Origin of the sequence: Gordonia aurantiaca (genome assembly GCF_039939235.1) — a bacterium.
In the GTDB taxonomy this organism is placed as follows: domain Bacteria; phylum Actinomycetota; class Actinomycetes; order Mycobacteriales; family Mycobacteriaceae; genus Gordonia.
Genome location: NZ_JBDUUF010000001.1, coordinates 563,699 through 620,449 on the forward strand (window position 1 = coordinate 563,699; position 56,751 = coordinate 620,449).

At 69.7% G+C, this 56,751-nt stretch carries 54 protein-coding genes (2 of these 54 only partly in view); 36 read left to right on the forward strand and 18 right to left on the reverse strand.

Annotation, left to right across the window (positions count from 1 at the left end; genetic code table 11):
- The 4 genes in view from ABFT43_RS02580 to cydC are tightly spaced (at most 11 nt apart) and all read left to right on the forward strand, a layout consistent with a single transcriptional unit that may run on beyond the window.
- A protein-coding gene (locus ABFT43_RS02580; protein WP_347958830.1) for a cytochrome ubiquinol oxidase subunit I crosses the window boundary here: on the forward strand, positions 1-625 show its 3' end. It extends 962 nt beyond the left edge of the window; the window shows 625 of its 1,587 coding nt (coding positions 963-1,587); its start codon lies beyond the left edge, outside the window; its stop codon occupies positions 623-625.
- Positions 626-636: 11 nt separating this feature from the next.
- Positions 637-1,719: a cytochrome d ubiquinol oxidase subunit II gene (gene cydB, locus ABFT43_RS02585; RefSeq protein WP_347958831.1), complete on the forward strand. Its 1,083-nt coding sequence runs from the start codon at positions 637-639 to the stop codon at positions 1,717-1,719.
- On the forward strand, positions 1,716-3,404 hold the full coding sequence (gene cydD, locus ABFT43_RS02590; protein ID WP_347958832.1) for a thiol reductant ABC exporter subunit CydD: 1,689 nt from the start codon (positions 1,716-1,718) through the stop codon (positions 3,402-3,404). Before cydB ends, cydD begins: the two co-directional genes overlap by 4 nt.
- Entirely contained in the window at positions 3,386-5,095 is a 1,710-nt protein-coding gene (gene cydC, locus ABFT43_RS02595) for a thiol reductant ABC exporter subunit CydC (RefSeq protein ID WP_347958833.1), read from the forward strand. The genes cydD and cydC overlap by 19 nt, the downstream gene beginning before the upstream one ends.
- A 131-nt stretch (positions 5,096-5,226) precedes the next feature.
- Here cydC and ABFT43_RS02600 read toward each other — a convergent pair whose 3' ends face one another.
- The 3 genes from ABFT43_RS02600 to mhuD all read right to left on the reverse strand — a co-directional run bounded on the left by ABFT43_RS02600 (position 5,227) and on the right by mhuD (position 7,838).
- Entirely contained in the window at positions 5,227-6,726 is a 1,500-nt protein-coding gene (locus ABFT43_RS02600) for an aldehyde dehydrogenase (RefSeq protein ID WP_347958834.1), read from the reverse strand.
- A gap of 136 nt (positions 6,727-6,862) precedes the next feature.
- On the reverse strand, positions 6,863-7,498 hold the full coding sequence (locus ABFT43_RS02605; RefSeq protein WP_347959252.1) for an LON peptidase substrate-binding domain-containing protein: 636 nt from the start codon (positions 7,496-7,498) through the stop codon (positions 6,863-6,865).
- 31 nt (positions 7,499-7,529) lie between these two features.
- Positions 7,530-7,838 carry a mycobilin-forming heme oxygenase MhuD gene (gene mhuD, locus ABFT43_RS02610; protein WP_347958835.1) on the reverse strand — a complete coding sequence of 103 codons (309 nt, stop codon included), beginning with the start codon at positions 7,836-7,838 and terminating at the stop codon, positions 7,530-7,532.
- Between the two features lie 82 nt (positions 7,839-7,920).
- On the opposite strand from mhuD, the gene ABFT43_RS02615 reads away from it, so the two are divergent.
- Entirely contained in the window at positions 7,921-8,748 is an 828-nt protein-coding gene (locus ABFT43_RS02615; protein WP_347958836.1) for an alpha/beta fold hydrolase, read from the forward strand.
- A gap of 77 nt (positions 8,749-8,825) precedes the next feature.
- Here ABFT43_RS02615 and ABFT43_RS02620 read toward each other — a convergent pair whose 3' ends face one another.
- Entirely contained in the window at positions 8,826-9,821 is a 996-nt protein-coding gene (locus tag ABFT43_RS02620; protein ID WP_347958837.1) for a hypothetical protein, read from the reverse strand.
- Positions 9,822-9,917: 96 nt separating this feature from the next.
- Entirely contained in the window at positions 9,918-10,811 is an 894-nt protein-coding gene (locus ABFT43_RS02625) for an A/G-specific adenine glycosylase (protein WP_347958838.1), read from the reverse strand.
- Here ABFT43_RS02625 and ABFT43_RS02630 point away from each other — a divergent pair.
- Both ABFT43_RS02630 and ABFT43_RS02635 read left to right on the forward strand, forming a co-directional pair.
- Positions 10,810-11,484: a carbonic anhydrase gene (locus tag ABFT43_RS02630; protein ID WP_347958839.1), complete on the forward strand. Its 675-nt coding sequence runs from the start codon at positions 10,810-10,812 to the stop codon at positions 11,482-11,484. The genes ABFT43_RS02625 and ABFT43_RS02630 overlap by 2 nt on opposite strands.
- A 101-nt stretch (positions 11,485-11,585) precedes the next feature.
- Positions 11,586-12,353, forward strand: a complete 768-nt coding sequence (locus ABFT43_RS02635; RefSeq protein ID WP_347958840.1) for a hypothetical protein — start codon at positions 11,586-11,588, stop codon at positions 12,351-12,353.
- A gap of 21 nt (positions 12,354-12,374) precedes the next feature.
- Here ABFT43_RS02635 and disA read toward each other — a convergent pair whose 3' ends face one another.
- On the reverse strand, positions 12,375-13,460 hold the full coding sequence (disA, locus tag ABFT43_RS02640) for a DNA integrity scanning diadenylate cyclase DisA (RefSeq protein ID WP_347958841.1): 1,086 nt from the start codon (positions 13,458-13,460) through the stop codon (positions 12,375-12,377).
- A gap of 125 nt (positions 13,461-13,585) precedes the next feature.
- Here disA and ABFT43_RS02645 point away from each other — a divergent pair, with 125 nt between their 5' ends.
- Positions 13,586-14,116 carry a PaaI family thioesterase gene (locus ABFT43_RS02645; protein ID WP_347959253.1) on the forward strand — a complete coding sequence of 177 codons (531 nt, stop codon included), beginning with the start codon at positions 13,586-13,588 and terminating at the stop codon, positions 14,114-14,116.
- Between the two features lie 4 nt (positions 14,117-14,120).
- Here the strand turns inward: ABFT43_RS02645 and radA are convergent, their stop codons facing one another.
- Positions 14,121-15,506 (reverse strand): DNA repair protein RadA, encoded by a 1,386-nt coding sequence (gene radA, locus ABFT43_RS02650; protein ID WP_347958842.1) that lies wholly within the window; start codon positions 15,504-15,506, stop codon positions 14,121-14,123.
- A gap of 116 nt (positions 15,507-15,622) precedes the next feature.
- Entirely contained in the window at positions 15,623-16,330 is a 708-nt protein-coding gene (locus ABFT43_RS02655; protein ID WP_347958843.1) for a hypothetical protein, read from the reverse strand.
- Positions 16,331-16,689: 359 nt separating this feature from the next.
- Between ABFT43_RS02655 and ABFT43_RS02660 the strand changes: the two genes are divergently transcribed.
- From ABFT43_RS02660 to ispF, 3 genes are read left to right on the forward strand one after another with little or no spacing between them, the layout of a single operon-like run.
- The gene (locus tag ABFT43_RS02660) at positions 16,690-17,178 is read left to right on the forward strand and encodes a CarD family transcriptional regulator (RefSeq protein ID WP_006899032.1); all 489 of its coding nucleotides are present in this window, start codon (positions 16,690-16,692) and stop codon (positions 17,176-17,178) included.
- 34 nt (positions 17,179-17,212) lie between these two features.
- Positions 17,213-17,944 (forward strand): 2-C-methyl-D-erythritol 4-phosphate cytidylyltransferase, encoded by a 732-nt coding sequence (gene ispD / locus ABFT43_RS02665; RefSeq protein WP_347958844.1) that lies wholly within the window; start codon positions 17,213-17,215, stop codon positions 17,942-17,944.
- Positions 17,941-18,405: a 2-C-methyl-D-erythritol 2,4-cyclodiphosphate synthase gene (ispF, locus tag ABFT43_RS02670; protein WP_347958845.1), complete on the forward strand. Its 465-nt coding sequence runs from the start codon at positions 17,941-17,943 to the stop codon at positions 18,403-18,405. The genes ispD and ispF overlap by 4 nt, the downstream gene beginning before the upstream one ends.
- A gap of 122 nt (positions 18,406-18,527) precedes the next feature.
- On the opposite strand, the gene ABFT43_RS02675 is transcribed toward ispF, so the two are convergent.
- A complete protein-coding gene (locus tag ABFT43_RS02675; protein ID WP_347958846.1) occupies positions 18,528-19,763 on the reverse strand; it encodes a nucleotide disphospho-sugar-binding domain-containing protein in 1,236 nt (411 codons plus the stop codon).
- Positions 19,760-21,118 (reverse strand): hypothetical protein, encoded by a 1,359-nt coding sequence (locus ABFT43_RS02680; protein ID WP_347958847.1) that lies wholly within the window; start codon positions 21,116-21,118, stop codon positions 19,760-19,762. Before ABFT43_RS02680 ends, ABFT43_RS02675 begins: the two co-directional genes overlap by 4 nt.
- Positions 21,119-21,988: 870 nt before the next feature.
- On the opposite strand from ABFT43_RS02680, the gene ABFT43_RS02685 reads away from it, so the two are divergent.
- From ABFT43_RS02685 to rlmB, 4 genes are all read left to right on the forward strand, one after another.
- Positions 21,989-23,491, forward strand: a complete 1,503-nt coding sequence (locus ABFT43_RS02685) for a condensation domain-containing protein (protein ID WP_347958848.1) — start codon at positions 21,989-21,991, stop codon at positions 23,489-23,491.
- A gap of 3 nt (positions 23,492-23,494) precedes the next feature.
- Entirely contained in the window at positions 23,495-24,829 is a 1,335-nt protein-coding gene (locus ABFT43_RS02690) for a condensation domain-containing protein (protein ID WP_347958849.1), read from the forward strand.
- Positions 24,830-24,912: 83 nt separating this feature from the next.
- Positions 24,913-26,304 (forward strand): cysteine--tRNA ligase, encoded by a 1,392-nt coding sequence (gene cysS, locus ABFT43_RS02695; protein ID WP_347958850.1) that lies wholly within the window; start codon positions 24,913-24,915, stop codon positions 26,302-26,304.
- Positions 26,304-27,251: a 23S rRNA (guanosine(2251)-2'-O)-methyltransferase RlmB gene (gene rlmB, locus ABFT43_RS02700; RefSeq protein ID WP_347958851.1), complete on the forward strand. Its 948-nt coding sequence runs from the start codon at positions 26,304-26,306 to the stop codon at positions 27,249-27,251. Before cysS ends, rlmB begins: the two co-directional genes overlap by 1 nt.
- 76 nt (positions 27,252-27,327) lie before the next feature.
- Here the strand turns inward: rlmB and ABFT43_RS02705 are convergent, their stop codons facing one another.
- Positions 27,328-28,116 (reverse strand): LamB/YcsF family protein, encoded by a 789-nt coding sequence (locus ABFT43_RS02705; protein WP_347958852.1) that lies wholly within the window; start codon positions 28,114-28,116, stop codon positions 27,328-27,330.
- A gap of 79 nt (positions 28,117-28,195) precedes the next feature.
- Here ABFT43_RS02705 and ABFT43_RS02710 point away from each other — a divergent pair, with 79 nt between their 5' ends.
- Positions 28,196-29,746: a carboxylesterase/lipase family protein gene (locus ABFT43_RS02710; RefSeq protein WP_347958853.1), complete on the forward strand. Its 1,551-nt coding sequence runs from the start codon at positions 28,196-28,198 to the stop codon at positions 29,744-29,746.
- A gap of 116 nt (positions 29,747-29,862) precedes the next feature.
- Here ABFT43_RS02710 and ABFT43_RS02715 read toward each other — a convergent pair whose 3' ends face one another.
- Entirely contained in the window at positions 29,863-30,666 is an 804-nt protein-coding gene (locus tag ABFT43_RS02715) for an alpha/beta fold hydrolase (RefSeq protein WP_347959254.1), read from the reverse strand.
- A 129-nt stretch (positions 30,667-30,795) separates the two neighbouring features.
- Between ABFT43_RS02715 and ABFT43_RS02720 the strand changes: the two genes are divergently transcribed.
- Positions 30,796-31,371, forward strand: a complete 576-nt coding sequence (locus ABFT43_RS02720; RefSeq protein WP_347958854.1) for a DUF2599 domain-containing protein — start codon at positions 30,796-30,798, stop codon at positions 31,369-31,371.
- Between the two features lie 66 nt (positions 31,372-31,437).
- Here ABFT43_RS02720 and ABFT43_RS02725 read toward each other — a convergent pair whose 3' ends face one another.
- Genes ABFT43_RS02725 through ABFT43_RS02735 form a run of 3 tightly spaced genes read right to left on the reverse strand, consistent with a single transcriptional unit; the run spans position 31,438 to position 34,075 of the window.
- A complete protein-coding gene (locus ABFT43_RS02725) occupies positions 31,438-32,310 on the reverse strand; it encodes a metal ABC transporter permease (RefSeq protein WP_347958855.1) in 873 nt (290 codons plus the stop codon).
- Complete coding sequence (locus tag ABFT43_RS02730; RefSeq protein ID WP_347958856.1) at positions 32,307-33,116, reverse strand: metal ABC transporter ATP-binding protein; 810 nt, start codon at positions 33,114-33,116, stop codon at positions 32,307-32,309. Before ABFT43_RS02730 ends, ABFT43_RS02725 begins: the two co-directional genes overlap by 4 nt.
- A 5-nt stretch (positions 33,117-33,121) precedes the next feature.
- Entirely contained in the window at positions 33,122-34,075 is a 954-nt protein-coding gene (locus ABFT43_RS02735) for a metal ABC transporter solute-binding protein, Zn/Mn family (protein ID WP_347958857.1), read from the reverse strand.
- A gap of 127 nt (positions 34,076-34,202) precedes the next feature.
- Between ABFT43_RS02735 and mshA the strand changes: the two genes are divergently transcribed.
- The 3 genes from mshA (at position 34,203) to ABFT43_RS02750 (ending at position 37,996) form a co-directional block, all read left to right on the forward strand.
- The gene (gene mshA, locus ABFT43_RS02740; protein ID WP_347958858.1) at positions 34,203-35,564 is read left to right on the forward strand and encodes a D-inositol-3-phosphate glycosyltransferase; all 1,362 of its coding nucleotides are present in this window, start codon (positions 34,203-34,205) and stop codon (positions 35,562-35,564) included.
- Positions 35,565-35,619: 55 nt separating this feature from the next.
- Complete coding sequence (locus tag ABFT43_RS02745) at positions 35,620-36,228, forward strand: type III secretion system chaperone family protein (protein ID WP_347958859.1); 609 nt, start codon at positions 35,620-35,622, stop codon at positions 36,226-36,228.
- Positions 36,229-36,391: 163 nt separating this feature from the next.
- On the forward strand, positions 36,392-37,996 hold the full coding sequence (locus ABFT43_RS02750) for a 4-coumarate--CoA ligase family protein (RefSeq protein ID WP_347958860.1): 1,605 nt from the start codon (positions 36,392-36,394) through the stop codon (positions 37,994-37,996).
- A gap of 111 nt (positions 37,997-38,107) precedes the next feature.
- Here the strand turns inward: ABFT43_RS02750 and ABFT43_RS02755 are convergent, their stop codons facing one another.
- On the reverse strand, positions 38,108-39,556 hold the full coding sequence (locus tag ABFT43_RS02755) for an APC family permease (protein WP_347958861.1): 1,449 nt from the start codon (positions 39,554-39,556) through the stop codon (positions 38,108-38,110).
- A 181-nt stretch (positions 39,557-39,737) separates the two neighbouring features.
- Between ABFT43_RS02755 and ABFT43_RS02760 the strand changes: the two genes are divergently transcribed.
- From ABFT43_RS02760 to ABFT43_RS02775, 4 genes are all read left to right on the forward strand, one after another.
- A complete protein-coding gene (locus ABFT43_RS02760) occupies positions 39,738-40,487 on the forward strand; it encodes a phosphoglyceromutase (protein WP_347958862.1) in 750 nt (249 codons plus the stop codon).
- A gap of 124 nt (positions 40,488-40,611) precedes the next feature.
- On the forward strand, positions 40,612-40,932 hold the full coding sequence (locus ABFT43_RS02765; RefSeq protein WP_347958863.1) for a GNAT family N-acetyltransferase: 321 nt from the start codon (positions 40,612-40,614) through the stop codon (positions 40,930-40,932).
- 141 nt (positions 40,933-41,073) lie between these two features.
- A complete protein-coding gene (locus tag ABFT43_RS02770; protein ID WP_347958864.1) occupies positions 41,074-42,432 on the forward strand; it encodes a sensor histidine kinase in 1,359 nt (452 codons plus the stop codon).
- Between the two features lie 46 nt (positions 42,433-42,478).
- Positions 42,479-43,165, forward strand: coding sequence for a response regulator transcription factor (locus ABFT43_RS02775; protein WP_347958865.1), 687 nt, complete (start codon positions 42,479-42,481; stop codon positions 43,163-43,165).
- Between the two features lie 21 nt (positions 43,166-43,186).
- On the opposite strand, the gene ABFT43_RS02780 is transcribed toward ABFT43_RS02775, so the two are convergent.
- Positions 43,187-44,047, reverse strand: coding sequence for a hypothetical protein (locus ABFT43_RS02780; RefSeq protein WP_347958866.1), 861 nt, complete (start codon positions 44,045-44,047; stop codon positions 43,187-43,189).
- 96 nt (positions 44,048-44,143) lie between these two features.
- On the opposite strand from ABFT43_RS02780, the gene ABFT43_RS02785 reads away from it, so the two are divergent.
- The 10 genes from ABFT43_RS02785 to ABFT43_RS02830 all read left to right on the forward strand — a co-directional run bounded on the left by ABFT43_RS02785 (position 44,144) and on the right by ABFT43_RS02830 (position 54,743).
- Positions 44,144-45,121, forward strand: a complete 978-nt coding sequence (locus ABFT43_RS02785) for a Ppx/GppA phosphatase family protein (RefSeq protein ID WP_347958867.1) — start codon at positions 44,144-44,146, stop codon at positions 45,119-45,121.
- Positions 45,122-45,251: 130 nt separating this feature from the next.
- Positions 45,252-47,267 (forward strand): hypothetical protein, encoded by a 2,016-nt coding sequence (locus ABFT43_RS02790; protein WP_347958868.1) that lies wholly within the window; start codon positions 45,252-45,254, stop codon positions 47,265-47,267.
- An 8-nt stretch (positions 47,268-47,275) separates the two neighbouring features.
- On the forward strand, positions 47,276-48,181 hold the full coding sequence (locus tag ABFT43_RS02795) for a sugar phosphate isomerase/epimerase family protein (protein ID WP_347958869.1): 906 nt from the start codon (positions 47,276-47,278) through the stop codon (positions 48,179-48,181).
- A 96-nt stretch (positions 48,182-48,277) separates the two neighbouring features.
- Positions 48,278-49,156, forward strand: a complete 879-nt coding sequence (locus tag ABFT43_RS02800) for a thioesterase family protein (RefSeq protein ID WP_347958870.1) — start codon at positions 48,278-48,280, stop codon at positions 49,154-49,156.
- A gap of 6 nt (positions 49,157-49,162) precedes the next feature.
- Positions 49,163-50,023, forward strand: a complete 861-nt coding sequence (proC, locus tag ABFT43_RS02805; RefSeq protein WP_347958871.1) for a pyrroline-5-carboxylate reductase — start codon at positions 49,163-49,165, stop codon at positions 50,021-50,023.
- Positions 50,024-50,211: 188 nt separating this feature from the next.
- Entirely contained in the window at positions 50,212-50,445 is a 234-nt protein-coding gene (locus tag ABFT43_RS02810) for a helix-turn-helix domain-containing protein (RefSeq protein WP_040526309.1), read from the forward strand.
- Positions 50,446-50,738: 293 nt separating this feature from the next.
- The gene (locus ABFT43_RS02815; protein WP_003402602.1) at positions 50,739-50,840 is read left to right on the forward strand and encodes a 30S ribosomal protein bS22; all 102 of its coding nucleotides are present in this window, start codon (positions 50,739-50,741) and stop codon (positions 50,838-50,840) included.
- A 99-nt stretch (positions 50,841-50,939) separates the two neighbouring features.
- On the forward strand, positions 50,940-51,992 hold the full coding sequence (locus ABFT43_RS02820) for an NAD-dependent epimerase/dehydratase family protein (RefSeq protein ID WP_347958872.1): 1,053 nt from the start codon (positions 50,940-50,942) through the stop codon (positions 51,990-51,992).
- 334 nt (positions 51,993-52,326) lie between these two features.
- A complete protein-coding gene (locus tag ABFT43_RS02825) occupies positions 52,327-53,511 on the forward strand; it encodes a lysophospholipid acyltransferase family protein (protein WP_347958873.1) in 1,185 nt (394 codons plus the stop codon).
- A 68-nt stretch (positions 53,512-53,579) separates the two neighbouring features.
- A complete protein-coding gene (locus ABFT43_RS02830) occupies positions 53,580-54,743 on the forward strand; it encodes a zinc-binding dehydrogenase (RefSeq protein ID WP_347958874.1) in 1,164 nt (387 codons plus the stop codon).
- A gap of 13 nt (positions 54,744-54,756) precedes the next feature.
- Here ABFT43_RS02830 and ABFT43_RS02835 read toward each other — a convergent pair whose 3' ends face one another.
- On the reverse strand, positions 54,757-55,857 hold the full coding sequence (locus tag ABFT43_RS02835) for an HAD family hydrolase (protein ID WP_347958875.1): 1,101 nt from the start codon (positions 55,855-55,857) through the stop codon (positions 54,757-54,759).
- 164 nt (positions 55,858-56,021) lie between these two features.
- Between ABFT43_RS02835 and ABFT43_RS02840 the strand changes: the two genes are divergently transcribed.
- Positions 56,022-56,276, forward strand: a complete 255-nt coding sequence (locus ABFT43_RS02840; protein WP_347958876.1) for a glutaredoxin family protein — start codon at positions 56,022-56,024, stop codon at positions 56,274-56,276.
- 179 nt (positions 56,277-56,455) lie between these two features.
- Positions 56,456-56,751, forward strand: partial view of a redox-sensing transcriptional repressor Rex gene (locus ABFT43_RS02845; RefSeq protein WP_347958877.1) — the beginning only. 544 nt of this gene lie beyond the right edge of the window; the window shows 296 of its 840 coding nt (coding positions 1-296); the start codon lies at positions 56,456-56,458; the stop codon falls past the right edge of the window.

A 56,751-nucleotide genomic window follows, 5' to 3' on the forward strand; every position in this document is an offset into this window, starting at 1 on the left:
CATCGAGATCCCCAAGATGCTGTCGTTCCTGGCCACGCATCGCTTCGACGCGACCCTTCAGGGCGTCGAGGATCTGCAGGAGCAGTACGCGCAGGCCTTCGCCGACAACCCGAACGTGCCGGCGAACCAGAACTTCGCGCCCAACCTCTTCGTCACCTATTGGGGCTTCCGCGCCATGATCACCTGGGCCCTCGGCTCGGTCGTGGTCGCGCTCGGTGGTCTGTGGTTGACCCGGAAGAAGCGGGTGGTCGAGTCCAGGAGGTTCGGCCTCATCGCACTGCTGATGATCCCGACCCCGTTCCTGGCCAACAGCTCCGGCTGGATCTTCACCGAGATGGGGCGGCAGCCCTGGGTCGTCGCCCCGAACTGGGAGGACGACCTCGACCCGCTGCGGATCAGCATGCTCGTGCAGAACGGCGTGTCCAACCACACGCCGCCGACGCTGTGGGTCACCCTCATCGGTTTCACGCTGATCTACGGCGCGCTCGGTGTCATCTGGTTCATGCTGCAGCGGCGGTACGTCATCGAGGGGCCGGCGAGCTACGACTCGAGGCCGCCAGGACATGACGACGACGATTCCGATTCCGAATCCGGTGAGCCCAAGCAGCTCTCGTTCGCGTACTAGAGGAGACTGACATGGGACTCCCGGAATTCTGGTTCCTGATCATCGCGGTTCTGTTCGTCGGGTACTTCGTGCTCGAGGGCTTCGACTTCGGCGTCGGCATGCTGATGCCGATCCTCGGCTCGAGCCACACCGGCGGCGACGACAAGGTGTCGCCCGACGACCCGGAAGCCGACCCGGACAAGCGGCGGCGCGTGCTGCTCAACACCATCGGTCCCGTCTGGGACGGCAACGAGGTGTGGCTGCTCACCGCAGGCGGCGCGCTGTTCGCGGCGTTCGGCGGTTGGTACGCAACGATGTTCACCGCGTTCTACCTGCCGTTGTTCCTCATCCTGCTCGGTCTCATCACCCGTGTGTGCGCGATCGAGTGGCGCGGCAAGATCAACGATCCGCGTTGGCGCATGTGGTGTGACGTCGGCATCGGACTCGGCTCGTGGATCCCCGCGATCCTGTGGGGCGTCGCGTTCGCGAACGTGGTGCGCGGCCTGCCGATCGACGCCGACGCGCAGTACACCGGTGGCTTCTTCAACCTGCTGAACCCGTACGCGCTGCTCGGCGGTGCGACCACGCTGCTCGCGTTCCTCACCCATGGCGCCGTCTTCATCTCGCTGAAGACCAGCGGTGTGCTGCAGGAGGACGCGGCCCGGTACGCGTCGCGCCTGGCGTGGCCGACGCTCGGCGTCGCGGCGGCGTTCCTGCTGTGGACGCAGTTCGCCTACGGCAACGGCTGGACGTGGATTCCGGTGGTCGTCGCCGCGGTCGCGGCGCTCGGCATGGTCGGCGCGACCCAGGTGCGCCGGGAGGGGTGGGCCTTCCTGTTCACCTCGATCGCCATCGCCGGCACGGTCGTGACACTGTTCGCGGTGCTGTACCCGAACGTCCTGCCGTCGACGCTGAACGAGGCGTGGAACCTCACCATCGACAACACCTCGTCGAGCGGCTACACGCTGACCGTCATGACATGGGCGGCGGTCCTCATCGCCCCGGTGGTCATCGGATACCAGGCGTGGAGCTACTGGGTGTTCCGTAAGCGGTTGTCGGTCAAGCAGATCCCGGAGGGACACGGCCTGCCCTCGCTGCGCGTGCCGAGCAAGTGAACGCCCGCCCGCCGGTCGACCCCCGGCTGCTGCGGTACTCACCGACCACCCGGCGGTACGTCGCGGTCACGGCGGTGTTCGCGGTGGCCGAGGTCGTCGCGATCATCGTCGCCGCGTGGATGGCCGCGTCGATCCTGTCGGAGCTGATCGTGGCGGAGGACCGGCGGTCCTTCGACGCCCAGTGGGCGCACCTGGTGGTCCTGGCGGTCGCGATGGGAGCTCGGGCGACGATGGCCTACGGCCACGACCGCTACTCCCATCGCGCCGCCGCCCGGGCGATCGCGGAACTGCGGGCCGAGGCGCTCGACGTGCTCACCGACCCGCGCCGCACGTCCCCGCGAACCCTGCTCGGGGTGCGGGACCACGCTGCCACGGTCCTGCTCCGCGGTCTGGATGCGCTGGGGCCGTACCTGTCCGGGTTCCTCCCGGCCCTGGTCGCCGCGGTGATCCTCACCCCGACGGTGGTCGTGGTGATCGCCCTCGCGGACTGGCCGTCGGCGATGATCATCCTGATCACGTTGCCGCTCATCCCGATCTTCATGGTGCTGGTCGGCCTCATGACCCGCGATCGCACCACCCGCAAGCTGGAGACGATGAGCCGGTTGACCGCGCAGCTGCTCGACCTGATCGCGGGACTGCCGACACTGCGCGCGCTGAACCGTGCGCAGGCGCCGGCGGTGCAGGTGGCCGAACTCGGTGAGGCACACCGGCGGAGCACGATGTCGTCGCTGCGGGTGGCGTTCCTGTCCGGTGCGGTGCTCGAGCTGCTCGCGACCCTGTGCGTCGCATTGGTGGCCGTCGGCATCGGTCTGCGGCTGGTGTTCGGTGAGATGTCGCTCTACGCGGGTGTCTTCGCGCTGATCCTCGCTCCCGAGGCGTACCTCCCGTTGCGGCGGGTCGGCGCCCAGTTCCACAACTCGACCGATGGCCTGACGGCCGCGGAGCAGGTGTTCGAGCTGATCGACTCCGCAGGTGAGGTGGCGCCGGGCGCCGCGGCAGGCGGTCGCGGGATCACCGTCGCAGGCGCGCCGGTCACGATTCTCGACCTCGGGGTCCACGGCCGCGACGGATGGGCGCCGGAATGCCTGCGGGCGACGATCCCGGCCGGCGCTCTCACCGTCTTCACGGGACCGAACGGATCGGGCAAGTCGACGACGCTGGGCGCCATCATGGGGCTGCTCACGCCCGACGACGGTTCGGTGCTGATCGGCTCCACGCCGGTGCTGCACGCCGACCCGGCGTCGCTACACGAGCAGATCGCGTGGCTGCCACAGCAGCCCGTCATCGTACCGGGATCCGTGGCGGAGAACCTGACGCTCTTCGGCGCCCTCGACGAGGAGGCGGCCCGACGTGCCTCCGCCGCGTCAGGATTCGACGCCGTTGTGCGGGAGTTGCCGGAGGGGCCCGACACCCGGCTCGGCGCAGGCGGATTCGGATTGTCGGCCGGTCAGCGCCAGCGGCTTGCGCTGACCCGCGTGCTCGCGTCGCCGGCGCCGCTGTTGTTGCTCGACGAGCCGACCGCCCACCTCGACGAGGATTCCGAGCGGGCTGTGCTCTCCGCACTGCGCGACCGCGCTCGGGCCGGTGACACCGTCATCGTGGTGGCGCACCGCGGCATCGCGCGCGAATTCGCCGACCAGATCGTCGACTTCACCGGAGGTGTGTCGTGCGCGACGACCCGTTGATCCGCGCGCTGGGACTGCTGGGACTGCGCGGGCGCGCCGTCGCCAAGGCGTTGCTGCTCGGCGTCGGCGGCGCGTTGTCGGCACTCGGGCTGGCCGCGCTGTCGGCGTGGCTGATCACCCGGGCGTGGCAACAACCCCCGGTGCTCTACCTGTCGGTCGCGATCACCGCGGTTCGGGCGCTGGGCATCTCGCGGGGCCTGTTGCGCTACCTCGAGCGACTGGCCACCCATGACCTCGCGCTCCGTGCGATGGCGACGGCGCGGGAGCGGTTGTACCAGGCCCTCGCCAGGGGCAACCCGGCGTACTCGGTGACGCTCCGTCGCGGAGAGTTGTTGACCCGCACCGGGGACGACATCGACGAGATCGGCAACGCGCTCATCCGCGGGCTGATCCCGATCGGGGTCGGCGCCACGACGGCCGTTGCCGCGGTGGTGGTGATGGCGCTGGTGTCGGTGCCCGCGGCCGTCGTGCTGGCCCTCGCGCTGATCGTGAGCGGCGGCGTCGCGCCCTGGCTCGCAGCGCGCGGTGCGGCCCGCACGATCCACGACGGCGCACAGGCCGCCGCCGAGTCCGCGGAGGCGACCACGACCACCCTCTGGCACGCGTCGGAACTCGTCGTCGCGCGGCGCCGGGAACAGATCCTGTCGACCGCCGTCGACGCCGACCGGCGCCACCTCGCGGCCATCGACCGGGGACGTCGACTCGAGGCGGCCGCGGCCGCGGCGACGCCGCTGTCGATGGGGGCGTCGCTGATCGCGGCGTGCGTCATCGCGATCCAGCTCGCCTCCGAGGTGACCGGGTCGCTCGCCGACGTCGCGTCGGGCGAGGGCCTGACCCCGATGGTCCTCGGCGTCCTGATCCTGTTGCCGTTGTCGGCCTTCGAGTCCACGGCTCCGCTCACCGAGGCGGGCCTGCAGCTCGAGAAGAGCCGCCAGAGCGCGGGTCGCGTCATGGCGCTGGTCGACGGGGCACGGCAGGGCGCCACCGAGTCGGACACCGATGACGTGCCCGTGCACGGCGCGCCGGTCGAGGTATCGGCATCGGGGTTGCGCTGGGGCCGTGCGGGCCGAGAGGTTCCGGGGCGGGCCGACGGGCTCGATCTGGATCTGCGGCCGGGTTCGCGGCTGGCGGTCGTGGGGCCCAGCGGCGTCGGCAAATCCACCCTGCTGCTGACCCTGGCCGGCCTGCTGCCGCCGGTGTCGGGCGAGGTGGCGTGCGTCGGTGTGTCGACGCGCGCCCCGGTCGACCTGCGCGCAGCCGGTTGCTATTTCGCGGAGGAGGCGCACATCTTCTCCACGTCGGTGCGCGAGAACCTGCGCGTCGCCCGCGGCGACGTGAGCGACGAGGAGATCCTCGACGCGTTGCGGACCGTCGGCCTCGACACGTGGCTGGCGCGTCTGCCCAAGGGCCTGGACACCACGCTCTCCGGCGGCGCCGACGCGGTGAGCGGGGGTGAGCGCCGGAGACTGTTGCTGGCGCGTGCTCTGCTCCATCGCGCACCCATGGTCCTGCTCGACGAACCGACCGAGCATCTCTCGGCCGACGACGCCGACCAGCTGCTCCGGCGACTCCTCGGGGCCGCGGGCGATCTGTTCGGTCCCGACCGGATCGTCGTGGTCGTCACGCATCAGCTGCCATCGGAGGTCGGGGACGCGCGCGTGGTGGAGCTGGCGGGGGCCTCCGCTCGCTGAGCGGCCCATCCGGAGCTCGGCAGGGCGGCGGGTCGTCGTTGCGGGCGCGGGTCTGCCGTCCCCGATCGGAACAGAACCGGGGCCGGACGCAACGCGTCCGACCCCGGTACCCCCTGTGAGAGACGGGAGATCTAGTCGCCCTGGACCTCGTAGCCCATCGGCAGCATGGTCGACTTGTGCTCGAGGAACGACTCGAGGCCCTCGCGGCCGTTCTCCCGGCCGATGCCCGAGTTCTTGTAGCCGCCGAACGGTGACTCGGGATCGATTGCGTACCAGTTGATCCCGAAGGTTCCGGTGCGGATCTTGGTGGAGATCTCGATACCGCGCTCGACATCGCTGGTCCAGACGCTGCCGGCGAGACCGTAGCTGGAGTCGTTGGCGATGGCGATCGCCTCGTCGACGTCGTCGTAGGCGATGACCGACAGCACCGGTCCGAAGATCTCCTCGCGGGCGATCGTCATGTCGTTGGTGACACCGGTGAAGATCGTCGGGGTCAGGAAGTATCCCGACTCCAGTCCGGCGGGGCGCTCGCTCTCGAGAACCGGTGTGGCCCCGGCCTTCTTGCCCTGCGCGATGTAGTCCTCCACGCGCTGACGCTGCTTCTCGGAGATCAGCGGGCCGAGCTGGGCCTCCGGGTCGGACGGCAGCCCGACCTTCATCGTCTTGGCCGCCTCGACCATCGCCGCGACGATCTCGTCGTGGCGGCTGCGCGGGACCAGGATGCGCGTCTGCGCGACACAGGCCTGGCCGGTGTTGAACAGGCCGAGGAAGGTGAGCATGAACGCGTTCGCGGCGAGGTCGACGTCGTCGAGCACGATGGCGGCCGACTTGCCGCCGAGCTCCAGCGAGCAGCGCTTGAGCGACTGGGCGCACGCCGCGCCGATGGCCTTGCCCGCCGCGGTCGAACCGGTGAACGTGATCTTGTCGACGTCGGGATGCGCGACCAGGGCCTGGCCCGTCTCGGTCCCGCCGGTCACCACGGAGATGGCCTCCGGCGGCACACCGGCCTCGATGAACAGCTGGGCCACGTAGTTGCCGGTCAGCGGGGTCTCCGGAGCGGGCTTGAGGACCACCGAACAACCGGCGGCGAGTGCGGCGCCCATCTTGTTGCACGTGATGAACAGCGGGACGTTCCACGCGCAGATCGCGCCGACGACGCCGACCGGCTCACGGGTGATTCGGGTGGTGCCGAACAGGCCGGTCCGGTACTCCTCCCACGCGTAGTCGCGCGCCGCGTTGGCGTAGGCGCGCAGCACGCCGGTGCCCGGGAGCTGCTGCAGGGTGCTGATCGCGCTCGGCGGGGCGCCCATCTCGGCCGACACCAGGGCGGTGATCTCCTCGCCGCGCTCGTCGATCAGATCGGCGACCTTGGCGATGATGTCCGCGCGCTGCGCCGGGGGCGTCGAGCTCCACACCCCGGACTCGAAGGCCGCGCGGGCGGCGCGCACCGCGGAGTCGACGTCGGTGGCATCGGCATGCGGCACCGAACCGACGCGTTCGCCGGTGGCGGGGGAGAAGACCTCGAGGGTCTCGGTCGAATGCGGGTCGACCCACTGGCCGCCGATGAGCAACTGGGATCGGTCACCACCGCCGACGATGGTGGCGGTGTGGGACTCCACGGTCTCGGTCATTGCGCGTGTGCTCCTCAGGAGGACGGGGTCTTGCCCGGTCACACAGCGGATTCTCGGCCGCCGGCAGGCAAGTGTGAACTACGGCACACGCAATACTAGAACACGTTCTAACTCGGGCGCCAGGGGTGGGGACCGCTCAGGTGCCGCCGAAGGCCGCCCGCGCCTCCAGTCCCTCCATCACGTCGTCGAGAACGTCGAGCTGGCCGGCGGGTGTCTCGGCCTCGAGCAGCCGCTGCAGATCGTGGGCCTCGATCGCGAGCCGGTTGGCCCAGCGGTAGATCGGGGAGAGATCGGCGGTGAGGGGATCGGCGTCGAGCGTGTCGAGCGCGGCGAAGACCACGTCGGCGTCCTTGCCCGAGGCCTCCAGGACGCGGCGCATGACGGTGCGGAGCCGTTCGTCGATGGCCGCGAGCCGGGCGAGGTCGGCGTCCGACGGCGTATGTTCCGGTAGGGGATCGACGACCGCGCGCGGGTAGGGGTCGTCGGGGACCCACTCGACCACCCGGAAGCGCTGGGTTCCCGTGCAGGACAACAGGGCTCGTCCGTCGGGGAGGCGATCGGTGATGTCGGCGTGCGCGATCGTGCCGACATCGCAGCGCACGTCGCCGCCGCCGACCTCGGAGCCGCGGGCGATCAACACGACGCCGAAGCGCACGGTCGACCGCCCGTCGGTCTCGTCGAGGTGGTCGGTCAGCATCTGCCGGTAGCGCGGCTCGAAGATGCGCAGCGGCAGTTCCCCACCGGGCAGCAGCGGCGTGCCGAGCGGGAAGATCGGTGAGACCGAAGGATTCAGCGTCGGTCCGTCAGGCCCTGGGACGTGCGTCGAGCACGACCTCGAACTCGAGCAGGTCGGCGCCCGTGGCGACCGGCTTCGCCCGTTCACCGGCGTGGGCCTCCTTGGCGGGACCGTTCGCCCACGCCTGGAAGTCCTCCTCGGATTCCCACTGCGTCACGACGAAGTAGCGGTCGTCGCCCTTGACCGGACGCAGGAGCTGGAAGCCGAGGAAGCCCTTGGAGCCGTCGACGGAGTGGGCGCGGTTGGCGAACCGCTTCTCCAGCTCGGGGCCGGCGCCCTCGGGAACGGTGATCGCATTGATTTTCACAACAGCCATGGGTCCACCTTATGCGCTGGGCTCGCCGGGGCACCCGGAGTCGGCGCGGCTCCGACGTCCGGTCCGGCTACAGTTTCACCCCATGGTCGACACCCAGGCGATCGGGGAGATCGGGTTGCGGGACCACGGCGGCCCCGTCATCACCGACGACAACCGGGGCGCACCGCCGAGCGGCCTGCCGGTGCGTCCGATCGTGCTGCTGCACGGGCTGATGGGCCGGGGCCGCACGTGGCGTCGCCAGATCCCCTGGCTGCGGCGGTACGGGCGGGTGTTCACCTTCGACGCGGCGTTCCACACGGGCGCCGACGCCTGCGAACCGGCCGACCCGTCGGAGCTCTCCACCGAGCGGTTCGTGGCCGACCTCGCCGAGATCCTCACCTGGATCGACCAGGGCCCGGCGGTGCTCGTCGGACATTCGATGGGTGCCCTGCACGGATGGTGCACGGCCGCCACCTACCCCGAACTGGTCGCCGCACTCGTGGTCGAGGACATGGCGCCGGACTTCCGTGGCCGGACCACCGCGAACTGGTCGCCGTGGTTCGAATCCTGGCCCGAGCGTTTCGAATCCGTCGACGAGGCGGTTGCGATGTTCGGGCCGGTGGCCGGACGGTACTTCTACGAGGCCTTCGACGACGGGCGGCTGCACGGGCGGATCCCGGTGTGGGCGGCCATCGCCGAGGAGTGGGGAACCCGCGATTTCTGGGCGGAGTGGCAGGCGGTCTCGGTGCCCACGCTGGTCATCGAGGCCGAGCACACCGTCGCGCCGCCCGGTCAGATGCGGAAGATGTGCGCGCTCAACGACCATGCGCACTACCTCCGGGTGCCCGGCGCGGGACACCTCGTCCACGACGATGCGCCTCACGTGTATCGCGGTGCGGTGGAGGCGTTCCTGTCCGGTCTGGAGATCTGACCGACGCGGTCGACGGCGAAGACGAATCGGGGCGCACACGACGAATCGTGTGCGCCCCGAGGGGTTTACGGGTTGACTCAGGCGGGATCGGCGGGCGCGATCGGCGCACCGTTGAGCCGGCGCCAGCAGTGCACCAGGAACAGCTGGGCCACCGGCGCGGCGACGATCAGACCGACGTAGCAGACCAGCGCGCCCACCAGGGTGATCGCGTAGGTCACCAGCAGCGTGATGATCGAGTCGCCGACCTTCGACTTGGTGAGCTCGAAGGATGCCTTCATCGCGTCGATCGGGGACAGGCCCTTGTCGATGGTGGCGACCACGGCGAACATCAGGAAGAACGCCGCGATGATGCCCGGGATCACGCAGAGGGCCGAGCCGATCGAGGTGATGATGCCGACCAGGATCGCGGTGCCCACGACGGCGCCGAAGCGGATCGGGGTCAGAAACGATGCCGCGGAGACCGCTTCACCGTTGGCCACACGGACCGCACCCGAGGTGATCGACGCCTGGATGTACAGGATGCCGATGATCAGCACGATGTACAGCAGGATCATCAGGAACAGCCCGCCGCCGTTGAGGGTGGTCTCCTCGTAGCTTCCGTACGGGGTGCTGTAGGTCGTGGTCGTGCCGAAGATCGCGGCGCCCCAGATGCCGAGCACCAGAACGACGGCGGCCAGCAGGAAGACCGCCAGGCCGGGCAGGATCATCGCGCCGACGTTGTTCTTGAACTTGTTGAACGCCCACGAGAACGCCTCGCCCACATCGACCTTGCCCGGGACGCCGGTCGGTGCCCCATACTGCGGTGCCCCATACTGCGGGGCGCCGTACTGCGGGCCGCCGGGCGGCGGCGGAGGCGGGGCCTGGCCGTACTGCGGCTGGCCGTAACCGGGCTGCTGCCCGTACTGCGGTGGCTGCTGACCGTATTGGGGCGGCTGCTCGCCGTACTGCGGCGGCGTCGACGGCTTCTCGAGGTCCGGCGGCTGCTGCCCGTACTGGGGCTGCTGCTGCCCGGGCTGCTCGCCCGGCTGGTTCGGGTCCGACGGAGGGACAGGAGGATACGGCGGCTGACTCATGGTCGGGGACATTAGCAACGATCGCCGTCCCGCGGGAGAACACGCCCGAACGTTCAAATGACGTTTCGCCACGTCGGCACGGATCCTCGTGGGGACTCAGCCCTCCCCGGCCAGGCAATACCTTCCGTCCGCGGTGATCTCGACGAGGCCGTCGACGAGCAGCGAATCCAGGGCCCGATCCCGTTGCGCGGTGTCTTTCGTCCACACGACGTCGAGCTTCTCCCGCTCGACCGCGACCGTGGATTCGCGCAACACGTCGAGCAGCAGGCCGCGGACCTGCCGGTCGGTGCCGGCGAACTTCTGCGCCCGCCGCGGCGGACCCTGATATGCCGGACGGCCCAACCGGATCCACGTGCATTCGGTGAGGGGGCAGCTGTCGCACTTGGGATTTCGTGCGGTGCACACCAGTGCGCCGAGCTCCATCAGCGCTGCGGAGAAGCGCGGCGCGGTCCCCGCGTAGCCGCCCTCGGCGTCCCGTGGGAGCAGCGCCTCCGCGTCGACGAGGTCCCTGCGGGACGGATTGCCCGGATGTTCCCGGCCATGCACCGCCCGCGCGATGACCCGCCGGACATTGGTGTCGACGACGGGCACCGCCTTGCCGTATGCGAAGCATGCGACGGCCCGTGCGGTGTAGTCGCCGATCCCGGGCAGGGTCAGCATCGTCTCGACATCGTCGGGAACCCGATCGTCGTGTTCGCTCGCAAGGACTTTCGCACACTCGTGCAGCCGCAGCGCGCGCCGCGGATAGCCGAGCTTGCCCCAGGCCCGCACGACCTCGCCGGGGGACTCGGCCGCCATCGCCGACGGGACCGGCCAACGCTCCACCCAGGTGCGCCACGGCTCGAGCACACGTGACACCGGGGTCTGCTGGAGCATGATCTCGCTGATGAGGATGTGCCACCCGCTGCACGACGGATCCCGCCAGGGCAGATCACGTTCATGGGTATCGAACCAACCGAGCAAAGTGGCAGGTGGCACACTATTGAGCATGATCGGTATGACACCACGTGAGGCGTGGCGCGTTCTGCGCGACGGCAACGAGCGATTCGTCTCGGGCGAGTCCCAACATCCCAGCCAGGGTATCGAGGACCGCGAACGCCTCGTCCAGGGGCAGCATCCCCACGTGGTGTTGTTCGGCTGCGCCGACTCCCGGCTCGCCGCCGAGATCATCTTCGACCAGGGTCTCGGCGACATGTTCGTCGTCCGCACCGCGGGCCACGTGATCGATTCGGCGGTGCTCGGCTCCCTCGAGTACGCCGTGGAGGTCCTCCAGGTGCCGCTGATCGTCCTCCTCGGGCACGACAGCTGTGGCGCGGTGAAGGCCACTCTCGACGCGCTCGACGACCTGCAGATCCCGGGCGGCTACATCCGCGACGTCGTGGAGCGGGTGGCGCCGTCCATCCTCGCCGGCCGCAGCGAGGGATTGTCGCGGGTCGACGAGTTCGAGGCCCGGCACGTCGTCGAGACCGGTCGCCTGCTGATGCAGCGCAGCCGCATCGTCGCCGACCGGATCGCGACCGGCAAGCTGGCGATCGTCGGGCTGACCTACAAGCTCAGCGACGGTCGGGTCAAACTCGAGTCCGTGTACGGCGACATCGGCGAGACGCCGCGGAGCAGCGTCCGGACGGCGGCCGCCGCGCCCGCCGCTGCCGACGAAGCCTGAAGGCGAACTCTAGACTTTGCCTGCTCGCGACCGGTTTTCGTGTGCGACACGCCGGTGTGTGATCAACCGGAAGTCAAGATCCGGCCGTTAGCGTTGTGTTCGTGATCGAACCCCAGGGCCCACTGCCACCCGAGATCTACTGGCGACGCCGCATCGTCGCCGCGGGTGGTGCACTGGTCATCGTGGGGCTGGTCGTCGCCCTGATCATCTGGCTCACCGGCAACGGTGGCGACGAGCCGCGGAACGCCGCGGCCACGTCGTCGGCGTCGACCAGCGCCGCTCCGTCGTCGGAGGCCGCCCCCGAGTCGTCCGAGCCACCCGCCGGTGATGCCGGTGCGGGCGGTTCCGGTGGTGGAGCCCCCGCGGGTGGGGGAGCGCCCGCCGGCGCGCCGGCCTCGACACCGGCCCCGCCCGCCTCGGCGGACCCCGCCGGAGCCCCCGGCACGCCGCCGGGACCCAACCTGTGCCCGGATCAGGCGATCTCGGTGGTGCTCTACACCGACAAGCCGACCTATACCGTGGGCCAGCAGCCGGTCTTCACCATCGTCACGACCAACGCGGGTCTCTCGGAGTGCACCCGCGATGTGGGCAAGGCCGTCCAGAACGTCATCGTGCGCACCCTCGACGGTTCCCGCACCCTGTGGTCGGCGCGTGACTGCTCGCCGATCAACACGGTGAACAATGTCGTCCTCAAGCCTGCTCAGCAGGTCAAGGACACCATCACCTGGTCCGGCACCACGAGCAGCCCCGGCTGCGAGCGTCCGCGCACGCAGGTGCCCGCGGGTTCGTACTCGGCGGTCGGCAAGATCGGCGAGCGCGAGTCGTTCCCGATCACCTTCAACTTCGTCGCGCCGGCCGAAGAGCCCTGACACCGGCCGGGGCCGGCCGATCTAGTCGTAGCGCTCGATGCTGGTCTCGGCGAGCCGTGACAGGCCCTCGCGGATGTGGCGGGCCCAGATGCTGCCGATGCCCTCGACGGCCTGCAGGTCGGCCGACGTGCTGGCCAGCAGGGCCTGCAGGGTTCCGAAACTGCGGACCAGCCGGTCCACGTGTGCGAACTGCAGTCGCGAGATCCGGGCGAGCAGCCGGTAGCCGCGCGGGCTCATGGCCGTGTCCTGGGCCTCGATGGTCGTCGGATATCCGAACGCGCCGGCCAACTGGGTCAGGTCGAGCAGATCGGCGTCGCTGAGCTCCTCGATCGCCTCCAGCGCCTGGCGCACGTCCTCGGTGGTGGCCGGCTCCGGGCTGGCGAAGTAGTCGCGGACCAGCAGCTCACGCATGGTGTCGTTCTCGCTGATCAGCTCCTCGAGTTGCAGGCTCACCTGGCGGCCGTTGGTGCCGAGCTCCAGGACGTACTCCTCGATCTCGACCGACACCCGGCGGACCATCTCCATGCGCTGGGCGGCCGTCATCGCGTCGCGCAGCAGCACGTAGTCCTCGATCTCGGCCCGCGACAGCGCGGCGATGACCTCGTCGAGGCGGGTCTTGTACCTCTCCAGGGTCGCCAGTGCGACGTTCGCGCGCGACAGGATCGGGTCCGGGCTCTCCACCACGCGGCGGACCCCGTCGACGTAGACGCTGACGATCGACATCGACGCGCTCACCGAGATCACCGGGTGGCCGGTCTGGATCGCGGTGCGTTCCGCGGAACGGTGGCGGGTACCCGACTCCTCCGTGGGGATCGACGGATCCGGGACCAGCTGCACGTTGGCGCGCACGATCCGCTTGCCGTCGGTCGACAGCACCACCGCGCCGTCCATCTTCGCCAGCTCCCGAAGGCGGGTGGGTGCGAACTCGACGTCGAGGTGGAAACCGCCGTCGCAGATCTTCTCGACGTCGGAGTCGTGACCGAGCACGATCAGCGCGCCGGTACCGCCGCGCAGGATGCGTTCCAGACCATCGCGCAGCGGCGTGCCGGGCGCAACACGCGCCAGCGTGTCGCGCAGCAGGTCGGACTTCATCGACTCGGTGACCATGTCTCCCCTTCTGGCGACCGGAGCGACATCCGGTGCTGTACGAGCCGGAAATCACAGACGCCCGATGGCGTCGGTCGGCATGACGGTGACTAGGGTACCGGGGTGTGAAGAGCAGCAGTTTTGTGGTGCCCGAGGAGCTCGACGAGCTCGAGCGCCACCCGAAGACGTCCCGCCCGGGGGAGCCGATGCGTCCGCACAATGCGGTGTGCTTCGGCTGCGGCGCGGACTCGCCGCGGGGCCTCCACCTCGAGATGTACGCCGGTGACGGCTTCAGCGTCGTGGCGGAGATGCGGGTCGAGCAGTGGATGGAGGGCGGCCCCGGCGTGATCCACGGCGGCATCCTCTCCAGTGCCTTCGACGACGTGATGGGCATGACGCCGCGTCTCATCGGCCCGGCCGCGGTCACCGTCCACCTGCAGGTCGACTTCATGCGTCCCATCCCGGTGGGGGAGACGCTGCACCTGCGCGCCGACATCCTCGGCAAGCAGGGTCGCAAGATGTACACCGAAGGCGTTGCGCACCTCGGTGATCCGTCCGAGCCGGTGGCGCGCGCCCACGGCATCTTCGTGACCATCGACGCGCGCAAGCACTTCGCCGAGCACGTCGAGCGCAGCGCTAAGGCCGACGAGTTCAAGGCGGGCAAGCCGGCGCTCTAGATCGTCAGAACGGCGCGTCGACCGGCGTCGTATCCCGCAGGTGCACCGCGTCGCCCAGGTTGGCGACGCGGAGCACCCGGATCCCCGTGGGCAGCTTCTCGTCGGTGGAGGCCGGGATGATCGCCTCGCGGAACCCGAGGCGCCTGGCCTCCGCGAGGCGTCGTGCGACGCCCGACACCCGGCGGATCTCGCCGCCGAGACCGACCTCGCCGATCACCACCGTCGACTGTGGGATCGGCTTGTTGGTCAGCGTCGAGTAGACCGCCAGCGCGATCGCGAGGTCGGCGGCCGGCTCGGTCACCTTCATGCCACCCACGGTGGACAGGTAGATCTCCGACTTTCCGATCTCCCTGCGCCCGGCGCGGGCCTGCAGCACCGCGAGGACCATCGACACCCGGTTCATGTCCAGCCCGGAGACGGCGCGGCGCGGGATGTTCATCTCGGTGGAGTTCGCCAGGGCCTGGATCTCGCCGACGAGGGCGCGCTTGCCGTCCATCGTGACCATCGTGACACTGCCACTGACGTCCGAATTCCGTTGGTGCAGAAAGATTCCCGATGGATCCGGTACCTGGTGTATGCCGTCGTCGCGCTGCTCGAAGCAGCCCACCTCGTCGGCCGCGCCGAAGCGGTTCTTGACGCCGCGGACCATGCGCAGCGTGGAGTGCTTGTCGCCCTCGAAGGCGAGCACGACGTCGACGAGGTGCTCCAGCGAACGGGGGCCGGCGACCGCGCCCTCCTTGGTGACGTGGCCGACCAGGATCACCGCGATCCCGCGGTTCTTGGCCAGCGAGACCAGGGCGGTGGTGACCGCGCGGATCTGGGTGACGCCACCGGTCACGCCGTCGGCGCCGGAGGCCACGACGGTCTGCACGGAGTCGACGATCATCAGCGACGGCGCGACCGAGTCCACGTGGCCGAGGATGGTCGCGAGGTCGGTCTCGGCGGCCAGGTAGACATTCGGGTGGACGGCGCCGGTGCGCTCGGCGCGCATGCGGACCTGGCCGGCCGATTCCTCGCCGGTGATGTAGAGCGCGACGCGGTCGGCGGCCGCCCAGTGCTTCACGGTCTCGAGCAGCAGCGTCGACTTGCCCACGCCGGGCTCGCCCGCGAGCAGGATCACCGAGCCGGGCACGATGCCGCGGCCGAGGACGCGGTCGAGTTCGCCGATGCCGGTCGGGACGGCGGCCGAGGACTCGGCGTCGATCTCGGTGATGCGCCGGGCCGGGCTCGACGGGGCGACGGCGGCCGTCGTCCCGCGCGCCGGGGCGGCGGGGATCGCGGCGACCTCGTCGATCGATCCCCATTCCCCGCATTCGGGGCAGCGCCCCACCCATTTGGCGACCTGGTGACCGCAACCGGTGCAGCGGTATGTCGATTTGGCTCTGGCCACCCGGCCAGCCTAGGCGGCGCCACCGACAGGGTTCACGGCGCACACCGCCTCGACGACAAAACGAGACGAGGCCCGGCAGATGCCGGACCTCGTCTCGTGGTCGAAGTGGGGGTGGGTCAGTGCCCGCCGCCCTCGGAGTGGCCGCCCTCGGCGCCTTCGCCGTGGTCGTCCGAGCCGTGGCCGTCCTCTGCGTGATGCTGGTTGTAGAACGTCGGCTCGGCGTTGCGGGCGACGTCCTGACGCTGCAGGTTGGCGCCGGCGTCGACCGGGGTGACGACGGTGACCTCACCGGCGTCGACCCAGGAGCCGTTCTCCTTCTTCTCGAACTTGAAGGTCAGCTTGGTGGTCAGGCCCGCCGCGACGGTGTCACCGGCGTCGTTGAGCTCGGCGGTCACCTTCTCCTCGGCCGGGGCCGCGCCGACCGGCTGGCCGCCTCGCAACGACTGGCCCGGGAGGATGACGCGGTCCTCGGCGTCGGCGCCCTCGGTGAACTCGATCGAGCCCTTCTCCGGGGTGATCGACTTCAGCCGGTACGGGGTGGTCTGGTCGGCGTTGGCGATGACGAACGCGACCTCGAACGGTCCGCCGTTGCCGAAGACGGTCGGGGCGTCGGACTCCGGGAACAGGATCTGAACGTCACGCAGCTGCAGTGCGTCGATGTTCACGTTCGCGCCGTTCACCGCGGGCAGCTGGTTGGCGGTCTGCGAGACTTGTCCCGCACCGCAACCGGTGGTGCCCAGGGCGACGGCGATGCCGATCGTGGCAACTGCGGTGGCCAGACGCGATGGCCGGACCGCCGACCGCCGTGCGGATGATGGAAGCACTGACACCCGATCCTCCCAGGTCATACGAAGTCGAATTGCAGCGCGCGAAACCCTGCACTACGCAGCGTAGTGGGCGCGGCGTGGAAAAGTCCGCCCGGGTACCCGATTCGGCCCGAAGGCGTCGTCGGGGCCCGGTTCCCCGAGGGTCCCCGAGGTGCCTCCGACAGCCCTTGCCGGCGCACTCCGACGGGGCCGGGGAGATGCCCGGTTTGCGTGACGCCCGACACGCTGCTACGGGACCCCCGCCTACCTCGGAAGAACCTGCAGTGCAACCGGTTCACCGCGTTGACCTGCACCGTTGGGTGGGGCACTCGGAACGCCCGTGCTAGACTGGGTTCACTCGAAAGGGGCAAGGAACATTGAATTTCAAAGTTGGCGACACCGTCGTTTACCCCCATCACGGTGCTGCTCGGGTCGAGGACATCGTGACCCGAACCATCAAGGGTGAACAGATCGAATACCTTGTTCTCAAGGTTGCCGACGGTGACATGACCGTTCAGATTCCCTCCTCGAAGTTGGAGTACGTGGGCGTCCGCGACGTGGTCGGGCAAGAGGGTCTCGATCAGGTCTTCCAGGTGTTGCGGGCCCCGCACACCGAAGAGCCGACCAACTGGGCACGGCGGTTCAAGGCGAACCAGGAGAAGCTGATCTCCGGCGACATCATCAAGGTCGCCGAGATCGTGCGTGACCTGTGGCGTCGCGAGCAGGACCGCGGATTGTCGGCCGGCGAGAAGCGCATGCTGACCCGCGCCCGTCGCGTTCTCGTCGACGAGCTGTCGCTCGCACAGAACACCGACGACGAGAAGGCGGCCAGCATCCTCGACGAGGTCCTCGCCGCCGCTTCCTGAGTCGGGTGAACGCTCGGACCAGGACATACCCATAGTGACCACCACGCCGGAGTCCTCCGGCGCAGTCTGCGTCATCATCCCGGCCGCCGGGTCGGGCACCCGGCTCGGCGAGCCGGTGCCCAAGGCGTTCGTCGACGTGTGCGGCCGGACCATCATCGAGCGCTGCGTCGACAACATCCCGGCGGCGCTGGGTGCATCGGTCGTCGTCGTGGTGCCGGCCGACCTCGTGGAACGGGCTCGTGAGCTGCTGCCGGACACCATCGTGGTGCCCGGCGGCGCTCACCGTTCCGAATCCGTGCGCGCCGGCATCGCGGCAGCAGACGCCGCCGACATCCTTCTCGTCCATGACGCGGCGCGACCTCTCACGCCCGCGGGTGTCTTCACCCGGGTCGTCGAGGCGGTCGCCGCGGGACATCCCGCGGTCGTGCCGGGTCTCCCGGTGGCCGACACACTCAAGCAGGTCGTCTCCGGCGACGACGGACTCGACCGCGTCGAGCACACCGTCGACCGCGAACGACTCCGCGCCATCCAGACGCCTCAGGGCTTCACCCGCGAGGCGCTGCTGCGCGCCCACGCCGACGACTCCGGTCTCGCGACCGACGACGCCGGCCTCGCCGAGCGCTGCGGCATCGACGTCCACGTCGTCCCGGGAGACCCCTTGGCCATGAAGATCACCACTCCGTGGGATCTGCGGATCGTCCGCGACGTCGTCGCGGAATCGGAGAGCACCGCGACCGGGACGACCCCGGAGGGGGAACCGCGATGAGGGTCGGAATCGGGACCGATGCGCACCGCGTCGACGCGTCCGCCGAATGCTGGATGGTCGGGCTCCACTTCCCGGGAGAGGCCGGTTGTGAGGGCCACTCCGACGGCGACGTCGGCGCCCACGCGCTGTGCGACGCCGTCCTCTCGGCCGCCGGTCTCGGCGACGTCGGCTCGGTCTTCGGGACCGGTCGGCCGGAATGGGAGGGCGTCTCCGGCGTCGCCATGCTCCGGCACGTCGCCGAACTCATCGCCGCGGAGAACCTCCGGGTCGTGAACGCCGCCGTCCAGGTCATCGGCAACCGTCCGAAGATCGGTCCGCGCCGGGCCGAGGCCCAGCAGGTCCTGTCGGAGGCGCTGGGCGGACCGGTCTCCGTGTCCGCCACCACGACCGACGGGCTCGGCATGACCGGCCGAGGCGAGGGCATCGCCGCGGTCGCGACCGCGCTGCTCGCCGAACCCTGAGACCCGGCACCGGACCCCCATCCCAGGGCCCCTTGACCGTTCGGCCCCTGACCCTCGGGCTCCGACCATGCTCCGGGGTCTCGGTCTCTGGGCCTCGACCCCTGGGAGTCAACCCCTGGGCCTCAGCGGGATCCGGCCTCGAGCAGGATCCGGCACGCCCGGTCGACGGCCTCGGCCGGCGGCGTCAGGCGCTTCGCGAGGCGCGCCGCACCTTCGGCCAGCGCCGGATCGGTGATCGGATCCAGATCCGACGGCCCGAACCGTGCCAGTTTGTTTCCGCATCCGGCGCCCGCCCGGCGTAGCGCGGCAGCCCACATCGGCTGGTCGGCGCTGAGCCACGCGATGATCGACGGGATCCCGGCTCGGGTGGCGGCCGCGGTGGTTCCGGCGCCGCCGTGGTGGACGGCGCCGCGGCAGCGCGGGAGCAGGCTGTCATGATCGACCGGTTCGGTCAGGTGAAGGAGCCGATCATGCTGCGGCAGTGCGTGATCGGTGTGCCCGATGACCCGCAGCCCGCGGTCGAGCAGTGACGTCACGATGCCGCCGATCTGTTCCGCGGTGATCTTCATGCTGCCGAAACCGACATAGACCGGGGCCTCGCCGGCGGTTGCCCAGGCGACGGCCCGGGACGTCGCCTCGGTGTCGTCGGACAACACCGCCCGGAGTTCCGCGTCTGGTGCCAGGAATCCGGTGAACGGGCGCTGCGGGCCCCACTCCGCGTCCAGGCCCGGGAACAGGGTCGCGTCGTAGGCCTGGATCTCCGGCACACCCCGACTCCGAAGCCGTTTTCCGAGAGGGCCTTTCACGTGCGGCAGGCCGAGTTCGTCACGGAGGCGGCGGTCGCCCGATCGCATCGTCAGCCAGTAGGCCCGGTCCGCGGCCGCCCAGGCGGCGCGGGAGACCACGCGCGGGAGCTCGCGGTACCCGACGTCGAGACCGCGGTTAGGGCGCAGCGGGCAATAGTGCAGGGGCACAAAGGAGATGCCCCGGCTCTGGGCGATCGCGTCGGCGCGGTCCTGGGCCAGCGGACCGGTGACGAGGACGTCGGAGACATCGGCGAGTTCACCCATCACCTGTTCGGAGGTCGCGCGACCGTGATCGCCGATCTCGCGCAGCGCGGCGAATCGAACCCGCGGGTTCTTCGACTTGAGGCGCTCCTTGACCAGCGGGCTGGCGAGCAGCTCCGCCGTCGACGGTGCGAGAACCCGGGTGGGCAGTCCGGCCGACCCGGGCAGCCCCACCAGGTCCTCGGTCACGGCGAAGCGGACCTCGTGGCCGCGTCTGGCGAGTTCGGCACCCACCACGATCGCCGGCTGGATGTCGCCGCGGCTGCCGTGAACGGTGAACGCAAATCTCATGCGCCCCAACTTCTTCCGGTGAGACCCCAGGTGGCGAGCTCGTCGGTGACGAGCGTGCGCAGCGCCGCGACGTCGGGGATGCGCACCGGGTCGAGGGAGCTGACGCTGAACATCACGTCGCCGTTGTTGATGGCAAGCCATCCGCTGATGCCGCCCTTGGCATCGCGCAGCAGCGTGACGTCGTCGGCGGCGGTGACGGCGCGGACGGCCAGATCCGCCGGCACCCCCGTGCCGAGCGTGGCGAAGAAGTCGGGAACGTGGCCGACGTTCGACGCCAGGCACAGCGGGTTGGTGGCCTGCGCGGCCAGGCGCCGGGCGGCCGCCTGCGGGAGCGCCTGCATGATGACCGCACGGTTGGCGACCGTGCCGGGACGGACCGCGAGCCGTTCGTAGGCCTCCTTGCATGCGACGCGGATGTCGGTCAGGTCGTCGTACCGGCTCGGTGACACCTCGATGTAGGCGCGGGCGCCCGAGGTGGCGTTCGCACGCCGGTCGGCGGGATCCGTGCGGGTCGAGACGGGCAGCGACAACGGCATCACGTCGCCCTTCGACACCCGGCCGCAGCGTTCGAGGAGGCCGACCATGAGCGCGGCGAAGAGGCTGTTGTCGGTGCCGCCGCGGGCCTTGGCGGCAGCGGTGAAGTCGTTGGCGGGGACGAGCACGGTGACGTTCGGGGTGGCCTGCGCCGTGGCCAGGTCGGTGTCGGGGGCAGGCGTGCCGGTGACCCGTTCCGGGGTGACCGGCGTCTCGGTGCGGGATTCCTGCCACACCCGGTAGGCCGTCGACGCGGCGCTGCCCAGCAGGTCGGCCGCGTCGATCGCGTCATCGACGAGATCGGGTTCGGTTCCCGGCGTGTATTTGAGATCATGGACGGCCTCCATGACCGCCAGGGTGCCGGAACCGCCGTCGGCGATGACGTGCGCGATCGTCAGCGACACCAGGACCGCCGAGCCGTCGGCCACACGGGCCACGGCGAACCGCCACGCCGGCCCGGTCACGACGTCGAGGGGCAGGTCGGTCTGGGCGCGAGCCCACGCCTCCTCGCCGCCGGCCGGGATGGGTTCGGCGGCCACGGTCACCGACCCCGCCTCGGGCGTGTATCGCCAGTACGCGCGCCCCGGGCCGCGATGGCGTCCGACGAGCCTGCTCATCCGGCCGGTGAGCATCCGTTCCGCGACGCCGCGCAACGCGTCGACGTCGACGGTGCCGGGGAACCGCCACACCGTCTGCATGACGACGGGCATCCCGAGGATCGTGTCGAGCTTGACGAAGAGGTCGTCGTCGGCGGTGAGCCGGTCGACGGTGGACGCCGACGGGACGAACGGTGTGCGACGGACGAGTGAGGCGATTTTCATGCCTGCCATACCCCTTCGGAAAACGTGATCCTTCGCACAGTTTCGGCACGCAAAGACGCTTCGCCGGAGCGAGCGATCATGTGAGCGATCTCACGCCGCAGATTCACGTCGGTGCCTTTCGAAGGACTGGTGGGGTCGCGGACCGGCGAGGGTGACGAGGTGGTCGAACGCTTCCGCATCGGATCGGCGGGGACTCGCGGTCTGTGACGATTTGCTTCCTCATGCCAAGTGTCTCTTGGGATTCGGTGTCGCAGTGTCATTCCCGAGTCCGCCGGGGTGGATTCATCGGCCCGAGACTGCGGGACACACTACCGGAGAATCCGCGGCCCGCCGATGGGGTATCGCAGCTTTCCCCGGGCCGCCGGCCGATCGGTCCCGAAAACGGCCCAACCAGCGATCATTAGCGGATCTCTTGAGAATTCTCATTTCGTACGGCGAACTATTCATTCGATCGGATTCGGGTTACTGTCGTGACCGCCAGGCCGCCACCGTGATGGGTGTCGGTTCACATTCTTGGCGCTGACCACGTGCATTGGGACCCCGGAAGGACGCAGCGGCATGACCGGTACTCACGCCGATCTGTCGGGCGTCGTGACGTCCGCCGATCCGGATCGGCTCTGGGACGAATGACCCGGTTCAGGCGCCTTTCGGAAACGTCGACGGAACGCATGACCTCCGGTTTACTGTTCTGCCGAATGATGTGTTCGGGGACACATCCATCCGTCACGTTCACGAGGAGGTTGTGTCCGCGTCGGTCCATGACCGGCGAACGCTGCTGACGCACGGTGCAGCGAACGGCCCGGGGAGGGGCCGGTCCAGACATCAAACGGGGGCCGAAACGTGTGAGAAAGCGCACGGGAGGTTCTGTATATGGAGTACACCGAGCTCGACGACTATGCGATGCCCGGAGGAACGGTCACCGCATGGGAGCCGACGGTCGATGCCGCCGAGTGGCAGACCGATTCGCGACAGCTGTCCTACATGCATCTCGAGCACGCCCGTCGGGCGGTCCGCGAGGGAGATGAGTGGTACAGCCAGTGGATCGGCACCGCGTTCCGCATCGAGCGCCCGCTCGACCGCGATGCGTTCGGGCGCATGCTCCTGGGGTGGTACCGCAGGCACGAGGCGTTCCGTACCTCGGTCCGGTTGCACGACCCGTCGAACCCCGAGGGTGATCTGACCCGAGTCACCGTCGCCGCCGACGCGATCTCGGTGCGCGAGCGCCACTTCGGTTCCGATCTGGAACCCACCGAGGTCTCCGAACTGGTCACCGAATACTTCAACAGCACCGTCTCGCCGCTGAAGTGGCCGCACTGCATCGCGGTCACCGTCGAGACCCCGGGGGACGACGGCTTCCTGGTCGTCTTCGCCGCCGACCACACCGTGATGGACGCCTACACGCAGGTGTTCGCGATCCGTGAGCTGACCGCCCTCTACGTCTCCGAGGTCACCGGTGAGCCGCACAAGCTCGCCGAGTTCGGCAGCTACCTCGACTTCAGCGACGCCGAGCGCCGTCTGGGCGAGCAGATCGACGCCAACAACATCGCAGTCAGCAAGTGGCGCAACTTCTTCGACGAGACCACCACGGAGATCCAGCCGACCCCGATCCCGGGCTTCCCCGACTTCGCGGTGGCGGCCGACGCGCCCCGCACCATCGCCGCCGAGCGCACCCCCGCCCCGGGTTTCCAGTCGACGCTGTCGCACTGGCTGCTCGACCCCGCGGAGACCAAGCGCTTCGACGCCGTGTGCAAGGGCGCCGGGTCGTCGATGACCGCAGGCATCTACACCGCGCTGTCGATGACCTCGGCCGCGCTGACCGGCAGCGCCGACCTGCGCTTCATCAGCCCCGTGCACACCCGCAACTCCATCGAGTGGGGCGAGGCCGTCGGCTGGTTCGTCGGCATCATCCCGGTAGCGCTGCGCCCGGGTCGTCCGCAGAGGTTCACCGAGGCGCTGTCCTCGGTCGCCGCGAGCTCCGCGCAGTACAAGGACATCGGCAGCGCACCGTTCGCGCCGGTCGCCGAGCTCATCGGCGGCGACGTGACCCCGCCCGGGTTCGTGATCTCCTACATCGACCTGCGGCACGCCGAAGGCGCCGCCGAGTGGGAGCCGCGCAAGGCCCGCGTGCTGCGTAGCGCGACCCGCGACGCCGACGAGGTCTACTTCTGGATCAACCGCATCCCGACCGGCGTCAACGTCTCGTCGCGGTTCCCGCTCGAGGACGCGCCGAAGGTCGAGGTGTTCCTGTCCACCTTCGCCGCGATCCTGAAGCAGATCGTCGCGGACGGGGACTGCGAGTACACCTACGGCAGCGCGGCGGAGTCATCCGCCGCCGTGCTCGCCGGCAACCCGACGGGTGCGCTCGAGGGCTAGACGATGAAACTCTCGAGTTCCGAGTCGTGGGAGGTCGCCGGGGGCGAGCTCGTCCGATGGCGTCCGGTGCCGGGCGGCTTCGCCGAAGAGGCGAGCGCACCGGTGTCGGAGAACGAGCGATTCCATCTGACGTCGCTGTCGGCCGGGCAGCCCGGCTGGATGGCCCTGACGCTCGACTTCCCGCAGCGGCTCGATCCCGATCTCCTCGGCGACGTCGTCGGTTCGGTCATCACGCGTCACGACGCGTTGCGCAGCCACTATGTGCGCACGCCGGAGGGCGGCTTCGCCCGGCTCCTGCACGCGACCGCCGACGTCAAGGAGGAGGTCCGCGAGGACCGCACCGGTCTCGGGGCCCGAGAGTTCGCCACCCGGTTGGCCGACGACATCGGCGAGACCTGTGATCCGTTCCAGCCGATGCCGCACTACCTGGCGGCGGTGCTGCGCCCGTCGAGCACGACGCTGATCTGTGGATTCGACCACTGCTACGTCGACGCGCGGTCGCTGGCGGTGGTGGCGAACGAGATCTGCGAGCTGATCCACGGCCGCGCGCTCCCGGCCGCGCCGTCGGGACTCGAAGCGGTGCGCAAGGTGGCCGCGGCGGAGGCCTGCGTCCCCGCCGACGACCCACGCGTCGCCGAGTGGGAGGGCTTCCTGTCGGCCACCGGCTGGCGGGTCCCGGAGTTCCCGCTCGACCTCGGCGTCGACCCCGGCGCCACGTACCCGGTCAAGACCATGGTGCGGACCCTGCTCCCGGCGAGTGAGGCGGCCCGGTTCTCCTCGACCGTCCACCGGGCCGGGGCCCGGACCTACCCGGCACTGCTGACCTGCGCCGCCAAGGCCATCAGCGCCGCCGGTGGACCCGAGGACGTGGCGACCGTCGTGCCGACCGGCACCGGAGCCGGACCCGGCGTGGTGTGCTGGTCGGTGGGCAACGCGCCGATGATCATCCGCTCGACGGGCGACCTCGACGCGGCCATGCACGCCAACACCGACCGGCTCGCGGCCGCGCTCCCGCTGGCCGAGATCGGGCTGACACCGGTCTACACGGCGTTCGGTGACCGCCTGCGCCCCAGTCGCCACGACGTCTTCATGATGTCCTACGTCGACTACACGCGGATGCCGACGCCGGCATGCGACGTGGCCGTCCGGCAGGTGTCCAGCCAGAAGCCCACCGACACCGCCCAGTGGTGGCTCTGGCGTGATCACGACGGCATCCACGTCCGCGTCCGCTACCCCGACACCGAGCGCGCCGCGAGGGTGCTCTCCGGTGTCCTCGACGAGATGGCGGCCCTGGCCGGTTCGGTCATCGGTGTGACCGGCTGCACCGGCACCGCGTGACGGCGTCTTCGCAGGCCGACACCACCGGCGACCACGCCGAGCGCGGTCGGTCGGGGGATCCCGGTCCGGTAGGATGGCCGGTCGTGACCCTGCGCCTGTATGACACCAGCTCCCGAGAGGTGCGCGACTTCGTGCCGCTGCGCCCAGGCCAGGCGACGGTGTACCTCTGTGGTGCGACAGTGCAGGGCGTTCCCCACATCGGACACGTCCGTAGCGGCATCGCCTTCGACATCCTCCGTCGCTGGCTGACCCACAAGGGTCTCGACGTCCTGTTCGTACGCAACGTCACCGACATCGACGACAAGATCCTCCGCAAGGCCGCCGAGGCCGGCCGCCCGTGGTGGGAGTGGGCCGCCACGCACGAGCGGGCCTTCGACGACGCGTACCGCGCACTCGGCGTGCTGCCGCCGTCCGCCGAGCCGCGTGCCACCGGCTTCGTCACGCAGATGGTCGAGTACATGGAGCGCCTGATCGAGCGCGGCCATGCCTACACCGCCGACGGCAACGTCTACTTCGACGTCCGCAGCCTGCCCGACTACGGCACCCTGTCCGGACACCGACTCGAGGACGTGCACCAGGGCGAGAGTGCCGGCACCGGTAAGCGCGACCACCGTGACTTCACGTTGTGGAAGGCGGCCAAGCCCGGCGAGCCATCGTGGCCGACGCCGTGGGGCCGCGGACGCCCCGGCTGGCACCTCGAGTGCTCGGCCATGGCGACCAGCCTCCTCGGTGGAGAGTTCGACATCCATTGTGGCGGAATGGATCTGGTCTTCCCGCACCACGAGAACGAGATCGCCCAGGCGCACGGCGCCGGGGACCCGTTCGCGCGCTACTGGTTGCACAACGGCTGGGTCACCATGGGTGGCGAGAAGATGAGCAAGTCGCTGGGCAACGTGGTGTCGATCCCTGCGATGCTCGAACGCGTGCGCGCCGTCGAACTGCGCTACTACCTCGGCAGCGCCCACTACCGGTCGATGCTCGAGTACTCGCCGGGTGCGCTCACCGAGGCCGCGGCGGGATACCGCCGCGTCGAGTCCTTCCTGCACCGGGTGTCCTCGCGGGTCGGCGAGGTCGCCGTCGGTGAGATCGATCCGGAGTTCGCCGAGGCCCTCGACGACGATCTCGGCGTGCCGGCCGCGCTGGCCGTCGTGCACAACGTCGTCCGTCAGGGCAACACCGCGCTCGAGGGCGGCGACGGCGCCGCGGCACTCGCGGCCGCGTCGAGCGTGCGCGCCATGATGGGCATCCTCGGCGTGGACCCGCTCGACGAGCAGTGGGTCGACGGCGGCGACGAGTCGGCCGCGACCGCGGCGCTCGACGTGCTGGTGCGCGCAGAACTGCAACGACGCGCCGAGGCGCGTGCGGCCAAGGACTGGGCCACCGCCGACGCGGTGCGCGACCGTCTGGCCGAAGCCGGCATCGAGGTGACCGACACCCCGGACGGTGCACAGTGGGCATTGAAGGGTGAGGCCTGATGGCTGGTAATTCCAGGCGCCGCGGCGCGGTTCGCAAGTCCGGCACGAAGAAGGGGCAGGTCGTCGGTTCCGGCGGCCAGCGCAGGCGCGGCCTCGAGGGTCGCGGCGCGACCCCCAAGGCGGTCGACCGGCCATACCACCCCGCGCACAAGCGGGCCAAGGCGGCGTCGAAGGCGAAGACGAGCCGTCCCCGGGCGAAGGAGGACGGGCCCGAGTACGTCCTCGGCCGCAACCCCGTTGTCGAGTGCCTGCGCGCCGGTGTGCCCGCGACCGCCCTCTACGTCGTCGGCAGCACCGAACCCGACGAGCGACTCGCCGAGGCGGTGAAACTCGCCGGGGACCAGGGGATCTCGATCCTCGAGGTCGGCAAGCCCGAACTCGACCGTCTCTCCACGAACGGTCTGCACCAGGGCATCGCCCTGCAGGTGCCGGAGTTCGAGTACGCACATCCCGACGACCTGATGGCCGAGGCGCAGGCCAGCGGCACCCCGCCGTTGCTCGTCGCGCTCGACAACATCACCGACCCGCGCAACCTCGGTGCGGTGATCCGCTCGGTCGCCGCGTTCGGCGGTCACGGTGTGGTGATCCCCGCCCGTCGCAGCGCCAGCGTCACCGCGGTGGCGTGGCGGACCAGCGCCGGCGCCGCCGCGCGCCTGCCCGTCGCACGCGCGACCAATCTCAACCGCACGCTCAAGGAATGGGCCGAGACCGGCGCCCAGCTCGTCGGTCTCGACGCCGGTGGCGACGTCTCGCTCGACGACTACGACGGCACCGGTCCGACCGTCATCGTCGTCGGCTCCGAGGGCAAGGGATTGTCGCGCCTGGTGCGCGAGAACTGCGACTCCATCCTCTCCATCCCGATGGCCGGCGAGGTCGAGAGCCTCAACGCCTCGGTGGCCGCCGGAGTGGTGCTGGCGGAGTTCGCGCGGCAGCGGCGACAGAGGTGAGCCGACCTCTCGGTGCCCGAGGCGCGGGCGCCGCTCCAAGCGCTCACCGAGTCGGTCTGTGACCCAACCGGTTTCGCTATCGGCGTCTGGGCTCCGACGGCTTCAGCGCGACGCCGGCCCGCGCGAGTGCTTCGCGGACGGCGTGCGCGTGTCCGACGGCGCCCGGGGTGTCGCCGTGCAGGCAGATCGAGTCGGCGGCGACGTCGATGACCGAGCCGTCGACGGCCTTGAGCTTGCCGGACGTCGCGAGATCCACGACGCGCCGGGCGATCTCGTCGCTGTCGTGCAGCACGGCGCCGGGTTGGTTGCGCGGCACCAGGATTCCCTCGGAGGTGTAGGCACGGTCGGCGAAGGCCTCCACGATGAACGGCAGCCCGGCACGTTCGGCACGGGCCAGCACCTCCGAGTTCGGCAGTCCCATCACCGCGAGATCGGGGTTCACGTCGCGCACCGCGGTGATCACCGCATCGGCCTGTTGCTCATGGCGTACCACCGTGTTGTACAGCGCCCCATGGGGTTTCACGTACGACACCGTGCCGCCGACCGAGCGCGCGATCGCTTCGAGCGCGCCGATCTGGTACACGAGGTCGGCGATCAGGTCGCGCGAGGACATCTCCATGAACCGTCGCCCGAAGCCGGCCCGGTCGGGATAGGACACCTGCGCGCCGATCCGTACCCCTCGTTCGACGGCGGCCCGGCAGGTCGCGAGCAGCTCGGCCGGCGTCCCCGCGTGGAAGCCGCACGCCACGTTGGCGGAGGTGACGATGGTCAGCATCGACTCGTCGTCGCCGACGCCCTCGCCGAGATCGGCGTTGAGATCGATGAGTGCCCGGGTGGCCTCGCCCGGGTCGCTGTCGGCGGTCATGGACCGATTCTAGGTCCGCAGGTCGTGGGGTCCGTGGATCCCGGGCAGACGGATCGGCCGATTCGTCTACGGTGGGGACATGGCACTGCTCGACACCAAGGTCACCACGGTCAACGGCGTCGTCGGTGGCGCACGGGGGAAGCGGCTGCGCCGCGGCACGATCAGCTGGCGGGGGATTCCGTTCGCCGCCCCACCGGTCGCTCACCGGCGGTTCCGTGCGCCGGAGCCCGCCCACGACTGGCCGGGGGTGCGTGACTGCACGCGGCTGCCCAAGGCTGCCATCCAGGAGAAGCGCTTTACCGCGGTGGCGCCGGGCCGGTTCGCGCCGATGGGGGAGGACTGCCTGACCCTCAACGTGTTCTCGCCCGAGGTAGCCTCCAGCCGTCCGCGCCCGGTGATGGTGTTCATCCACGGGGGCGCCTTCATCCTCGGCACGGCCGCGACCCCGCTCTACGACGGCGCATTCCTCGCCCGCGCGCAGGACGTCGTCGTGGTCACCATCCAATACCGCTTCGGGCCCTTCGGATTCCTCGACTTCTCGCAGTTCTCCACCGACGACCGCCCGTTCGACGCGAATGTGGGCCTGCTCGACCAGATCGCCGCGCTGCAGTGGGTGCAGGACAACATTGCAGCCTTCGGCGGGGACCCCGACAACGTCACCGTCTTCGGCGAGAGCGCCGGTGGCACGTCGGTGCTGGCGCTGCTGTCGACACCGGCCGCGACGGGCCTGTTCCACCACGCGATCGCGCAGAGCCCCGCGCCCGAGCTCATCGTCGAGCAGGACGCGGCGACCGTCTACGCCGACGAGTTCGTGCGGATCCTGCGCGACCCGCAGCGTCGGCACACGCGGATGGAACGCGACGAGGAGCCGATCGACCCGGCCGAGGCGCAGCGGCTGCTCACCAATCCGAACCCGGCAATCCTGCTGGAGGCGGGCAACAAGCTGATGCGGTTCGCCATGCGGGCGGCCGGCGGGGCCATCCCGTTCGCACCGGTCGTCGACGGTGACCTGCTGCCGCGAACGCTGATCGACGCGGCCGGCGCCGGACTGACGATCCCGGTCCCGCTGGTCATCGGCAGCAACCGCGACGAGGCGAACCTCTTCGCGAAGCTGTGGAAGGTGCTGCCCGACGCCGAGCGGACGCTGATGCGGGTCGAGGACGAGGAGGTGCGGCGCGAGATCGCCGCGCATTACACCGACGGCGATCGTGACCGGCTCCGGCTGGCCGGCGACTCCATCTTCTGGGCGCCGATGACCGCCTTCGCCGACGGGCACAGCAAGGTTGCGCCGACCTATGTGTACCGGTACGACTACCGCACGAAGGTGTTGGAGGCCACCGGATTCGGTGCCACTCACGCCACCGAGCTGTTCACCGTGTTCGGCGCCTACCGGGCACCGCTGGGCGCGGGCCTGGCCGTCGCGGACTGGTCCGGCACACGACGCGTCACCGAGAACGTGCAGGCCCGCTGGGGCAATTTCGCCCGCCACGGCGACCCGGGACTCGGCTGGCCCGTCTACGACACCTCCGGACGCAAGGTCCTGGTCATCGACGATCCCGACCACGTGGTCGCCGATCCGGACACGTTGCGGCGCCAGGCCTGGTACCGGGTACACGCACCGGCCCGGTAGCCCTCCGGCGGTCAAGTGGTCCTCCAACGGCCAGGTGTAATGCTCCGGCGGCCCACCAGTGCTCCGGCGGCCCACCAGAACTCGGGCGGCCAGTGGTCCTCGGAGACCCCGCGGTCTCAGCCGGGCAGCCAGTCGGTCGGTGGGTCCGCGGCGAGGTAGTTCAGCACCAGCGGGTTGAAGAGCTCCGGTGACTCCACCGGCACGATGTGCGTTCCCGGCAGGACCGCCAACCGCGCGTTCGGCAGGGTTCGCACGATGTCCAGCGCGTGCTCGATCTTCACGATGCCGCGATCGGGGACCACCACGAGTGTCGGCGCCTCGACGCCGGAGAAGTCCGACACCGCGTAGTCGGGTTCGGTGGTCAGCATGTGCAGCGTCTTGTCGTAGATGACCTCGAAGTGCTCGGGGCCGTCGGGTGAGGTCTCGTCGTGGTGCTGGCGCAGGTACTCGACCGTCTCGGGGTTCCTGCGCAGCACGAGCTCGACGAACTCGTCGGTGCGCCGTCCGGCGGCGTTGAGATAACCGCCGACGAACACCACACGATTGACCAGTTCCGGTCGCTCGCGCGCCACGAGCAGGGCGATCACCGCTCCGTCCGCCCAGCCGACGAGGTTCGCGCGGGCGCCGACCACGTCCTCCAGGTAGGCGATCGTGCGTTCGAGGATCGACGCGAACGTGAAGTCGCCGGGCACGTCCGGGCTGTGCCCGTGACCGGGCCGTTCCGGCAGGAACACGTGGAGTCCGGCGTCGACGAAGTCGGTCACCTGGGCGCCCCAGGTGGCAGCGGAGGCGAAGATCCCGTGGAGGAGCACCGTCGGGACGCCCTGCGGGTCGCCGCCGGAGAAGTGCCAGACGGTCGACCCGGCCACCTCCACGTACACGCCGCCGTCGATCTGCTCACCGACGCGAACCGGCCGCATGGCGCTCCCTTGGTCGTGTGTCGTCATGACGTCCGCCATGGTTGCAGAGTTGGCCCACACCGGGGTGAATCGTTGGCGAATCGAGACGCGTTGGCGTCCGGGTTTCCGGCCGTTGCCTAGGGTGGCGTCATGGTGAGGGGAGCGATGCGGCGACGGAGGGCGCGGGCGCTCGCGACCGTATGCGCCGCGGGTGTGCTGGTCGTCGGGTCGTCCGGTTGCGGTTCCGACGACTCCGTCTCCGAGTCGACGGCCGGGCTCTCGACGACGCAGGTCGCGACGGTGACCACGAGATCGACCACCGCGTCGGCCACGGCTTCGGCCGGAACGTCGAGCCCGCCGTCCGCGAGCGGCCGGATCCGACGGTCGGAGTCGACCACCCCGAGCGTCGTCTATCGCCCGCCCTACATCGATCACGTGGAGTGGACCGACACCGCGGTGGGGCCGAGCCTGTCGGTGTTCCCCACGACGTCGGGCCGCTACACCGACGATCCGGCCGGGATGGTCACGGCCTGGCAGGAGGTCCTCGCTCTCGACCCGAGCGCGGACACGCCCGGAATGCAGGCGCAGTTCGACTGCCACTGGCGGTTCGCGCGGATCGTCGACCCGGAGAAGACGAGCTGGAACCTCGAGCCGGGGCGGCCGGTCGTCACCGAGCAGGAGATGATCGCCGCGCGCTGCAACCCCGGGTTCGCCGAGGAGTACTGACACGTCGCCGTGTCGCTTCGCCGCGGTCGCGTCGCATGTCGGTTCGCCGCGGTGCATTCGGTCCGGTCAGCGCGTGCGGTACACGCGGCGCGACCCGACCACACGGCAGACCACGTAGATCGCGAACGAGATGATGGTGACGAACACCGACACCGGTAGCTTCGGCGCCAGCGACAGCAGCAGCCCGCCGACCGCGGCTATCTCGGCGAACACGACCGAGAGCACCAGCGCCCGAACGGGGTTGGCGGTGATCCGGGCGGCGGCCGCGCCGGGTGTGATCAGCAGCGACATCACCAGCAGGGCGCCGATGATCTGCACGCCCTGCGCACAAGCGAGACCCATGACGATCGCGAACACCACCGACAGGGTGCGCACGGGCACGCCGCGGGCCTGCGCGACACGGGGGTCGGTGGAGGCGAACAGCAGCGGCCGGTAGATGACCGCCAGCACCACCACGACCACCGCGGCGGTGATCGCGATGGCGACCAGGCCCTGCACGCCGACGCTCACGACCTGGCCGGTGAGCAGTGCGAACCCGGTACCGATCCGTCCGTAGAGCGCGAGGAACAGCACGCCGATGCCGAGGCCGAAGGCCATCACCACACCGATGACCGAATCCCGTTCGCGCGCCTTGTTGCCCATCCAGCCGAAGACGGCGGCCGCGACGACGGCGCCGATGACGCCGCCGAGATTGACCGAGATCCCGGCCAGCAGGGCCGCGGCCGCACCGGTCACCGACAGCTCGCTGGCACCGTGGACGGCGAAGGACATCTGCCGGGCGACGATGAGCGGACCGAGTAGTCCGCCCACGAGTCCGAGCAGGACCATCGCGAGCAGCGCGTGCTGCACGAAGTCGTAGCCGAGGAGGTCGGCGGTCGTGGAGAAGTCCCACAGGTCGCTGAAACTTCGTTCGGCGGCCAGCGTCGCGGGGGCGCTCATGCCGGGCGCCTCCCGGGGGTCTCGGGCGCGACGCAGTGGTGGGCGTCCTCACCGCCGATCACGACGAGTCGGCCGTTGACGCGCAGGACCTCGACGTCGCTGCCGTACAGCTCGCTGAGCGTCTCGGTGGTCATGACCTCTTCGGGGGTGCCGATGCGGAACCGGCCACCGACGAGGTAGAGCACTCGGTCGACGTAGGGGAGGATCGGATTGATCTCGTGGGTCACGAAGACGACCGCGGTGCCCGCCTCCCGGCGACGGCGGTCGATGAGGTCGACGACGACGTGCTGGTTGGTGGGGTCGAGGCTCGCGAGCGGCTCGTCGCACAGCAGCAGGTCGGGTTCGCCGACGACCGCCTGCGCCACGCGCAGTCGCTGCTGCTCACCGCCGGACAGCACGCCGAGCGGGGCGTCGGCGTAATGCCGCGCGTCCACCGCGTCGAGGGCCCGGTCGACCAGCGCCCGCCGGCGCGACCGCCCGCGCAGGCCGAGACCCCAGCGGTTGCCGTCCACGCCGAATCCGACGAGGTCGCGGCCGCGGATGGCCATCGGGTCGGCATCGTCGGCGTGCTGTTGCGGGATGTAACCGATCGCCTCGGTGGTCTCGACCCTGCCGTGCTGCAGGTCGTACTGCCCGAGCAACACCCGCAGGAACGAGGTCTTGCCCGAGCCGTTGGGCCCGAGCACGGCGACGAACTCGCCGGGGGAGATCGTCAGATCCAGGTCGTCCCACAGGATGCGGTCGCCGAAGGCCAGGCGGGCGCCGGAGAACGTGACGACCGGGTCGCCCGTCGCTGTCGCCGGCACGCCGCTCACCTCGCTCCGCCGGAGGCGAGCGCAGCGGCGAGATCGTCGATCTGGCCGCGCTGCCAGGTCAGGTAGTCGCTGACGCCGTCGGGCAGGGTCTCGGTGAAGTCGACGACGGGCACGCCCGCCTTCCGGGCCACGCCGAGCATCGCCTCGGTGACCGGGTCGACAGCCTGCACGTTGTAGATCAGTGCCCGCACGCCGCGGTCGGCGAGGAGATCCTGCATCGCGGCCCGGTCGGCCGCGGACGGCGACTGCCCCTCCTCGACCGCCTGGGTGAAGCCGGCGGGTGCGGCGTCGACGAGACCGGCCTCGGCCAACAGGTGGCCCGCGAGCGGTTCGGTCTGGGCCACCTTCGCCCCGTCGTGTGCATTGCGGATCGCGTCCAGTTCGGTGCGCAGTTCGTCGATGCCGGTGGTGAAAGTCTCGGCGTTGGCGCGGTAGGTCTCGGCGTTGGCCGGGTCCTGCTCGGCGAGCGCGTCGGCGATCTTCTCGGCCACCTCGGCCACGACGGGAAGGTCGTAGAAGACGTGTTCGTTCTGCTCGCCCTCGTGGTGATGTGTCGCGTGGTCGTCGTGCTCCTCGTGCTCGCCGGAGCCGTGCGCCTCCCCGCCGAGGAGGTCGTGGGCGTCGACGACGGTGGCGGCGGAGTTCTGTGCGGCCTGCTCCATGTAGGAGTCGTAGTGGCCGCCGTTCATGACGATCACGTCGGCGTCGGCGATCTTCGCGGTGTCGGCGGCCGACGGCTCGAACTCGTGCGGATCGCCCTCGGCGCCGGTGTATATCGCGGTGACCGTGGCCTTGTCGCCGGCGACCGCGGAGGCGACCGAACCCCAGACATCGGTGGAGGTCACCACACTCGGGGTGCCGTCACCGGCACCCGACTCGCCCGAACATCCGGCCAGGACCAGTACGGCTGCGGACAGTGCACCGGCAGCCGCCAGCAGCGTTCTTCTCATCGACACCCTTTACGCAAATGACAATCGTTACCGAAAACAGTGTAGGGGATCGACGGTGCTCGCGCGAAGTCCCTCGTCGCAGGTGCGGTGCGCTCGTCGTCGCCGCCTCTTCTCTAAGGTGGAGAGCATGACCTCCAGCCCGATGCCGCGGCGTGTCGCATTGATCTCCGTGCACACCTCGCCGTTGGCGCAGCCGGGAACCGGCGACGCGGGCGGGATGAACGTCTACGTGTGGCAGACGGCCGTCCGTCTCGCCCGACGCGGGATCGAGGTGGAGATCTTCACCCGTGCCACGTCGTCGAGCGATGCCCCCGCGGTGGCCGCGGCGCCCGGGGTGACCGTCCGCCACGTCGTCGCCGGGCCCTTCGAGGGTCTCGACAAGCGCGATCTGCCGGCCCAGCTGTGCGCGTTCACCGCGGGCGTGCTGCGCGCGGAGGCCGCCCAGGCCCCCGGTCACTACGACGTGATCCACTCGCACTACTGGTTGTCCGGGCAGGTCGGGTGGTTGGCCCGCGATCGCTGGGGCGTGCCGCTGGTCCACACCGCGCACACCCTCGCGGCGGTGAAGAACGCCTCCCTCGCCGCCGGCGACACCGCGGAGCCGCAGCTGCGTGTCATCGGGGAGCAGCAGGTCGTCGGCGAGGCCGATCGCCTCGTGGCGAACACCGAAACCGAATCGGCCGAACTGATCTCGATGTACGGCGCCGACGCCGACCGCATCGACGTGGTGACCCCGGGCGCCGACCTGGACTGCTACACACCGGGATCGTCGCAACAGGCGCGTGCCGCCCTGGGCCTCGACCCCGCCGAGACCATCGTGACCTTCGTGGGGCGCATCCAGCCGCTCAAGGCGCCCGATCTGCTCGTCGATGCCGTCGCCCCGCTCATCAAGGACGCCGACGCAGCCGCCCGCAAGCTGCGGTTGCTGATCGTCGGCGGCCCGTCGGGTTCGGGTCTGGAACGGCCCACTGCGCTGATCGACCAGGTCGCCGCGCTCGGGATCGGTGACTCGGTCACCTTCCTGCCGCCGCAGCCCTCCCACCGGCTGGCGCAGGTCTATCGGGCGTCGGATGTCGTTGCGGTGCCGAGTCATTCGGAGAGCTTCGGTCTGGTTGCCATCGAGGCGCAGGCATGTGGGACCCCGGTCATCGCCGCGAACGTCGGCGGCCTCGGGGTCGCGGTCGACGACGGCCGGTCCGGTGTGCTCGTCGACGGTCACGACGTCGGGGACTGGACCAACGCTCTGGAAAAGCTTCTCGGACAACCCGATCGGCTGGCCGAGCTCGGACGCAACGCCCGCGCCCACGCCGAACAGTTCTCCTGGGAGCACACCGTGGACGGGCTCGTCGAGAGCTACCGTCATGCCATGCGATCCTTTGCCGCCCAAGGCGATTCCGCTCAGTACGATGCGGGTCAGTCCGGGCCTGGCCAGGGCGGGGCGCGCGTCCGTCGACGCTGGCGCCGCCGCCGCAACCGGGTGACCGCTTGAGGCCCCCTGCGTATCGGATCGAATCGTGTTCGCACACACCACCAGAGAGGATGCCGTGAGTCGCAACGAGGTCGTCGAACTGCTCGAGAAGACACTGACCGACAGCGGGATCGAGTTCTCCCGCAAGAGTGGTGGGGGTGCCGAGGTCGACCACATCGTCCTCGAACTGCCGGGTGAGCACAAGCTCAAGACGACGGTGCTGCTGACGGCCAGCGACCACGGAGTCCGCGTCGAGGCGTTCGTGTGCCGGCGTCCCGACGAGAACTTCGAGGCCGTCTACAAGTTCCTGCTCAAACGCAACCGCCGCCTCTACGGCGTCGCATACACGATCGACAACACCGGCGACATCTACCTGGTGGGGCGGATCTCCGCCGAGGCGCTGACCTCCGATGAGGTCGACCGCGTCCTCGGACAGGTCCTCGAGGCCGCGGACACCGACTTCAACACCCTGCTGGAACTGGGCTTCATCACCTCGATCCAGCGTGAGTGGGCGTGGCGCGTCGCCCGCGGCGAGTCGCTGCGCAACCTGCTGCCGTTCGAGCACCTCATCGACAAGGATGCGCTCCCGGAGCCGGGTGAGCCGCTCGAGGGACGTTACGTGCCGGGCGAGTCCGTGGTGGACGGCGCGCAGGCGGCCAGTGGTGAGGGGGCCGACGAGGGCTGAGGAGCCTCGCCGCACTCGGTGGGGCACGGGGCAACCTGTCGCGAAATCCACGACGTAGGACGTCGGATTCGGGAAGGATGGGAGCCGCAAGAGGTCCAGGTCACACCGTGTCAACGATTGTTGGTACGATGCGCGGGCGAAACCACCCACCACTGGAGGTGCAATGAGCTTCACGAGTCCTTTCCCCGATGTCGAGATCCCCGATGTGAGCGTCTTCGAGTTCCTGTTCGGGTCGCTCGCCGACGAGGATCGTGAGCGGACGGCCCTGGTGGACCCGAAGTCGGGCGCGACGACCTCCTACGGACAGCTCGTCGGCCAGATCGAGGCCGCCGCCGGGGCGCTCGCCGCGCGCGGGATCGGCGTCGGGGACGTGGTGGGCATCCTGTCGCCCAACATCCCCGCGTTCGCGACCGTCTTCCACGGCATCCTGCGTGCCGGTGCGACGGCGACGACCATCAACGCGTTGTTCACCGCGAACGAGATCGCCAAGCAGTTGCGGGACTCGGGCGCGAAGATGCTGGTCACCGTCTCGCCGCTGGCCGAGCAGGCCAAGGCGGCCGCCGACGAGATGGGCCTGACCGCCGAGAGCCTGATCATCCTGGACGGCGAGGGTCAGGAGAAGTCCGGGCATCCCAATGCCGTCGACCTGCTCGCGCCGAACCTGCCGGCCCCGGATGTGTCGTTCGACCCGAAGACGCACGTCGCGGTGCTGCCCTACAGCTCGGGCACGACCGGCAACCCCAAGGGCGTGGCACTGTCGCACCGGAACCTCGTCGCCAACGTCGCCCAGATCCGTCCGCTGCAGGGTATGACGCCCGACGACGTGGTGATCGCGGTGCTGCCGTTCTTCCACATCTACGGCATGACGGTGCTGCTCAACGCGGCGCTGATCAACCGCGGATCGCTGGTGGTGATGCCGAGGTTCGACCTCGTCGAGTTCCTGGAGAACATCCAGAACCACAAGGTCACCATGGCCTACATCGCGCCGCCGATCGCGGTGGCGCTGGCCAAGCACCCGATCGTCGACAACTACGACCTGAGTTCGCTGCACACGATGATGTCGGGCGCCGCGCCGCTCGACGACGAGCTCGGCCAGGCCGTGGCCAAGCGCCTGGACCTGCACATGCTGCAGGGCTACGGCATGAGCGAGCTGTCGCCGGTCAGCCACATCATCCCGTTCGACACGAAGGCGTTGCTGGGCCGCGAGGATCCGCCGCTGTCGTCGACCGGCTGGCCGGTGCCGAACACGGTGAACAAGATCGTCGACCCGGCGACCGGCGAGGACATCCCGCTGCCGCAGGAGGGGCTGTCGGAGCCCGGCGAGCTGTGGGTGAAGGGCCCCAACGTGATGCTCGGCTACCTCAACAACGAGCAGGCCACCGCCGACACCATCGACGCCGACGGCTTCCTGCACACCGGCGACCTCGCGCAGGTCGACCCGACCGGCTGCGTGTACATCGTCGACCGCCTCAAGGAGCTCATCAAGTACAAGGGCTACCAGGTTCCGCCGGCCGAGCTGGAGGCACTGCTGCTCACCAATGACAAGATCGCCGATGCCGCGGTGGTCGGCGCCGTCGACGCCGACGGCGAGGAGATCCCGAAGGCATTCGTCGTGAAGCAGCCCGAAGCCGAGCTCACCGCCGACGAGGTGATCGAGTTCGTGGCGTCGAAGGTGGCCCCGTACAAGAAGGTTCGCGAGGTCGAGTTCATCGACGCCATCCCGAAGTCGGCGTCGGGCAAGATCCTGCGGAAGGATCTGCGCAAGTAGCTCGGCGAGCCCGGAGAACACGACAGCGGCGCCGGATCGATTCCGGCGCCGCCGTCGTGTTCCGAGCGGCGTTGTCCTCCGAAAAGCGGTGTCCTTTGCTGACGTTGCCACTCACCGGATCTGGTGCGGCGGGACCTCGTCGTAGCCGATCGCGTCCTCGCCGGTGCGCCTGCGCCACCAATACGTCAGGGCCCACAGGGCGACGCCGATCAGCAGTAGTCCGCCGGCGACCTCGTACTGTTCGGCGTCCCGGCCGGTGAACGGCAGGGTGAGGTAGCCGCAGGTGGCGGCGCCGAGCAGGGCGACGGGCGTCGGAGTGCGGAAGTGCTCGTGCGCCACCCGGTCCCGGCGCAGGACCAGCACCGCGACGTTGACCACGGTGAACACCGCGAGCAGCAGCAGTGCGGTGGTGCCGCCGAGCAGGCCGACGATGGAGCTGTCCGGGTCGTAGCTCACATAGGTGAGCAGCAGCAGGGCGATGACGGTGGTGAAGACGATCGCCGCGACGGGGGTCCGTCGCTTCGGGTGTACGTACGCCAGAAAGCGCGGCAGCACACCGCGTTTGGCCATGCCGTAGAGCAGGCGGCTGGCCATCATCATGTTGATGAGGGCGGTGTTGGCGACCGCGAACATCGAGATCCAGGGCAGCAGATCCGACATCGGGAAATCCGGCGCCGCCGTCTGCACGACGTCGACGAGCGGCGTCTCGCTGTCGGCGAGCACGCCGACCGGCACGATCGCGACCGCGCAGATCGCGATGAGCACGTAGACGGCCGCGGTGATCCCGAGGCCGCTGAGCATCACCTTCGGAAAGATCCGTACGGGGTCCTTGCACTCCTCGGCCATGTTGACCGAGTCCTCGAAGCCGACGAGCGCGAAGAACGCCAGGGACGTCGCCGCGGTCACCGCGATGAAGGCGTTCTTGTCGTCCGGGCTCTCGAAGACCACCACGGCATCCCAGTGATCGGCATTGCCGCCGATGATGAACCAATAGCCGATGAACAGCACCAGGAGCAGACCAGAGAGTTCGACGAGGGTCAGCACCACGTTGGCGCCCACGCCCTCTGCCACGCCGCGGAAGTTGATGGCCATCACCAGCAACAGGAACGCGGCGGCCACCACGTACAGGACGGGGCTCGTCGGCTCGGGGGAGTCCCCGCCACGCAACGCGGTGAGCATGTTCACCGCGAAGGCACGCGAGGCCGTGGTCGACGAGGTTATGCCCGAGGACATCACCGTGAACAACACGATGAACGTGACGAAGTGGATGCCGAAGGCCTTGTGGACGTAGAGCGCGGCGCCGGCGGCCTGCGGATACTTGGTCACCAGCTCGAGGTACGAGAAGGCGGTGAGTGTCGCGACCGCGAAGGCTATCAGGAACGGCCCCCAGGCGGCGCCCCCGACCTCGCCGGCGACCTGGCCGGTCAGGGCGTAGATGCCGGTGCCCAGGATGTCCCCGACGATGAACAGCAGCAACAGCTTCCAGCCCAGAACACGTTTGAGCTCCGGTTGCTGCCGGTCGGTGCCCGCCCCGGTCTTGTCGGCGTTCGCGCTGGCCATGCGACAAAGCTAGACCGCGGCGGTAGTCGTCGGCGTGCACCCGTCCGCGCGGCGTGCCGCGGGGCGGACGTGACGGTGCTTCGCGGGTGCCGGGGGCCGCGAAAGTGGGCCGGGGGCCGTGCACATCGCGCCCGGGGGCCGTGGGGAGTGGGCCCGGCGGGACTATGGGAAACTATCGCCCATGAGCAACGGCACCCTCATCCTGATGCGTCACGGCGAGAGCGAATGGAATGCGTCCAACCAGTTCACCGGTTGGGTGGACGTGGCGCTCACCGACAAGGGCAAGGCCGAGGCGGTCCGGGCCGGCGAGCTGCTCGTCGAGCACAACCTGCTGCCCGACATCCTCTACACCTCGCTGCTGCGGCGTGCGATCTCGACCGCGCAGATCGCCCTCGACACCGCCGACCGCCACTGGATCCCGGTCAAGCGGGACTGGCGCCTCAACGAGCGTCACTACGGAGCCCTGCAGGGACTCAACAAGGCCGACACCCTGGAGAAGTACGGCCAGGAGCAGTTCATGCTGTGGCGTCGTAGCTACGACACCCCGCCGCCGCCCATCGAGCCCGACTCCGAGTACAGCCAGGTCGGGGATCCCCGCTACGCCGACCTCGACCAGGTGCCGCTGACCGAGTGCCTCAAGGACGTCGTCGCCCGTCTGGTCCCGTACTTCACCGAGACCATCGCCGCCGACCTCAGGGCCGGCAAGACCGTGCTGGTCGCCGCCCACGGCAACTCGCTGCGCGCGCTGGTCAAGCACCTCGACGGCATCTCCGACGAGGACATCGCGGGCCTGAACATCCCGACCGGCAACCCGTTGCGCTACGACCTCGACGAGAACCTGAAGCCGCTGAACCCGGGCGGCACCTACCTCGACCCGGAGGCCGCCGCGGCCGGTGCCGCCGCCGTGGCCGCCCAGGGCCTCAAGAAGTAGGGCTCGGGAAGCAGCCCTTTCCTCATACCCGCCGCGGTCCGTGGGCCCGCGGCGGGTATGTGGTATTTCTGTGGGCGATATTCGCCATGGCGCACTCGATGTGATGCGCGCTACATTGGACGCTATGGCGGATGTGGGCACTCTTCGGATCGATCATTCACCTGCTCAGGAGAGGTATGAGGCGGTCCTCGTCACCGATCCGTCGGGCGAGGATGAGGTCGTCGGCTACGTCGACTATGTCTCCGAGCCGTATCAGGTGGTCCTGACGCACACCGTGGTCCACGAGCGGTTCAGCGGGCACGGCTATGCGGCACAACTCGTTCGGGCGGTGCTCGATGACATCCGCGCGAGCGGCAAGCAGGTCGTCCCGGTGTGCTCGTACGTCCAGCACTTCATCTCCCAGCACCCGGAGTACGCCGACATGGCGGTTCCGGTGCCGCAATGAGCGCCCTGGGCGGGGCTGCCCGATCGCCCGTGACCGCGGTCTGGTGAACCCCCGATGGCCGCAGGCGAACACTTCGTGAACAGCTGTCGAACAGCTGCGATGAAGATGTGTTCAGTGTTGGCCTCGCCGTAAGCTGGGCCCGTGACCGCCGCTATCTCGGCCGCGACGATCGCGTTCGTCATCGCACTCCTACTGGGTGTGATGATCGGACGCCGCGTCGCCGGCCCCGGGGGGCCCCGCGGGTTCGCGTTCCGCTCGATCCTGTCCCGGGGCCGTTCCGCGGGCGACGCACCCCGGAGTGCCGACGCCGGGCTTCCCGACCGGGCCGCCGATCTGGCCCTCGCCCCGCGGACCGTCCCGGAGGCCGCCGAGCTCCGCGACTCCGACGTCGCCTCCACCACACCGGACGGCCGGATGACGAAGGCCGGACTGCTCAGCCTGGTCGTGCGCAGTTCCGAGACCGGGGTCGCAGTGGTCGACCGGTTCCGCGACGTCGTGATGTTCAACCACCGCGCCGTCGAGCTGGGCCTGGTCCGCGAGATGCTGCTCGCCGACCCCGTCTGGGACGCCGTGAAGGAGGTCCTCGACACCGGGACCGACCGCCGGTTCGAGTTCACCCCGCCGGCGTCGACCCTGGGTTTCGTCTCCACCGGCCGCACCCCGAGACCGACGGTCGAGCACGTGCGCTGTCTGGCGAAGATCGTGTCACAGGACGACGAACGCTACGCGGTGGTCTACGGGCTCGACGACACCGAGCACAAGCGTCTCGAGGACACCCGGCGCGACTTCGTGGCGAACGTGTCCCACGAACTCAAGACCCCGGTCGGGGCGATCGGCCTGCTCGCCGAGGCCCTCCTCGAATCGGCCGACGACGTCGAATCCGTGCAGCATTTCGGTTCGCGCGTGGTCTCGGAGACCAAACGGATGGGCAACATGGTCAGCGAGCTGCTCGCACTCTCGCGACTGCAGGGCGGTGACACCCCCGAGTTCACCCGGGTCGACGTAGACGCCCTCATCGACGACGCGCTCGGCGCCGCCGGTCTCGCCGCCGAGGCGGCCGAGATCGAGCTGAGGACCGACAAGCCGATCCGCAAGGCCGTCCGCGGCGACCGGATGCTGCTGCTCACCGCCCTGAACAACCTGATCTCCAACGCCATCTCATACTCGCCGGCCGGTACCACCGTCTCGGTGAGCCGTCGCCTGGCCATCGAGGACGGTCGGCCGATGGTCGCGATCGCCGTCACCGACCGCGGTGTCGGAATCGCCAAGGCCGACCAGCAGCGCGTGTTCGAGCGGTTCTTCCGCATCGACAAGGCGCGGTCGCGGATGACCGGGGGCACCGGACTCGGTCTCGCGATCGTCAAACACGTCGCCGCCAACCACCACGGCACCATCAAGCTGTGGAGCGAGCCCGGCACGGGCTCCACGTTCACGCTCTACATCCCGGAGGACCTCTCCGACACCGGCTGGCCGCCGACCCCCGGCGGCCCCGACGCCTAGACCGGGCGCCGGCCGGTCACCCCAACATCCCGGAGGACACGAAGAGTTGACGCACGTGCTGATCGTCGAGGACGAGGAATCGCTCGCGGACCCGCTGGCCTTCCTCCTGCGCAAGGAGGGATTCGAGGCGAGCATCATCACCGACGGCGCACAGGCGTTGTCGGCGTTCGAACGCGTCAGCCCTGACATCGTGCTGCTCGATCTGATGCTCCCCGGGATGTCGGGGACCGAGATCTGCAAGGCGCTGCGGGCCAGGTCGAACGTCCCGGTGATCATGGTGACCGCCCGCGACACCGAGATCGACAAGGTGGTCGGCCTCGAGCTCGGCGCCGACGACTACGTGACCAAGCCGTACTCGGCGCGTGAACTCATCGCGCGCATCCGCGCGGTGCTGCGCCGCGGCGCCGACCCGGCCGAGGACCACCCCGGCGATGTCGTATTGGAGGCCGGACCGGTCCGGATGGACGTCGACCGGCACACCGTCGCCGTCGACGGCGAACCGATCACCCTGCCGCTCAAGGAATTCGACCTGCTCGAGTACCTGCTGCGCAACGCGGGGCGGGTGCTCACCCGCGGACAGCTGATCGACCGCGTGTGGGGCGTCGACTACGTCGGCGACACCAAGACCCTCGACGTGCACGTCAAGCGGCTCCGGTCGAAGATCGAGCCAGACCCGGGCAACCCGAAGTTCCTCGTCACCGTGCGGGGCCTCGGCTACAAATTCGAGGGCTGAGTCCGGGATGGGCCACGGGACTCACTCCGGCGGCTGCAGCTCGTACTTGACGTCGGTCTCGCGGCGCCGCGTCGCGGCCTGCGTGGCCGGGTGAACGGCGATGAGCCCCAAGCCCTTCCGGCGGCGGCACGCGGCGGCGAGTTCCTCGTACGCGTCGGCGCCGATCAGCTCGGTCAGCTCCGGCGCATACGACTCCCACACCTGTTTGGCGCCGACGTGTGCGTCGGGGGAGCCCGAGCAGTACCACTTCAGGTCGTGTCCGCCCTCGCCCCACCCCCGGCGGTCGAATTCGGTGATCGTGGTGACCAGGACCTGGGTGCCGTCGGGGCGCTCCACCCACTCCTGCTCGCGCCGGACCGGCAGTTGCCAGCAGACGTCGGGTTTGACGGTCAGCGGCTCGAGCCCCTTGCGCAGCGCCATCGAGTGGAGGGCGCAGCCGACGCCGCCGGCGAAACCGGGTCGGTTGAGGAAGATGCAGGCGCCCTTGTGGATTCGGGTCTTGAGGGCCGGCTCGTCGTCGAGGTCGCCCTCCTCGAGATACCCCTTCGGGCCGAGCGGGTTCTTGCCGGAACCCTTGTCGTAGAACTGCCAGTCCTCCGGCGTCAGCATCTTCACCGCCTTGGCGAGGCGCTTGCGGTCGTCCTTGTCCGACAGGTACGCGCCGTGGCTGCAGCAGCCGTCGGTCTCGCGGCCGGGGAGGATGCCCTGGCACGCCGGGGTGCCGAACACGCACGTCCAGTGCGACAGCAGCCAGGTGAGGTCGGCGCGGATGACGTGCTCGGGATCTGCGGGGTCGACGAATTCGTACCACTCGCGCGGGAAGTCGAGTTCGACCTCGGGGGCGGGGGTGATTCGGGGCGCGGACGGCGAAACGGCGGTCACGACTACAACGGTAACCCTCCGGGGCCGGCCGCGACCGACGAGGCGGATCGCGCACTCCCGTCGTCTCCGGCACAGCCCGTGCACTACCGTTGACCCGTGCGCTTGGGAGTCCTGGATGTCGGCAGCAACACCGTCCACCTCCTGGTGGTGGACGCCCACCGCGGCGGCCACCCGACGCCCATGTCGTCGACGAAGGCGGTCCTCCGCCTCGCCGAGCACATCGATGCCGACGGCCGCATGAGCGACAAGGCCATCGAGAAGCTCATCGACTCCGTCGACGAGTTCACCACCATCGCGGCCACCTCCGGGTGCGAGCAGATGATGGCCTTCGCCACCTCCGCCGTCCGCGACGCCACCAACTCCCAGGAACTGCTCGACGAGGTCGAACAGCGCACCGGGGTGCGGATCACGGTGCTGTCCGGCCGCGACGAGGCCCGGCTGACCTCGCTCGCCGTGCGCCGCTGGCGAGGCTGGAGCGCGGGGCGCATCCTCGCCCTCGACATCGGCGGCGGTTCGCTCGAGATGTCCAACGGCGTCGACGAGGAACCCGACGTAGCGCTCTCGCTCCCGCTCGGCGCGGGACGCCTGACCCGTGAGTGGCTGCCCGGCGACCCGCCCGACCGCCGCCGGGTGTCGGTGTTGCGCGACTGGCTCGACGCCGAGCTGCGCGGCCCGGCGAAGGAGCTGCTCGCCCCGGGCGCCCCCGATCTGTGCGTCGGCACCTCCAAGACCTTCCGCAGCCTCGCCCGCCTGACCGGCGCCGCACCGTCGAGCGCCGGCCCCCGCGTCAAGCGCGAACTCACCGCGAGCGGACTTCGCCAGCTGATCTCGTTCATCTCTCGCATGACCAAGGCCGACCGCGCCGAACTCGAGGGCGTCAGCTCCGACCGGGCAGGCCAGCTGGTCGCGGGCGCGCTCGTCGCCGAGGCGGCCATGCGGGCACTGCGAGTCGATACACTGGAGATCTGTCCGTGGGCGCTTCGGGAGGGGGTCATTCTGCGTCGACTAGACGCGGAACCGGCCGACTCCTTCGAGCCCTCACAGACGACTGGCGCCCGGGGCGGCGTCGGCTGATCCGACCTGCGACGCTGCTCGACCGTCGCGTGGGGTGGGGGAGTGTCGGCGCCGGAACGGTCGCCGCAAGGTACCCAAGCGGATGTGCTCGACCGGCATCCGGTGACGTTCGAGGACGGAGAGCCACTTCATGTCGAAGGATTCGGAACCCGAATCTCGACCCATCTCGGTATCGGAGCTGCTGGCCCGCTCGCAGGCGGACGGCTCCCTGCCGAGCACCCGGCGCGATGGCCGTGGACGCCGGCGTGCGGGGCGCGACGGTTCGGTCACGGTGTCGGCCCTGACCGGCGAGATCCCGAAGATCACCGATCCCTCGACGCCTCGTGCGAACCGTGCACGTCCGGTGTCCGCCGACAGCGCGCCGAAGACGTCCGAGCCGAAGCAGTCCGAGCCCAGGCGGTCCGGGGCGAAGCCCTCCGAGGCGGAGACCTCCGGGGCAGAGACCTCCGAGGCAAAGATCTCCGGGGCAAAGACCTCCGGGGCGAAGACCCGGAGCCCGGGCCCCGCCGACGCGGCCACCCGGTCGCGGGAAACCGCGACCCCCGAACCCGAGAACCCGGAATCCAGGCCCGAGGCCCTCGGGATCGAGACACCCAAGGCCGAGACGCCCAAGGCCGAGGCGCCCGGGGCCGAAGCGTCGACGTGGTCGTTCGGCAGCGCCCCGAGCGGCCCGTTCCCGCGGTCGGCGGACCCGACACCGCGTCGTGCCGCGGACGACCGGCCGAGTGCCCGGTTCCCCCGTGCCGACACCTCCGTGGCCGATTCCGCGGGCTTCGCACGACCCGACGGACCCTCCACGAGCCGGACCGCCAGCGGCATGCCCGGATTCGGCGATGTGCCGCTCGCGACGCGCGACTTCAGCGCCGACGCCGTGGCGCGTCGCCTCGGGAGATCGCGTGCGACCGCGCCCGATGTGGATGACGAGTCCGCCAACGCCGTAACCGGCATCATCCCGGTGGTCGACGGCCCCGAATCCGACACCGATCTCACGGTCGTCGAGTCCGACGACGTCGTGACCTACCGGCTCGACGAGGTGGACGGCACCGAGGTCGACGGTTCCGGCGTCGAGGCGCGCGAACGTGGGGACGCGGCGTTCGACGAGGTCATGGACTTCGACGCCTATCGCAACTTCGCGGACGTCGAGGGCGACGAGGAGGTCGTCGCGGATGACGAGGGCGGCAAGGGCCTCGCCGGACTCGCGCGAAAGCTGTTCGGCCGCAAGAAGTCTGCGGACAAGAGCGGTGCAGGGAGGGCTGCGGTGAGCCGCGCCGCGTCGGCGAAGGCCGCCGCGGTCCCGGGCGGGACCGCGGACGCCGCGCGCGGCTCCTCGCCGGACGATCGGGACGACAATCCGACCGAGATCCTCGATCCGATCGCCACGGGCGGGCAGCCCCGCACCCCTGGGTCGGTGGCCGCCGGCGCCGACACCGCGACGAACGACACAGCGACGAACGACACAGCGACGAACGACACAGCGACGAACGACACAGCGACGAACGACACCGACGAGACCGCGGCCGGGGAGACCGAGACGTGGCAGGCGTCGGCCCAGTGGTACGACACCGAGGCATGGGCGGCGCCGGTCGTCGACGAGGACGACACGCAGCCCCCCGGCGAGACCGGCGGTGAGGTCGCCGCCGACGCGCAGACCGGGTCCGGGTCCGATGCGCGGACCGAGCTCGTCGAGACCGCCGACCTCGACGAGACCGGGCGCGGCGAGGATCGGGCGGTGCCCGAGACGGTGGGCCGGCCCGCCGTCGACCTCCACAAGGACGACGTCACCGACGTCGACAAGGACGACGGCGAGGACCATGAGGGCGGCAAGGCCGAGCAGGTCGCGACCGCCGAGACCGCGACCGCGGACGCTGACGAGGAGAAGCACGAGCCGTCGCCGGCCGTCGCATGGCTGATGGTAATCGGGCAGGCGATCCTCGGGCTGGCGGTCGGGGTCGGGCTGTTCTGGGGCTTCACCGAACTGTGGCGCTGGAACCCGTACTTCGCGCTCGTGCTGGCGGTCCTGGTCATCTTCGGCATCGTCACCCTGTCGCACGTCGTGCGGCGCACCAGGGACCTCGCGACGACGCTGCTCGCGCTCGGTGTCGGTCTTCTGGTGACCATCGGACCACTGGTGTTGCTGGCCACGTGACGCCCGACATGCCGACACCTGACATGCCGCCCCTCGCGCGGACGGAGATACCCATCGGGCTGTCGACCGCCTCGGTATACCCGCAGAACACCGAAGCGGCGTTCGCCTATGCGGCGGATCTCGGCTACGACGGCGTCGAGCTGATGGTCTGGGGGGATCCGGTCAGCCAGGACATCCGTCGCGTCGCCTATCTGTCGGACCACTATCAGGTTCCGGTGCTGTCGGTGCATGCGCCGTGCCTGCTGATCTCCCAGCGGGTGTGGGGCCGCGACCCGATCGTGAAGCTCGCCCGATCGGTCCAGGCCGCCGAGGACCTCGGCGCGCCGACCGTCGTCGTCCATCCGCCGTTCCGCTGGCAGCGCCGGTACGTGTCGGCGTTCGACGACCTCGTCGCCGAACTCGAGGACGACAGCGGCGTCGCGGTGGCGGTGGAGAACATGTTCCCGATGCGCGCCGACCGGTTGTTCGGCGCAGGGGAGCCGTCGGTGCGTCGTCTGCGCAAGCGCGGCGGCCCGGGGCTGGCGGCCTCGGCCTTCGGGAAATCCATCGATCCCACCGACGACGGGTACGCCAACTACACGCTCGACCTGTCGCACACCGCGACCGCGGGCGTCGACGCACTCGGGCTGCTCGACCGGATGGGTTCGAATCTCAGCCACCTGCACCTCGCCGACGGCCACGGCGCGGCCACCGACGAGCACCTCATCCCCGGTGACGGCGGACAGCCCTGCGCCGAGGTGTGCCGGCGGATCGCCGAGAGCGATTTCAACGGGGCGGTGGTGCTCGAGGTCAGCACCGGCTGCGCCCGCACCAGGCCCGAACGCAGTGCCCTGCTGGCCCGTTCGCTAGATTTTGCGCGGCAGCATCTCAAGAGGGAGCTGCACCCCGAACACACCGGTCGACCGGGGAGCTGAGACCGGGTCCGCGGACCCGGTGCAGCAGCCGGGCCCTCGGGTCCCGCATGGCGCCGTCGCCCGTTGTCGGGGTCTCCCACGACGAAAGCGCGCACCATGACTGCAAAGCTCACCGAGCTGTTGACCCTGACCGAGGTGGCTCGCGGGGGCCCCGACTCGATCACGTACTCCGGGCACATCGACCCCACCTTCACGATCGGGCCCAAGGTGCACGGCGGCAGCCTGCAGATGATGGTCGCGAAGGCCGCACGGGAGGCGCTGACCGCACTGACCCCGGCACCCGCCATGGACGACCCCGCCGCGCACGAGTTCGCGGACGCGGCGGCGGCGATGATCCCGGTGGCGATCTCCAGCGACTACCTCACCGCACCTGACGCCGCCGCCGTGGAGCTCGGGGTCACCGTGCTCAAGCGCGGCCGGACGGTCACGGTGCTGCGCGTCGACGCCGTGCAGAACGGGCGCACGATGGTCACGTCGTCGGTGACGATGGCCCGCCCCGACACCGCCCCGTCGCATCACTCCGGTCCGAACGTGCTCGACGACACGCCCGTCGAGCCGCCGGAAACCGGTATCGCACTGGACGGTTCACCGGTCGCCGAGGTCAATCACCTCGGCGCGGCGATCGACATGGTCCTCGACGCGGAGACGTTCCCGATGGTCCGTGGGGAGACCGGCGAGCCGGTCGTGCGCGGCTGGATCCGACCCAAGGAACTCGACCCGGACGAATACTTCTCGGTCTTGGTGTGCGACGTCTCGCCGCCGGTGGTCTTCAACCTCGCGCTCTACGGCTGGGCGCCGACGGTGCAGCTGACCACCTACGTCCGCCGGCGTCCCGCCCCGGGGTGGCTGCGCTTCGCCGCGACCAGTGCCGAGGTCGGGCCCGGAATGTTCGAGGAGGATCATCTCGTGGTGGACTCGACCGGGACGGTGGTCGCGCAGTCCCGGCAATTGGCACTCATTCCCGCAGGAAGGTAGACATCCGTGAGCGAACGCATCGCCATCATCGGCGGAGGCAAGATCGGCGAGGCGCTGCTCGCCGGACTGATCGGCGCCGGCACCCCGACGAAGGACCTCGTCGTCGCGGAGAAGTTCGAGGCGCGCGCGACCGAGATCGCCGACGAGTACGGCGTCCTCGTCACCGACGTGAAGTCGGCGGCCGAGTCCGCCCAGTACGTGTTCCTGGCCGTCAAGCCCGACGACATCGACTCCGTCCTGCGCGAGCTGGCGTCGGCCGAGGACAATGCCGACACCGAACGCGTGACCGTCACGCTGGCCGCAGGAATCCCGCTGGCCCGCTATGAGGCCGCACTGCAGGCCGGTTCGCCGGTCGTCCGCGTCATGCCCAACACCCCGATGCTGGTCAACGAGGCCATGTGCGCGGTCGCCGCCGGCCGGTACGTCGGTGAGGAGCAGCTCGAGGCGGTCGTGAAGATCCTCAAGACCGTCGGCCGCGTGGCGGTGGTGCCGGAGAAGCAGATGGACGCGGTCACCGCGGTCTCGGGTTCCGGTCCCGCCTACGTGTTCCTGCTCGCCGAGGCGATGATCGACGCCGGTGTGGGGCTCGGTCTCACCCGCGCCCAGGCGTCGGAGATGGCCGTCCAGACCATCCGCGGCGCCGGCATCCTGCTCAGCGACTCGGGCCTGTCGCCGGTCGATCTGCGGGCCGCGGTGACCTCGCCGGGCGGCACCACCGCCGAGGCGATCCGCGAATTCGAGGCCAACGGTCTGCGGCACGCCGTCTACCAGGCCACCCGCGCCTGCGCCGCCGCCAGTGCGCGCGGCGGACGTCGAGTGGAAGTCGAGGGTTTGAACCCCGGTCACGGTGTGACCGACACCCCATGACTAGTGGTCGATGACCGGACAAACCCCAGGATGTTGGGGTTGAGACACAAAAACTTCGAGAATCCTGGTCCCTCTCGTCGCTTTTTTCACATCAGCCACGCTAAGCTGCTTTAAGCACGTGCGTGTCTGATGTCCGCAGGAGGGGAAGCCTGCGGCCGCGACGCGTGCACCGGAGGTATGAGTGATCCATGGCACCTGCAGACACTCCTGGTGACAGGACCGGTTCGGTGAGCAATGCGACTTCTGCGTCGCAGTTCCTCACCGTCGCCGAGGTTGCGTCGCTGATGCGCGTTTCGAAGATGACCGTCTACCGTCTCGTCCACAACGGCGAACTGCCTGCGGTTCGGGTCGGTCGCTCGTTCCGTGTGCATGCCAAGGCGGTGCACGACTACCTGGAGACGTCGTACTTCGACGCCGGCTAGGTCGTCTTCGTCACGCGCAGCTCGGCTGCTTGCCGTGAACGCTCCCGAGGGTGGTCGGAGGCCACTCGCGGGGGCGTTCGCCGTTTCGGGGCCGGAGGGTCGGCGGGGCGGTGTGCCATCGGGTACCCGATTTCCGGATCCGCGGCACCGACCGGTAGTCTCAGAGGTCGCGTACCTGGATGTACCGGTAGCTCCTCCCGGTGTCGACACACCAGTCGACGACCGACGAAGCCGATCGTGTGCAGGCCAGGGTCGGTCAAGTACATCAGTGTCAATCGTGAGGAAGCGCCCCGATGGGTTCAGTGATCAAGAAGCGCCGCAAGCGCATGTCGAAGAAGAAGCACCGCAAGCTGCTGCGTCGGACCCGGGTGCAGCGCCGCAAGCTCGGCAAATAAGCACTCCCTTGGCACCAGGACCCGTGTACCGCACGGGTCCTTTTGCTCATCCGGGGGCTCGACGGGCCGGAACCCGCGTTTGCGATTAGCCTCGACGACATGGCCGAATCCTCCGCAGAGCCGCCTCGCGTCGTCCTTGTCACGGGAGCCTCGACCTTCATCGGCGGGTATCTCGTCGCACGTCTGGCCGCAGATCCCCGGATCGAGCGGGTGCTGGCCGTGGATTCGCGGGTGCCGCGCAAGGACCTGCTGCGGCGCATGGGCCGGGCGGAGTTCCTGCGCCTCGACATCCGGCGCCCCACGATCGCCAAGGCCCTCGCGACGTACAACGTCGACACCGTCGTCCACGCGGCGACGTCGATCGTGGACACCGCGCCGCATTCCGCCGCGATCAAGGAGTTCAACGTCGTCAGCGCGATGCAGGTGTGCGCGGCCTGCCAGCGCACCCCGTCGGTGAAGCGCCTGGTGCTGCGGTCGACGGCGATGGTCTACGGCGCGAGCGCACACGACCCGTCGCACTTCTCCGAGGAGACCCGGGCGCGCCGCGAGCCCAAACGCGGCTACGGGCGCGACCTGCTCGACGTCGAGGGGTACGTCCGGGGCCTGGGTCGCCGCCGGCCCGACATCGCGATCACCATCGTGCGGCCCCAGGCGATGCTCGGTCCCCGTATCAACACTCGGATGAGCTCGTACCTGTCGCTGCCGGTCGTGCCGACGGTGATCGGCCACCAGCCGCGGCTGCAGTTCCTCCACGAGGAGGACGCGCTCGCCGCGATGGAGTACGTGACCCTCGCGGGCAAACCGGGCACGTTCAACATCGCCGGCGATGGCGTGGTCACGCTGACCCAGGCCATCCGCCGCATCGGGCACATCGAGCTACCGGTGCCGGCCGGCCTGCTCGCCCCCATCTCGGGCGTCTTCCAGGATCTGCGCGCGGCCAAGCTGCGCAGCTCGCAGACCGAGTTCCTCACCTACGGGCGCGTCCTGGACACGACGCGAATGCGCACCGAACTGGGCTTCGTGCCCAAGTACACGACCCTCGAGACCCTCGACGACTTCATCGCGCGCAGCGGCGTCACCCCGATCATCGGCACCGACACGTGGCGGGCGCTCGAACAACGGGTCGTCTCGGCAGCGCATCAGCTGCAGTAGGTTTACATCACGTGAGATCTTGCGCGGAGACGCGGGGTCGAGGTGCGCAACGTCACTGCAACCCGTAGACTTGGACACCAGACCCAGTACGCAGGCGAACGCAGGGTCGCGGACGCGGCGGACTGGTAGGGGTCCCGTGAACGAGTGGTCGGGGGCGACCACGACGCTTCGCGGGTCTTCCGTTTCAAGTCATCGACCGCGCACCGTTGCGCCAGTAGAGCCGGGGGGAATGGCCTGTGACGGAGCGGTGTGTTCGTAGTACCGAAACTCCCCCCGGTTCAAACACGGAGCTGGGGGATTGTGACAGACGGTTGAGCCCAGAGGCAGACGAGGGGTGAGCGCCTTGACAGGTGGCGGAGCGACAGATGCACGAACCGCGAAGGTCATCCAGCTCTACGCGTCACCGTCGGGTCCGGATGCCGCACGCGAATCCGGTCGCCGCAGGCACCCGAGTCAACAGTCTGCCTCACGCTCGGCAAGAACCAGCTCGGCAAAAACCACTGTGAGGCAACGGGATTCGGCTCCGGTCGGTCATCCGAACACCGACGGGTTCGGTCGGCCGCCGGCCCGCGTCACCCCGATCAGCAACGAGATCGCGCTCTCCGACGAGGCCCTCGGTGTCGAGCATCGCGGCCCGTCGACCTCGTCGCCGCTGTTCAGTCTCGGCGGGATCCGCGGGGCCATCGCCGACACCCTGACCGCGACCGCGGGCTTCATCCGCGAACGCATGACCGGTGAGTACGAGGTCGACGAGTTCGGCTTCGACCCGCACTTCACCGAGGCCGTCTGGTTCCCGGCGATCCGGCAGGTGTACGAGAAGTGGTTCCGCGTCGAGGTCACCGGCATCGAGAACCTGCCGCGCGAGGGCGGGGCGCTGCTCGTCGCGAACCACGCGGGCACCATCCCGGTCGACGCGATCATCACCTCCCTCGCGGTGCACGACAACCATCCCGACCACCGCTACCTGCGCCTGCTCGCCGCCGACATGGCGTTCGACACCCCGGGCATCAGCGAGGTCGCCCGGCGCGTCGGTGCCACGCTGGCGTGCAACAACGACGCCGACCGCCTGCTGCGCGCCGGCGAGCTGACCGCGGTGTGGCCGGAGGGCTTCAAGGGCATCGGCAAGCTGTACAAGGACCGCTACAAGCTGCAGCGATTCGGTCGCGGCGGCTTCGTCACGACGGCGCTGCGCAACGCCGCGCCGATCATCCCGGTGTCGATCGTCGGCTCGGAGGAGATCTACCCGATGATCGCCGACCTCAAGCCGCTCGCGAAGGTCCTCGGCCTGCCGTACTTCCCGATCACGCCGCTGTTCCCGTGGCTCGGCCCGCTGGGCATGGTGCCGCTGCCGTCGAAGTGGCACATCCACTTCGGCCGGCCGATCGAGACGGGTGGTTACGACGAGTCGTCGGCCGATGATCCGATGGTGGTCTTCGACCTCACCGACCACGTGCGCGAGGAGATCCAGCAGACCCTGTTCCGGATGCTCAGCCGCCGGGGCAGCGTCTACTTCGGCTGACCCGCCCACGCGAACCAGCCCGCGCGCTTCGCCTGACATGCCGCGCACCGGCTGCTACCCATTGAGGAATGCGTGCAGTCGTGTGCCGAGCCGGTGAACTGACGGTCGAAGAAGTCCCCACCCCCGAACCCGGACCGGGCCAGGTCCTCATCCGCGTGCTCCGTGCCGGGATCTGCGGCTCGGACCTCCACGCCCGGGTGCACTGCGACGCCACTGCGCAGGTGTCCGACGAGGTCGGCTACGACGCGTTCATGCGCTCGGACGAGTCGGTGATCATGGGTCACGAGTTCGTCGGCGAGGTGGTCTCCTACGGCCCCGGGTGCCGCAAGCGGTGGTCGCCGGGCACGCGGGTCGTCGCGGTGCCGATGATCCGGCACGGTGAGAAGGCGCACCTGACCGGGCTCAGCGCCTCCGCCGCAGGCGCCTATGCCCAGTTCACCCTCGTGTCCGAGGACATGACCTTCGAGGTGCCCGCCGGCATGCCGGTCGAGCACGCCGCCGTGACCGAGCCGCTCGCGGTCGCCCACCACGCCGTGCGTCGCAGCGACATCGGTCGCCGCGACGTCGCGGTCGTGGTCGGGTGTGGCCCCATCGGCCTCGCGGTCATCGCGATGCTGAAGGCCGCCGGCGTGCGTACCGTGATCGCCAGCGACCTGTCCGCGGGGCGTCGCGGGCTGGCCGCACGCGTCGGCGCCGACATCGTCGTCGACCCCGCGTCCTCCTCGCCCTTCGAGCGGTGCGCGCAAGCGGGCAAGTACATCACCGAGGCGCAGGACCTGCTCGGCGCAGCCTTCGACGGTATGCGCACGCTGCGCCGAATCCCGTTGGTGCCGTGGGATTCCTTGTTCCGGGTGGCCGACGCGCTCGGTGCGACGCCCAAGGGGCCGGTGGTCTTCGAATGCGTCGGCACGCCCGGGATGATCGAGCACGTCGTCACCGCGGCGCCGTTCCGCTCACGCATCGTCGTGGTCGGAGTGTGCATGGAACCCGACGTCTTCCGCCCGGCCATGGCGATCAACAAGGAGCACGAGCTGCGGTTCGTATTCTGCTACGACCCCGCCGAGTATCACGAGACGCTGCGCATGATCGCCGACGGCAAGGTCGACGTCGGGCCGATGATCACGGCCACCATCGGCCTCGACGGCGTGGCGGCGGCCTTCGACGCGCTCGGCTCGGCCGAACACCACGCCAAGGTGCTCATCGATCCCATGAGCGAGATCGCCTCGCTCTGAATGGGTTTCGACCTCAGCGGTGCCGCAGCAGCCGTGCGGCGGCCGCGGCGCCGCCGCCGGCGGCGCCCAACACCAGGGCGGTCCCCGCGCCGTACTTCGCGGCCTTGCGCGCGGTGCGGAAGTCGTACATCTCCCACCCGCGGACCTTCGCGACGTCACGCAGGTCCGGGTCGGGGTTGATCGCGACGGCTTTGCCGACCAGCGACAGCATCGGCACGTCGTTGTGTGAATCCGAGTAGGCGGTGCAGCGCTTCAGGTTCAGGCCCTCCCGGATGGCGAGTGCGCGCACCGCGTGCGCCTTGCCCTGTCCGTGCAGGATGTCGCCGACGAGGCGTCCGGTGAACACGCCGTCGACGCTCTCGGCGACCGTGCCGAGGGCGCCGGTCAGCCCGAGCCGGCTGGCGATGGTCTGTGCGAGTTCGACCGGGGTCGCGGTCACCAGCCAGACCTGCTGGCCGGCGTCGAGGTGGCGCTGCGCGAGCGCGCGGGTGCCGGGCCAGATCTTGTCGGCGATGTACTCGTCGAAGATCTCCTCGCCGAGCTCGACGAGCTCGGAGGTGCGGCGACCGGCGATGAACGACAGCGCCTTGTCGCGGCCCTCGGCGACGTCGCGGGCGTTCTCCTTTCCGGTGATGCGGAACTTGGCCTGCGTCCACGCGAAGTCCAGGATGTCGCCGTAGGTGAAGTACTTCCGGGCGGCGAGCCCGCGTGCGAAGTGCACGATCGAGGCGCCCTGGACCAGGGTGTTGTCGACGTCGAAGAACGCCGCCGCGGTGAGGTCGCGCGGCGTCTGCTCCGGCGGCGTGTCCGACGGTTCGCGCAGCCGCAGCGAGTCGACGGCCGCCTTGGCGCTGGCCTCACCGGCGAGGGTCTGGCGGAGTTCGTGGGCGGTCTGCCGGAACCGTCCGGTCGCGGCGCTCGCGCGCTGGGAGATCCACGTGGTGACCCTCCGGGTCTCTTCGTCCTCCCCGGCGTGTTCGGTCGGGTCCGCGTCCTCGTCGAGGTCGTCGTCGAACTCGATCCCCGCCGCCTGGGTCTCCCAGTCGTCGCCGGAGTCCAGGGGGGTGGTGCCCGTGTCGGGTTGCTCGTCTCCCGGGCCCGGGGTCTTGCCCACTACCCACCTCCACGCGTCGCGACTGCACTGCCTGCTCGTCCAGACTAGCGGCAGCGCACGACGTCTCACGCCCCGCAGAGCACGACGCGGCGCGCCGCGGCGAACCGCCGGCCGTGCGCCGCCCGGCGTCGTCGCGGGGCCGGCGCACTGCGAGGATGGACGCCATGACGGTGGAACTTCTCACCCGCGAGGGATGCCACATGTGCGCGACCGCGCGCACCGAGCTGACCAGGATCTGCGGCGAGTTCGGCATCGGGTTCACCGAGGTCGACGTCGACCGCGCCGCGGCGGACGGCAACCCGGAGATCCGCGCCGAATACGGCGACCGGTTGCCGGTGGTGCTGCTCGACGGCGTCGAACACAGTTACTGGGAGGTCGACGAATCGCGGCTGCGGGCCGACCTGGCGCGTCGGGCCTGAACGCCTCCGGAAGCAACCGGGCGCGGTTGTCGCAGGTGGGCGGTCTGTCGGATCTTGGCGATCGCGTAACGGGGGTTTCGTTTAACACAGGTGGGCTGATTCCGCACCCCGTGTGAAGAGATTCACAAGGGGGTTATATCCTCGACAGAACCTGTGAGCGAAGAGATGTGGGGGTGAATGTGGGCGCCGATCGTCGGAAGTCGGGCGACGCCGACCCTCCTTCGTCGTCGGCCGATTCCGCACCGCTGCCGTCCGCTCCGGACATCCCCGCGCCGACCGTGGCGCGCCTGGCGACCTATCTCCACGTGTTGCGCTCGTTCAGCCGGCGCGGCGTCCTGGTGGCCTCTTCGAACGAGCTCGCCACCGCCGCCGGGGTGAACCCCGCCATCCTGCGCAAGGACCTGTCGTACGTGGCCGCCAACGGGGTGCGCGGCGTCGGGTATGACGTCGGTCGTCTCACCGCCCGGATCTCCAT

What these genes read in the sequence shown, in the direction of transcription:
- cydB (WP_347958831.1), top strand. Translation starts at nt 637, where the DNA reads ATGGGACTCCCGGAATTCTGGTTCCTGATCATCGCGGTTCTGTTCGTC.
- ABFT43_RS02600 (WP_347958834.1), bottom strand. Translation starts at nt 6,726, where the DNA reads ATGACCGAGACCGTGGAGTCCCACACCGCCACCATCGTCGGCGGTGGT.
- mhuD (WP_347958835.1), bottom strand. Translation starts at nt 7,838, where the DNA reads ATGGCTGTTGTGAAAATCAATGCGATCACCGTTCCCGAGGGCGCCGGC.
- ABFT43_RS02615 (WP_347958836.1), top strand. Translation starts at nt 7,921, where the DNA reads ATGGTCGACACCCAGGCGATCGGGGAGATCGGGTTGCGGGACCACGGC.
- ABFT43_RS02620 (WP_347958837.1), bottom strand. Translation starts at nt 9,821, where the DNA reads ATGAGTCAGCCGCCGTATCCTCCTGTCCCTCCGTCGGACCCGAACCAG.
- ABFT43_RS02630 (WP_347958839.1), top strand. Translation starts at nt 10,810, where the DNA reads ATGATCGGTATGACACCACGTGAGGCGTGGCGCGTTCTGCGCGACGGC.
- ABFT43_RS02625 (WP_347958838.1), bottom strand. Translation starts at nt 10,811, where the DNA reads ATGCTCAATAGTGTGCCACCTGCCACTTTGCTCGGTTGGTTCGATACC.
- disA (WP_347958841.1), bottom strand. Translation starts at nt 13,460, where the DNA reads ATGGTCACCGAGTCGATGAAGTCCGACCTGCTGCGCGACACGCTGGCG.
- ispF (WP_347958845.1), top strand. Translation starts at nt 17,941, where the DNA reads ATGAGGGTCGGAATCGGGACCGATGCGCACCGCGTCGACGCGTCCGCC.
- ABFT43_RS02675 (WP_347958846.1), bottom strand. Translation starts at nt 19,763, where the DNA reads ATGAGATTTGCGTTCACCGTTCACGGCAGCCGCGGCGACATCCAGCCG.
- ABFT43_RS02680 (WP_347958847.1), bottom strand. Translation starts at nt 21,118, where the DNA reads ATGAAAATCGCCTCACTCGTCCGTCGCACACCGTTCGTCCCGTCGGCG.
- ABFT43_RS02685 (WP_347958848.1), top strand. Translation starts at nt 21,989, where the DNA reads ATGGAGTACACCGAGCTCGACGACTATGCGATGCCCGGAGGAACGGTC.
- ABFT43_RS02690 (WP_347958849.1), top strand. Translation starts at nt 23,495, where the DNA reads ATGAAACTCTCGAGTTCCGAGTCGTGGGAGGTCGCCGGGGGCGAGCTC.
- rlmB (WP_347958851.1), top strand. Translation starts at nt 26,304, where the DNA reads ATGGCTGGTAATTCCAGGCGCCGCGGCGCGGTTCGCAAGTCCGGCACG.
- ABFT43_RS02705 (WP_347958852.1), bottom strand. Translation starts at nt 28,116, where the DNA reads ATGACCGCCGACAGCGACCCGGGCGAGGCCACCCGGGCACTCATCGAT.
- ABFT43_RS02710 (WP_347958853.1), top strand. Translation starts at nt 28,196, where the DNA reads ATGGCACTGCTCGACACCAAGGTCACCACGGTCAACGGCGTCGTCGGT.
- ABFT43_RS02715 (WP_347959254.1), bottom strand. Translation starts at nt 30,666, where the DNA reads ATGCGGCCGGTTCGCGTCGGTGAGCAGATCGACGGCGGCGTGTACGTG.
- ABFT43_RS02720 (WP_347958854.1), top strand. Translation starts at nt 30,796, where the DNA reads ATGGTGAGGGGAGCGATGCGGCGACGGAGGGCGCGGGCGCTCGCGACC.
- ABFT43_RS02725 (WP_347958855.1), bottom strand. Translation starts at nt 32,310, where the DNA reads ATGAGCGCCCCCGCGACGCTGGCCGCCGAACGAAGTTTCAGCGACCTG.
- ABFT43_RS02735 (WP_347958857.1), bottom strand. Translation starts at nt 34,075, where the DNA reads ATGAGAAGAACGCTGCTGGCGGCTGCCGGTGCACTGTCCGCAGCCGTA.
- mshA (WP_347958858.1), top strand. Translation starts at nt 34,203, where the DNA reads ATGACCTCCAGCCCGATGCCGCGGCGTGTCGCATTGATCTCCGTGCAC.
- ABFT43_RS02750 (WP_347958860.1), top strand. Translation starts at nt 36,392, where the DNA reads ATGAGCTTCACGAGTCCTTTCCCCGATGTCGAGATCCCCGATGTGAGC.
- ABFT43_RS02755 (WP_347958861.1), bottom strand. Translation starts at nt 39,556, where the DNA reads ATGGCCAGCGCGAACGCCGACAAGACCGGGGCGGGCACCGACCGGCAG.
- ABFT43_RS02760 (WP_347958862.1), top strand. Translation starts at nt 39,738, where the DNA reads ATGAGCAACGGCACCCTCATCCTGATGCGTCACGGCGAGAGCGAATGG.
- ABFT43_RS02765 (WP_347958863.1), top strand. Translation starts at nt 40,612, where the DNA reads ATGGCGGATGTGGGCACTCTTCGGATCGATCATTCACCTGCTCAGGAG.
- ABFT43_RS02790 (WP_347958868.1), top strand. Translation starts at nt 45,252, where the DNA reads ATGTCGAAGGATTCGGAACCCGAATCTCGACCCATCTCGGTATCGGAG.
- ABFT43_RS02795 (WP_347958869.1), top strand. Translation starts at nt 47,276, where the DNA reads ATGCCGACACCTGACATGCCGCCCCTCGCGCGGACGGAGATACCCATC.
- ABFT43_RS02800 (WP_347958870.1), top strand. Translation starts at nt 48,278, where the DNA reads ATGACTGCAAAGCTCACCGAGCTGTTGACCCTGACCGAGGTGGCTCGC.
- ABFT43_RS02810 (WP_040526309.1), top strand. Translation starts at nt 50,212, where the DNA reads ATGGCACCTGCAGACACTCCTGGTGACAGGACCGGTTCGGTGAGCAAT.
- ABFT43_RS02815 (WP_003402602.1), top strand. Translation starts at nt 50,739, where the DNA reads ATGGGTTCAGTGATCAAGAAGCGCCGCAAGCGCATGTCGAAGAAGAAG.
- ABFT43_RS02820 (WP_347958872.1), top strand. Translation starts at nt 50,940, where the DNA reads ATGGCCGAATCCTCCGCAGAGCCGCCTCGCGTCGTCCTTGTCACGGGA.
- ABFT43_RS02830 (WP_347958874.1), top strand. Translation starts at nt 53,580, where the DNA reads ATGCGTGCAGTCGTGTGCCGAGCCGGTGAACTGACGGTCGAAGAAGTC.
- ABFT43_RS02840 (WP_347958876.1), top strand. Translation starts at nt 56,022, where the DNA reads ATGACGGTGGAACTTCTCACCCGCGAGGGATGCCACATGTGCGCGACC.